This is a genomic window from Nocardia sp. NPDC020380, from assembly GCF_044386975.1.
Taxonomy (GTDB): Bacteria; Actinomycetota; Actinomycetes; order Mycobacteriales; family Mycobacteriaceae; genus Nocardia.
The window spans coordinates 626,829-669,620 of sequence record NZ_JBIRVQ010000004.1 but is presented as its reverse complement, the minus strand read 5'-3'; the positions used below and the strand labels follow the sequence as shown (position 1 = coordinate 669,620).

Annotated in this window: 39 protein-coding genes (1 of these 39 cut by a window edge); 25 read left to right on the top strand and 14 right to left on the bottom strand. The window is 67.5% G+C overall.

Annotated features, from left to right (window positions below):
- From ACH438_RS13885 to ACH438_RS13870, 4 genes are all read right to left on the bottom strand, one after another.
- On the bottom strand, nt 1–803 hold an 803-nt coding region (locus tag ACH438_RS13885), incomplete at its 3' end, for a DUF222 domain-containing protein (protein WP_397004840.1).
- Between the two features lie 73 nt (nt 804–876).
- Nucleotides 877–1,653, bottom strand: coding sequence for an SDR family NAD(P)-dependent oxidoreductase (locus ACH438_RS13880; RefSeq protein WP_397004838.1), 777 nt, complete (start codon nt 1,651–1,653; stop codon nt 877–879).
- Between the two features lie 10 nt (nt 1,654–1,663).
- Nucleotides 1,664–2,440 (bottom strand): MBL fold metallo-hydrolase, encoded by a 777-nt coding sequence (locus tag ACH438_RS13875; protein ID WP_397004836.1) that lies wholly within the window; start codon nt 2,438–2,440, stop codon nt 1,664–1,666.
- A 163-nt stretch (nt 2,441–2,603) separates the two neighbouring features.
- Nucleotides 2,604–2,825 (bottom strand): hypothetical protein, encoded by a 222-nt coding sequence (locus ACH438_RS13870; protein ID WP_397004834.1) that lies wholly within the window; start codon nt 2,823–2,825, stop codon nt 2,604–2,606.
- A gap of 7 nt (nt 2,826–2,832) precedes the next feature.
- On the opposite strand from ACH438_RS13870, the gene ACH438_RS13865 reads away from it, so the two are divergent.
- Nucleotides 2,833–3,918, top strand: a complete 1,086-nt coding sequence (locus tag ACH438_RS13865) for a glutamate--cysteine ligase (RefSeq protein ID WP_397004832.1) — start codon at nt 2,833–2,835, stop codon at nt 3,916–3,918.
- A 6-nt stretch (nt 3,919–3,924) separates the two neighbouring features.
- Here ACH438_RS13865 and ACH438_RS13860 read toward each other — a convergent pair whose 3' ends face one another.
- The 4 genes from ACH438_RS13860 to ACH438_RS13845 form a co-directional block, all read right to left on the bottom strand.
- Complete coding sequence (locus ACH438_RS13860) at nt 3,925–4,812, bottom strand: hypothetical protein (RefSeq protein ID WP_397004830.1); 888 nt, start codon at nt 4,810–4,812, stop codon at nt 3,925–3,927.
- Nucleotides 4,813–4,935: 123 nt separating this feature from the next.
- Nucleotides 4,936–5,562 carry an MBL fold metallo-hydrolase gene (locus tag ACH438_RS13855; RefSeq protein WP_397004828.1) on the bottom strand — a complete coding sequence of 209 codons (627 nt, stop codon included), beginning with the start codon at nt 5,560–5,562 and terminating at the stop codon, nt 4,936–4,938.
- A complete protein-coding gene (locus tag ACH438_RS13850; protein WP_397004826.1) occupies nt 5,562–6,647 on the bottom strand; it encodes an S-(hydroxymethyl)mycothiol dehydrogenase in 1,086 nt (361 codons plus the stop codon). Before ACH438_RS13850 ends, ACH438_RS13855 begins: the two co-directional genes overlap by 1 nt.
- A gap of 81 nt (nt 6,648–6,728) precedes the next feature.
- Nucleotides 6,729–7,610, bottom strand: coding sequence for a LysR family transcriptional regulator ArgP (locus ACH438_RS13845; protein ID WP_397004824.1), 882 nt, complete (start codon nt 7,608–7,610; stop codon nt 6,729–6,731).
- A gap of 80 nt (nt 7,611–7,690) precedes the next feature.
- On the opposite strand from ACH438_RS13845, the gene ACH438_RS13840 reads away from it, so the two are divergent.
- Nucleotides 7,691–8,308: a LysE/ArgO family amino acid transporter gene (locus tag ACH438_RS13840; protein ID WP_397004822.1), complete on the top strand. Its 618-nt coding sequence runs from the start codon at nt 7,691–7,693 to the stop codon at nt 8,306–8,308.
- Nucleotides 8,309–8,453: 145 nt separating this feature from the next.
- Entirely contained in the window at nt 8,454–8,786 is a 333-nt protein-coding gene (locus ACH438_RS13835) for an antibiotic biosynthesis monooxygenase (protein WP_397004820.1), read from the top strand.
- A 24-nt stretch (nt 8,787–8,810) separates the two neighbouring features.
- Here the strand turns inward: ACH438_RS13835 and ACH438_RS13830 are convergent, their stop codons facing one another.
- Nucleotides 8,811–9,443 (bottom strand): TetR/AcrR family transcriptional regulator, encoded by a 633-nt coding sequence (locus ACH438_RS13830; RefSeq protein ID WP_397004818.1) that lies wholly within the window; start codon nt 9,441–9,443, stop codon nt 8,811–8,813.
- 61 nt (nt 9,444–9,504) lie between these two features.
- Between ACH438_RS13830 and ACH438_RS13825 the strand changes: the two genes are divergently transcribed.
- Nucleotides 9,505–10,662, top strand: coding sequence for a glycosyltransferase (locus ACH438_RS13825; RefSeq protein WP_397004816.1), 1,158 nt, complete (start codon nt 9,505–9,507; stop codon nt 10,660–10,662).
- Nucleotides 10,663–10,806: 144 nt separating this feature from the next.
- Here ACH438_RS13825 and ACH438_RS13820 read toward each other — a convergent pair whose 3' ends face one another.
- Both ACH438_RS13820 and ACH438_RS13815 read right to left on the bottom strand, forming a co-directional pair.
- The gene (locus ACH438_RS13820) at nt 10,807–11,817 is read right to left on the bottom strand and encodes a Gfo/Idh/MocA family oxidoreductase (RefSeq protein ID WP_397004814.1); all 1,011 of its coding nucleotides are present in this window, start codon (nt 11,815–11,817) and stop codon (nt 10,807–10,809) included.
- Between the two features lie 37 nt (nt 11,818–11,854).
- A complete protein-coding gene (locus ACH438_RS13815; RefSeq protein ID WP_397004812.1) occupies nt 11,855–12,859 on the bottom strand; it encodes a LacI family DNA-binding transcriptional regulator in 1,005 nt (334 codons plus the stop codon).
- A gap of 260 nt (nt 12,860–13,119) precedes the next feature.
- On the opposite strand from ACH438_RS13815, the gene ACH438_RS13810 reads away from it, so the two are divergent.
- From ACH438_RS13810 to ACH438_RS13725, 18 genes are all read left to right on the top strand, one after another.
- Nucleotides 13,120–14,022 (top strand): TIM barrel protein, encoded by a 903-nt coding sequence (locus ACH438_RS13810; protein WP_397004810.1) that lies wholly within the window; start codon nt 13,120–13,122, stop codon nt 14,020–14,022.
- 88 nt (nt 14,023–14,110) lie between these two features.
- Complete coding sequence (locus tag ACH438_RS13805; protein ID WP_397004808.1) at nt 14,111–15,073, top strand: sugar ABC transporter substrate-binding protein; 963 nt, start codon at nt 14,111–14,113, stop codon at nt 15,071–15,073.
- 22 nt (nt 15,074–15,095) lie between these two features.
- A complete protein-coding gene (locus ACH438_RS13800; RefSeq protein WP_397004806.1) occupies nt 15,096–16,172 on the top strand; it encodes an ABC transporter permease in 1,077 nt (358 codons plus the stop codon).
- Complete coding sequence (locus ACH438_RS13795; protein WP_397004804.1) at nt 16,169–16,987, top strand: ATP-binding cassette domain-containing protein; 819 nt, start codon at nt 16,169–16,171, stop codon at nt 16,985–16,987. The genes ACH438_RS13800 and ACH438_RS13795 overlap by 4 nt, the downstream gene beginning before the upstream one ends.
- On the top strand, nt 16,984–17,922 hold the full coding sequence (gene iolC, locus ACH438_RS13790) for a 5-dehydro-2-deoxygluconokinase (protein WP_397004802.1): 939 nt from the start codon (nt 16,984–16,986) through the stop codon (nt 17,920–17,922). The genes ACH438_RS13795 and iolC overlap by 4 nt, the downstream gene beginning before the upstream one ends.
- The gene (locus ACH438_RS13785) at nt 17,913–18,806 is read left to right on the top strand and encodes an aldolase (protein ID WP_397004800.1); all 894 of its coding nucleotides are present in this window, start codon (nt 17,913–17,915) and stop codon (nt 18,804–18,806) included. Before iolC ends, ACH438_RS13785 begins: the two co-directional genes overlap by 10 nt.
- A gap of 4 nt (nt 18,807–18,810) precedes the next feature.
- Nucleotides 18,811–19,701, top strand: a complete 891-nt coding sequence (iolB, locus tag ACH438_RS13780; protein ID WP_397004798.1) for a 5-deoxy-glucuronate isomerase — start codon at nt 18,811–18,813, stop codon at nt 19,699–19,701.
- A complete protein-coding gene (gene iolD, locus ACH438_RS13775; RefSeq protein ID WP_397004796.1) occupies nt 19,698–21,542 on the top strand; it encodes a 3D-(3,5/4)-trihydroxycyclohexane-1,2-dione acylhydrolase (decyclizing) in 1,845 nt (614 codons plus the stop codon). Before iolB ends, iolD begins: the two co-directional genes overlap by 4 nt.
- Before the next feature lie 7 nt (nt 21,543–21,549).
- Nucleotides 21,550–22,383 (top strand): class I SAM-dependent methyltransferase, encoded by an 834-nt coding sequence (locus tag ACH438_RS13770; protein ID WP_397004896.1) that lies wholly within the window; start codon nt 21,550–21,552, stop codon nt 22,381–22,383.
- On the top strand, nt 22,380–22,979 hold the full coding sequence (locus tag ACH438_RS13765; protein ID WP_397004794.1) for a TetR/AcrR family transcriptional regulator: 600 nt from the start codon (nt 22,380–22,382) through the stop codon (nt 22,977–22,979). Before ACH438_RS13770 ends, ACH438_RS13765 begins: the two co-directional genes overlap by 4 nt.
- A gap of 341 nt (nt 22,980–23,320) precedes the next feature.
- Nucleotides 23,321–24,823 carry a hypothetical protein gene (locus ACH438_RS13760; protein ID WP_397004792.1) on the top strand — a complete coding sequence of 501 codons (1,503 nt, stop codon included), beginning with the start codon at nt 23,321–23,323 and terminating at the stop codon, nt 24,821–24,823.
- 131 nt (nt 24,824–24,954) lie between these two features.
- Nucleotides 24,955–26,910 (top strand): MFS transporter, encoded by a 1,956-nt coding sequence (locus ACH438_RS13755; protein WP_397004790.1) that lies wholly within the window; start codon nt 24,955–24,957, stop codon nt 26,908–26,910.
- A gap of 36 nt (nt 26,911–26,946) precedes the next feature.
- Complete coding sequence (locus ACH438_RS13750; RefSeq protein WP_397004788.1) at nt 26,947–27,879, top strand: winged helix-turn-helix transcriptional regulator; 933 nt, start codon at nt 26,947–26,949, stop codon at nt 27,877–27,879.
- 79 nt (nt 27,880–27,958) lie between these two features.
- Complete coding sequence (locus tag ACH438_RS13745) at nt 27,959–29,419, top strand: carotenoid oxygenase family protein (RefSeq protein ID WP_397004786.1); 1,461 nt, start codon at nt 27,959–27,961, stop codon at nt 29,417–29,419.
- 14 nt (nt 29,420–29,433) lie between these two features.
- Nucleotides 29,434–30,459 carry an LLM class F420-dependent oxidoreductase gene (locus ACH438_RS13740; protein ID WP_397004784.1) on the top strand — a complete coding sequence of 342 codons (1,026 nt, stop codon included), beginning with the start codon at nt 29,434–29,436 and terminating at the stop codon, nt 30,457–30,459.
- Between the two features lie 31 nt (nt 30,460–30,490).
- On the top strand, nt 30,491–32,218 hold the full coding sequence (locus ACH438_RS13735; protein WP_397004782.1) for a class I adenylate-forming enzyme family protein: 1,728 nt from the start codon (nt 30,491–30,493) through the stop codon (nt 32,216–32,218).
- 27 nt (nt 32,219–32,245) lie between these two features.
- Nucleotides 32,246–33,469: an acetyl-CoA acetyltransferase gene (locus ACH438_RS13730; protein WP_397004780.1), complete on the top strand. Its 1,224-nt coding sequence runs from the start codon at nt 32,246–32,248 to the stop codon at nt 33,467–33,469.
- 116 nt (nt 33,470–33,585) lie between these two features.
- A complete protein-coding gene (locus ACH438_RS13725) occupies nt 33,586–34,362 on the top strand; it encodes an SDR family NAD(P)-dependent oxidoreductase (protein ID WP_397004778.1) in 777 nt (258 codons plus the stop codon).
- 5 nt (nt 34,363–34,367) lie between these two features.
- Here ACH438_RS13725 and ACH438_RS13720 read toward each other — a convergent pair whose 3' ends face one another.
- Nucleotides 34,368–34,958 carry a dihydrofolate reductase family protein gene (locus ACH438_RS13720; RefSeq protein ID WP_397004776.1) on the bottom strand — a complete coding sequence of 197 codons (591 nt, stop codon included), beginning with the start codon at nt 34,956–34,958 and terminating at the stop codon, nt 34,368–34,370.
- A 104-nt stretch (nt 34,959–35,062) separates the two neighbouring features.
- Here ACH438_RS13720 and ACH438_RS13715 point away from each other — a divergent pair, with 104 nt between their 5' ends.
- Nucleotides 35,063–36,106 (top strand): sigma-70 family RNA polymerase sigma factor, encoded by a 1,044-nt coding sequence (locus ACH438_RS13715; protein ID WP_397004774.1) that lies wholly within the window; start codon nt 35,063–35,065, stop codon nt 36,104–36,106.
- A 9-nt stretch (nt 36,107–36,115) separates the two neighbouring features.
- Here the strand turns inward: ACH438_RS13715 and ilvD are convergent, their stop codons facing one another.
- On the bottom strand, nt 36,116–37,969 hold the full coding sequence (gene ilvD / locus ACH438_RS13710; protein WP_397004772.1) for a dihydroxy-acid dehydratase: 1,854 nt from the start codon (nt 37,967–37,969) through the stop codon (nt 36,116–36,118).
- 108 nt (nt 37,970–38,077) lie between these two features.
- Here ilvD and ACH438_RS13705 point away from each other — a divergent pair, with 108 nt between their 5' ends.
- The gene (locus tag ACH438_RS13705) at nt 38,078–38,665 is read left to right on the top strand and encodes a TetR family transcriptional regulator (RefSeq protein WP_397004770.1); all 588 of its coding nucleotides are present in this window, start codon (nt 38,078–38,080) and stop codon (nt 38,663–38,665) included.
- Between the two features lie 20 nt (nt 38,666–38,685).
- Here the strand turns inward: ACH438_RS13705 and ACH438_RS13700 are convergent, their stop codons facing one another.
- Nucleotides 38,686–39,588: an alpha/beta fold hydrolase gene (locus tag ACH438_RS13700; protein ID WP_397004768.1), complete on the bottom strand. Its 903-nt coding sequence runs from the start codon at nt 39,586–39,588 to the stop codon at nt 38,686–38,688.
- Nucleotides 39,589–39,681: 93 nt separating this feature from the next.
- Here ACH438_RS13700 and ACH438_RS13695 point away from each other — a divergent pair, with 93 nt between their 5' ends.
- A protein-coding gene (locus ACH438_RS13695; RefSeq protein ID WP_397004766.1) for a BTAD domain-containing putative transcriptional regulator crosses the window boundary here: on the top strand, nt 39,682–42,792 show its 5' portion. Its footprint extends 492 nt past the window's final position; 3,111 of the gene's 3,603 nt are visible here — the first part of the coding sequence; it begins with the start codon at nt 39,682–39,684; its stop codon lies off the right edge, out of view.

The following is a 42,792-nucleotide window of genomic DNA, read 5'->3' as shown; positions in this document are numbered from 1 at the left end:
AGGTCGCGTTTCGCGCATGCCTGCATCACTTCCGCATCGATGGTGTCACCTGCGGAATCTCCTGTGGTCCAGGGGCTTTGCGGGTCCTCGGGGTTGCACATGCCCGGTCGCGCCAGTTTCGCCAGGATCGGGTCGAGCAGGGCTCGCAGTTCGGGGGTGATCTCTCCACGGATGGTGGACATGCCGTCGATGCGTTGTTTGCCGAGGGTGAATTCGCGCATGCGTTGGCGGTCTTTGTCCTCGACCAATGTTCCGTCGGGGTCGAGGTAGGACAGGATGCGGTCACCGATTCTGGGCAGGTCGTCGGGCCAGCCGGTGCGCGCGTACTCGGCCAGCTGCTGTTCGACCGCTTCTGCTTGTGCCGCATCGACATTCACCGGCAACCGCTTGAGGATTTTGGCGATGCGCCACGCGTGATCGACGGAGATCTCACCGGCGGCTTGCGCGGCAGCAGTATGCGGCAACAGTGGTTCGAGTTCTTCGCCGCTGATCAGGCGCGGGCCCAGCAGTTTGGCTGCGTTCACGCGCGCGGCGGCTTCGGCATGCGACAGGCGCAGGATCGTGGCCAGGAACTGGGCGGTGCTGCGCGCTTCTGCCTTCTCCGGGATGCGGCGCTCGTCGATCTCGATCAGCAGTCGATGCTCGGCCGCCACCCCACGGCGCTTGTCGGTCTCGTACTCACGCAACATCGCAACCAACTGCTCGTCGGTCAGGCAGGTCAGGTTCGCTTCGAGCATCGCGTCGACACCGGCACCGAACGCCGCGGTGGCGTCAGTGCTGTAGTGGTTCCCCCCGGTGTCCATGCCACCATCTTATCTCGAACGTGCGTTCGAATCTACCCTAATATCATTGTGATACAAGGCTTTTCAGAACTCTCTAGGTAGATGAGAAACCGCCGTCGACGAATACTGTCTGGCCGGTGATATAGGCGGCGGATGGGCCGGCGAGGAACAGGGCGACTCCGGCGTAGTCGGGGGTGGTGCCGTTGCGTCCGATCATGGTTCGCGCGGCCATTTGGTTGGCGCGGTCGGGGTCGGCGAAAACTGCGGAGGTCAGCGGCGTTTGCACGAAACCCGGGGCGATCGCGTTCACGCAGACACCGTGCGGTGACCACGCCTCGGCCTGGGATCGCGTCAGGCCGGTGATGCCGGCCTTGGATGCACCGTAGGCGCCGCTGTGTCCGAACGCTCGGATCGATTGTTGGGAAGCAAGATTGAGGATTCGTCCCCAGCCTCGTCGTGTCATCGACGGGCCGAAACGCTGCCCGAGCAAGAATGGGGCGGTGAGATTGACGGCGAGGGTGGCGTCCCACACCTCCTCGGTGAGCTCATCCAGTGGTGGGCGCAGGTTGATCCCGGCGGAGTTGACCAAGATATCGGGTTCCCCGAACGCTGCGGCCGCTTCGTCGGCAGCTCGCCGAACCTCGGTGCGGTCGCCGAGATCGGCTGCCACCCAAGCCGTCTCGCACCCACTCGCATTCAGTTCGGCGGCAGTCGCGCGCAACCGATCCGCACCGCGCGCGATCAACACCACCCGAGTCCCAGCGGAGCCCAATGCGGCAGCGATCTCCCGCCCGATCCCCGAACTCCCGCCGGTGACAACCGCCACCCGTCCAGATAACCCGAACATCTCGGTGAGGTAGTGAGGGTTCACCAGCTACAACTTATACGTTGGGGCACAGGATGAATCGCCCGAAGGCGCGCCGAGCCGGAGGAAGTCCGACTTCCTCGATCGCCGCCCGGATATCGCGCAGGTCCGCGGTGGTCATCTCCAACGGCCGCTCATCGGGTTGGTAGGTGGTGCGCACCGGATAATCCACACCCGGTTCGTTCGTCATCTCGATGTGGCAGCCGAGTACATGGCTGACCGCCCGCTCGTCGGCGAACTCGATCAGTCGATCGATGCTGCGAGTGAAGGCCGCCCAGTCCTGGATATAGAGCCGCCCCGGGTAAACCGTGTCCCCGGTGAGCAGAAACCCGGTCCACGGGTCGAAGAACGTGACCGCCGCGTCGTGATGTCCCGGAGTGGCCAGGCACTCCAGCACCCGCCCACCCGGATCGATCCGAGCCACGGCGTCCACGTCCTCATCGAATCCGAAGTACTTCCAAGCAGTGCTCAGATCAGCCCCGACCACCGTGGTATTCGCCCGATCGCTGAACTGCTCGTCCCCCGCGACATGGTCACCGTGCCCATGGCTGTGCAGCACCACCAACTCGTACCCATCCCGCGGATACCGCCCCAGCCGCCCCGCGCTCAACTCATCGACCACCCGCCGCAACGGAAAGAACTCCGCATCCCCGGTAGCCCCCGTATCGATCAACACCACCCGCTCGTTCCCGAACAACAAGAACAGAAACGGCCCTTCGTAATTGATCGCCATATTCTGGCGCAAGATCACCGTGTGCTCGTCGTACCAGTGCACCTGAATGTCTTCATCCACATTGTGCTTCGCGGACGGTGACCCATGAATCCACCGCACCCCAAGCGCGCCGGTCCGGGGCCTCGACTCACTGAAATCGATCGATAAACCCGCGTTCACAACGTCTCCTCGGGTGTATGGCCTTGGCCGGCAAGGTACGGCGCCCGCCGCGAATCTACCAACGTCACCAGCCGTTCCAGTGCAGAACTTTGCCTCGCCCGACGCGTTCGGCGGGCCGGAAGCCGGTCCCGAGAGTGAACGCGAGCGGCAGGAAGGCCGCGAGCATGACCTTCTCGTACGGGACGCCCAATGTGTGGGCCAGTTCTCGTTCCAGCGGCCCGGGAAGTAGATGGACGACTGAACAGACCGTTCCGGCAGGTGTGTGCTGGGTGGGGATGAGGTACACATGAACAGTGGAAGCCCCGACCATGGGCGTCGAAGAGGAGTTTCTCCTCGTGGATCCGCGCACCGGTGCGCCGGTCGGCAGGAATGTCGACGTTGCACGCACGGCGGCGGACCTCGGTATCGACCTGCAATTGGAGATCGTGCGCTGCCAGGTCGAGACCAGCACGCGTATTCACACCTCTACCGCCGAGTTGCTCCGGGAATTGCGGGAGCTGCGGCGTGGGGCCGCGGCCAGTGCGGAGAAGAACGACGCGCTGTTGCTGGCTGCGGCGGTACCGCCGGCGGGGCCCGATGAACTGACCATCACCAGTACGCCGCGGTACGACCGGATTGCCGAGAACTTCGGACGGCTGGCCAATGAGCAGGGGCTGTGCGGGTGCCATGTGCATGTCGCGGTCGCCGATCGGGCCGTGGCGGTGCGGGTGAGCAACTTCCTGCGGCCTTGGCTGCCTTCGCTGTTGGCGCTCACCGCCAATTCGGCCATCTATCGGGGCGACGAAACCGGTTATGCGAGTTGGCGGAACATCCTGTGGCGGCGCTGGCCCAGCGCGGGGCCGCCGCCGCATTTCGATTCGCTGCAGGAGTTCGATACCGCGGTGGAATCCATGCTCTCGCTGGGCGTCATCCTCGATCGCAAGATGATCTATTGGGATGTGCGGCCCTCGGTGACCTTCCCGACCGTGGAGGTGCGGGTCAGCGATGTGCCCGCCACGGTCGAGGAGACCGCGCTGCTCGCCACCCTGGTGCGGGCGGCCGTAATGACCGCCGGGACAATCGAGTCGGTGCCGGTCGTCGCGGAAGACACACTGCGCGCGGCCTATTGGAAGGCGGCCCACGAGGGTATCGACGGCGCGGCCATCGACCCGTTCGACGGCCGCACCGTCCCGGTCGAGGATCTGCTCATGCGGTTTGTCGTGCGGATCCGGCCGGCCCTGGAGGAACTGGGGGAGCTGGGCTTCGTCGGCGACGGCGTGACCAAACTGCTGGCGCGCGGAAACGGTGCGCGCCGGCAGCTCAATGCCTTCCGGGTGCGCGGGGAGCTCGGCGATGTGGTGGACCAGATCGCCGAGGCCACGCTCTACAGCTGCCGCTGAGCCGGATTACTTGGTCTGCATGCAGAGCGCGTAATCCACGATCTCCGGCCCGCCGCCGTACGAGTAGCTGTGGGTGTAGACCAGATCGGAGTCGGGAAAGCTGGTGTCGCACTGGGATTCGGCCGTCGGGCCCGAGGTCTTGCCCAGCACCGTCGCCTGCGACCGGTCATCGCCGCAGGACACGATCTCCATCTTGGGATGGGTGTCGGTCTTCACGTCGCCCTTGGTGTCCCACACGCAGTCGCCGGGCTTGACCTTGTCACTGTCGGGGAAGTTGACCGGAGTGGTCGGCGTGGCCGAGGTCGTCGGGTTGCCGGGCACGACCGGCGCCGCCGGGGCCGACGGGAACGAAGGCATCGACTGCACGCTCGGGAAGCTGGGTATCGACGGAATGGTCGGCGGCACATACGGCTTGTAGCCACTGTTGCTGCTGCTCGACGAATTCCCCGACGCCGCACCCGCGATGATCAACCCCGCGACGGCCAGCGGCACCAGCACGCCCGCGATCTGCCACCGCTGCAGCAGCGGCCTTCCCGGCGACATGGGCTGCCTGGGCGCCCCCGGCACCGGCGGCGGCAGCTTCGCGACCTGGTATCGCGCACCGACATTCATCAGAATCGTGAACGGGTTGATGACCATCGACATCAGACCCCACCAGCCCTGTACCAGGCTGTCCCCGGTCATCTTCCGGAACACGGCGAGCCCGCATTCCCGGCAGAACGGTCCGGGCAGTTTGCGGAACTGCATCATGAAGATCAGGCCGCGATGCGCGCGGAAGTCGACGTCCACCGCGGGGGTGGCGCCGCAGTAGCGGCAGTAGACGCCATTGGGCTGACTGAAGCCGTCGGGCTGGGTGAAAACCGCATCACGGAACGGCGATTCGGGCATGGACAAGCTGAACGATCCCCCCTGGCGGAGCTGTGAACCGCCGTATTCAAGCACACGGGGGTGACAACTGCCCAGACGACCCGGCGCCGAATATGGTTCCCGCGCCGGGTCGTTGGGGTGATAGCCGGATCAGTGCCCTCGGCTACGCCATTCGTCCAGCTGCGGGGCCTCCGCCCCGATGGTGGTCGATTCACCGTGACCGGTGTGCACCAGCGTGTCCGGCGGCAGCGACAGCAGGCGTTCGGCGATCGACGCGAGGATCGTCGGGAAGTCCGAGTAGGACCGCCCGGTCGCGCCGGGTCCGCCGTGGAAGAGCGTGTCGCCGGTGAAGACGACACCCAGATCGGGGGAGTAGAAGCACACCGCGCCGGGCGCGTGACCGGGCGTGTGCAGCACCTCCAGCGCCGTGCCGCCCACCTCGATGATCTGCTTGTCCTGCAGTTCACCGTCCGGCTCGACATCCGGATGGGTCAGCCGCCACACCACCAGATCGGCGGGGTGCAGGAATACGGGAGCGCCCGTGGCCTTGGACAATTCGGGTGCCACGCGCACGTGATCGTCGTGCGCGTGGGTCGCGAGAATGGCCTTCACCTTGCGGGCGCCGATCAGATCCAGGATGGTCTCGACATTGTGCGGCGCGTCGATGACGACGCATTCCAGGTCGTCGCCCACCACCCAGACATTGTTGTCCACGTCGAAAGTCTCGCCGTCCAGGCTGAAAGTGCCCGTGGTGACGGCGTGGTCGATATGTGCCATCAGAGCATCACCACCGAGCGCAGCACATCACCGTGGTGCATCTTGGTGAAGGCCGCCTCCACATCGTTCAGTGAGATCTTCTCGGAGACAAAGGCATCCAGGTCCAGACGGCCCTGCTTGTACAGCTCGATCAGGTACGGGAAGTCGCGGGACGGGAGGCAGTCGCCGTACCAGGAGGACTTCAACGAGCCACCGCGCGAGAAGAAGTCGATGAGCGGCATATCGAGTTTCATGTCTGGGGTCGGCACGCCGACCAGCACCACGGTGCCGGCCAGATCGCGCGCGTAGAACGCCTGCTTCCAGGTCTCGGGACGCCCGACCGCGTCGATCACCACGTCCGCGCCGAAGCCGCCGGTGAGTTCCTGAACCTGCTCCACCGCATCCTCTTTGCCCGCGTTCACGGTGTGGGTGGCGCCGAAACCCTTGGCCCACTCCAGCTTCCGCTCGTCGAGGTCGATCGCGATGATGGTGGTCGCGCCCGCCAGCCGCGCGCCCGCGATCGCCGCATTGCCGACGCCGCCGCAGCCGATGACTGCGACGCTGTCACCGCGGCTCACGCCACCGGTATTGATGGCCGCGCCCAGGCCCGCCATCACACCGCAGCCGAGCAAGCCGGCCGCCGCGGGGGAGACACTCGGATCCACCTTCGTGCACTGGCCCGCGTGCACGAGCGTCTTCTCCGCGAACGCGCCGATACCGAGCGCCGGGGTGAGCGGCGTGCCGTCGGTGAGCGTCATGGGCTGCGACGCATTGAACGTCGAGAAGCAGTACCACGGCTTGCCCTTGCGACAAGCGCGACAGGAACCGCACACCGCACGCCAGTTGAGGATGACGAAATCACCGGGCTCGACATCGGTGACGCCCTCGCCCACCGATTCCACGATGCCCGCGGCCTCGTGCCCGAGCAGGAACGGGAATTCGTCATTGATGCCGCCCTCCCGATAGTGCAGATCGGTGTGGCATACGCCGCACGCCTGCACGGTGACCACGGCCTCACCCGGCCCGGGATCCGGGATGACGATCTCGGTCACTTCCACTGGAGCGTTCTTGGACCGGGCGATCACGCCACGCACAATCTGAGACACGTAAGTCCTTCCTGGAGATGACCACAAATCACTTCGACTATGACATGCGCATACGAGAATCGTCAGTGCGGGATTCGATGATCATCGCAGCGCGGCGGTCGCGGCCGCGGCAATGGTCTCGGCCACCATGGTCAGCGCGGGCGAGTCGAGCTTCCACTGTTGCCAATACAGCGGGATATCGAAGAACGCCTTGTCATCCAAGGGAATCAGCGCATCGTCCGGGCGCAACTGCAGATCCGGCATCATGCCCCAGCCGAGGCCGAGCCGGATGGCGTCCGCGAATCCGGCCGAGGACGGAATGTAGTGCCGCGGCGGATTCAGGGGCTTGCGGGTGTACTGGCGAATGAGCCGGAACTGCATATCGTCCTTGCGATCGAACAGGATCACCGGCGCGACCGCGAAGCTTTTGGCCGACGCGCCGAGCGCGAACCAGGTGCGCATGAATTCCGGATTCGCGGTGGGGCGGTAGCGCATTGCGCCCAGCCGCCGCACCGAGCAGCCCTGCACGGCGGTGGCGGTGGAGGTGATGGCCGCCATCACGGTACCGTCGCGCAGCAGCCGGGTGGTGTGTTCCTCGTCCTCGCGATGGATTTCGAAGCACACGCCGTGCGCCGCCGCCCGGCCGAGCGCGGGCATGACCCAGGTCTGCAGCGAATCGGCATTGACCGCAATGGGGATGCTCACCGGGCGATCGGTCGGCTGATGCGCATCGCCCAATTCCCGTGCGGTGTCGCCGCTGAGCAATTGGATCTGCCGGGCGAGCCGCAGCACGGTGAGCCCGGAGTCGGTGGGCTGCACCGGTTTGGTGCGCTGCACCAGGATCCGGCCGGCCGCGTCTTCGAGGGCTTTGATGCGCTGAGAGATTGCCGAGGGCGTCACATTGAGCCGGCGGGCGGCCGCCTCGAAGGTGCCCTCGCTGATCACGGCGTCCAGTGCGCGCAGCTGGTCGAGCTGTAGGTCCATGGGTCCATGTTAAGGAAGCGTAATGGTGCATCAGAATGATTAGCTGGACTGGTCCTGGACGGCCGCCCTACTTTTGAGGGGTGAATGCAACGTCGGCGGCCCTGGCGGCCATCTCAGGACTCGGTTTCGGACTCTCCCTCATCGTCGCGATCGGCGCGCAGAACGCGTTCGTTTTGCGTCAAGGGATACGCCGCGAACACGTCCTGCCCGTCGTTGCGGTCTGCGCGATATCCGATGTGTTGCTGATCACCATCGGCGTGGCCGGGTTCGGCGCGGTCGCGCACAGTGCGCCACTGGTGACGACCATCGCCAAGTACGCGGGCGCGGCCTTCCTGCTCGGGTACGCCTGCTTCGCCGCCAAGCGCGCCCTCTCCGCCTCGGCCCTCAATGCCGGCGGCGGTACGCCCATCGCGCTGGGCGCGGCCGTGGCCACCTGCCTCGCGGTCACCTGGCTGAACCCGCACGCCTATCTCGACACCATGGTCCTGCTCGGCTCGTTCGCCAGCACCTACGCGACACCGGACCGCTGGTTCCTGGCGGCCGGCGCGGCGATCGGCAGCATCGTGTGGTTCGTATCCCTCGGTTTCGGGGCGCGACTGCTCGCCCCGCTGTTCGCGAAACCCGTCGCCTGGCGCGTGCTGGATTCGGTCATCGCGGTCGTCATGACGGCGCTCGGTGTGGGTCTGCTGCTGAACTGACTTCACCGGCAGGCGGTTTCGGCGCTACGCTGTGGTGGTCGAAAAGGACCTCGGCCGGCATGGGTAAGCCCGGCCACCTCCTAGGGAGGCTCCGTATCGCCGCAAGGCGAACCCTCGACACTCATTTCGAGTGCGAGGAGTAGCCATGCCCATTATCCGTGTCGACGGAACCGTCACGCAGATCAACGTTTTCACCGTGAATCCCGGACAGCAGCAAGCGCTGCTGGACTATCTGGCCGCGGCCGCCCGGGTGGCGGCCGATGTGCCGGGCTGGATGTCGGCCAGCCTGCATCGCAGCCTGGACGGCACCAAGGTCGTGAACTATGCCCAGAGCGAGGATATGGATGCTTCGCGGCGGGTCATCGACAGACTCATGGCCGAGGGAATGATCCAGGGCAACAAGGCATTCGGGCAGTCGAAACCGGGCCTGTACGAAGTCACCTTCACCCTGGACCGGGATTCACGCCCGGCACAGTAGTTCGCACTGGTTCGCCATATAGCGTCACTGCTTCGAAAGTAGGGCCGCGGCAAGGCTTTCGGCGATGAACTGCTCGGTTTCCGCGCCGGGCCAGCCGCGGTCGATCAACAGTGAGCGGTAGACGTCATAGGTGGTGAGGGCGTACATGATGTCGGCGGCGCGCTCGGCGGTCAGACCCGGTTTGAGCGCGCCCTTCGCCGCGAGTTCGGGCGTGATGTGGCGCGGGCCATCGTAGCGGCCCTGTTCGGCCGCGGTCAGGAAGGCGCCGACCTCGGGATCCACCGCGGCGGTGACTCGCATGATGTCCAGCAATCCCATATAGCGCTCGGACACCGTGCGCATATGCGCGGCATACATCGCGAGCTGCCGCACCGGATCGGGTTCAGCGAACAGCTCACGGACCCAGGCCCGTTCGGGCGGCGGCGTCGCGGAATCCTCGTCGGGGCCGGCCACCAGGACCGCGGCCGTCTCGGCGAGCACGCCCACTTTCGTGCCGAAGGCCTGATAAATGGTCTGCACATGCACGCCCGCGGTATCCGCGATCGCCTGCAGCGTGGTGCCGGCATAACCCCGTTCGGTGAACAGGGTTGCGGCCGCCTCGGCGACGCGGCGGCGGGTCACCTGGCGGCGACCGGCTCGATGGGCTCCGGTTGACATGCTCACCATCGTATCTATAGTTCACTATATAGTTCGCTATACCGACGGGAGAGTCGGCAATATGCGCATCCTTATTACCACTACACCGATGGAGGGCGTGTTCGCGCCGGTGGCCCCGGTGGCCGCCGCGCTGGCAGCCCAGGGGAACGAAGTACTGGTCGCGACCGCGCCACAGCTGCTCGGGCGAGTGCGCGAGAGCGGCTTACCGGGCGTGGCGGCCGGACCGGACGCACCCGTGGCTGCCGCCGAAGCGGTGACGCTGCCGGAATTCGCGGCGGGCAAGCAGCCGTGGCGAATAGGCGCGGTGATGTTCAGCCGGGTCATGGCGCCACGCAAACTGCCCGAACTCCGGGCCATCGCCGATGAATTCAGTCCGGACCTGGTGTTGCATGCGCCGGTCGACCTCGCGGCGCCGATTCTGGCGGCAGAGCGGGGAATTCCGTCGATCACCTACGGCACGGGTCTGCTCCTGGAACCCGAACTGATCGCGGCGATGTCGGAATGGGTTGCCCCGCTCTGGCATTCGGCGGGCCTGGAACCCGACGAACATGCCGGTCTGTACCGATACGGCTACCTCGATCCGGTGCCGTCCAGCTTGCAACCCGACCTCGGCCCCGCAGCTGATATCGCACAGCGGATCCGCCCTGCGGTCTCCGGACGAGCCGACGACGAACTGCCGGAACGGATCCGCCGCCTGGGTGATCGGCCGGTGGTGTATGTATCCCTCGGCACGGTCCCGATCTTCAACCAGCCCAGCGCCTTCGAACCATTGCTGGCAGGTGTGGCCGACCTGGATGCCGACATCGTGGTGACGGTGGGCACCGATACCGATCCGTCGGCACTCGGCGCCGTGCCGCCCAATATCCATGTCGAGCAATGGCTCTCACTGTCGGCACTGCTGCCACGCTGTGACGTGGTGCTCTGTCACGGCGGAGCGGGTACCAGCCTGGCCGCGCTCTCACACGGCCTGCCCCTGGTGCTCACCCCGCGCGGCGCCGACCAATTCCCGACCGCGGCCGCATGCCGCCGAGCCGGTGCCGCCCAGGTACTCGTCCCGGACGAGGTGACGCCGGACAACATCCGCGCCGCGGTGGAAGCAGCGCTGCACGACAACTCTTATCGCGGCGCGGCGGCCCGGCTACAGGCCGAGATAGCCGCCCGGCCCTCGGCGGCGGCCGCGGCTGAGGCCATGCTGCACAGGTTCGTGCTGGAAGCCTGATCGCGGCACATCCGCGAACCGTGTTCGACGTCGGCGGCCGCAACCCGGATTCGGCTGCGGCCGCCGACGTTCATAGCACGCGAGGGTTCACCCGTCGCGTCGATTCGGTTGCTGCGGTGCCGAATTCGGTCGCGAGGTCACCCGTCAGCGGCGGACCTCGGTGAGGGCTACCGGCCGGCCCTCGCGGCGGGACAGTTCGCAGGCCTCGGCGACATAGAAGGCTTCGAGGGCCTCGCCGGGCGGGCAGGGGTTGGGGGCCCCGGTGGCGGCTACGCCGACGAAGGTGGTCAGCTCTTCGGTGTAGGCGCCGCGGAACCGGTCCATGAAACCGGGCCACGCCGGCAGCGAGGACTGCGGGTAGCCGGGCTCGACCGAATGCAGCGGCGCGCGATCGTCCAGTCCCACAACAGCATTGCCCTGGGCGCCGAGGACTTCGAGGCGGACGTCGTAGCCTGCGCCGTTGTAGCGGCCCAGGGATACCGTCGCGAGCGCGCCGTCGTCGAGGCGGAGGATGACCGCGGCGGTGTCGACATCGTTTGCGGCGGCGAAGAATTGCTCGCCGCGGTTGGCGCCGGTGGCGTAGACCTCGGCGATCTCGCGCCCGGTGACCCAGCGGATGATGTCGAAATCGTGCACGCCGCAATCGCGGAAAATACCGCCCGAGCGAGGAATGTATTCGGCGGGCGGCGGCGCCGGATCGAGGGTGGTGGCGCGCAGCGTGTGCACCCAGCCGAGATCACCGGAAGCCACCGCGGCGCGGGCCGCGCGGTACCCGGCGTCGAAGCGGCGCTGGAAGCCGATCTGCACCGGCACCGTTGTGGTGGCGACCCGTTCGACCACGGCGAGGGTGCCGGCGATATCGGCGGCGACCGGCTTCTCGCAGAACACCGGAATCCCGCGTTCCACCGCTGCCAGAATGAGTTCCGGATGCGAGTCCGTGGCGGTGGTGATCACCAAGCCGCCGAGATCGGCCGCCAGCAGCGCATCGATATCGGCCGCGAATTCCAGGTCGAGTTTGTCGGCGGTGGTGCGGGCGCGGTCGGCGTCGGCGTCGGCCACCACGACCGCTTCCACGCCGGGCAGCCCGGCGAGGGTTTCGGCGTGCGAGACGCCGATGCGGCCGGTTCCGGCCAGGCCCATTCGAATCGGGGACATGGTTGCCCTGCCTTTCTGAAGTCGCTTGTGGCTCTGGTCAATCGCGGGGTGCGGCCGTCGTCGAGCGGACGACCAGTGAGGGTTCCAGCCGTTGGCGCAGCGGCTCGGTGCGGCCCTCGCGCAGGCGTTGTTCGAGCGCGGTCACCGACAGTTCCCCGATGCGGGTGCGGGGCTGGTCGATGGTGGTCAGCGACACGTGCCGCAGGGCCGCCAGGGAGGAGTTGTCGTAGCCGACGACCGAGACGTCCTCGGGGACGCGCAGTCCGGCTTCCTCCAGCGCTGCCATGGCGCCCACGGCGTTGAAGTCGTTGCCGCAGACCAGAGCGGTGGGAAAGCTGTTGGGGGAGAAGATGTTCAGCAGTTTGCGCACGGCCGCGGCGCCTGCCGCGTCGGTGTGCTCGCTGGCGATCACCATGGGTTCGAGGCCGTGGCGTTCCATGGCGGCGGTATAGCCCCGCCGCCGCGGCCCGGCGGCGAAGGCGGCCCCGCCGTCGAGGTGCACGATGCGCCGATGACCCAGGGCCACCAGGTGATCCACGGCCAGCGCGGCACCCGATTCGCCATCGTCGTTGACGGTGTCCACGCCCGCGATGCTGGAACTGCGGGAGACCAGCACGATGGGGCACCGTTGCGCGGCTTCCCGGATGGCCGCCGCGGGCAGCACCGGGGAGAGCAGGATGATGCCGCCCGGACGGAAGGACAGCAGGCTCTCCAGGGCCGTGCGTTCCCGGGCCGCACTGCGCCGCCCGGTGTTGAGGATGAGCTCCAGCCCGGCTGCCTGCGCGGCCTCGTCCATGCCCTCCACCACATCCGCGAAGAAGGCATTGCGGAGATCGGAGACCATGACGCCGACGAGGTTGGAGGTGCGGCTGGCCAGTGAGCGCGCCAGGGCGTGCGGCTGGTAGCCGAGGTCCGCGGCGGCCTCGAGCACCGCGCGGCGGCGGTGCTCACTGACCTTGGGGGAGTTGCGCATCACCAGCGAGACCAGGGCCCGGGAGACGCCGGCGCGGGCGGCGACGTCCTCCATGGTCGGTCGGGTCATGGTGCCTCCGCGTCGGTTCCGGGTTGGTGTGTCCGAAGCTACAGCGTCGGCTGCGGTCGGGCAATAGAGCGCTCTAATCGGATTTACAAGACACCGGATCGGATGACCGTTTGCCCTGTAAGGCGGTGTTTTCCAAGGGTATTGACCACTTTTCGGTTCGCGCCGAGGTCTTGACAGTGGAGTGAGCCAGGTTACATTGTTGGAGCGCTCCAATAGTGAGCGCCTCACTCGATGGCAACCGACAGGTCTGGGAAGTGCCGATGACCGAAACGCTCCATCCACTGCGTATAGCCGCCGCGCCGATCTCCTGGGGAGTCTGCGAAGTGCCCGGCTGGGGGCATGTCCTCGAACCGGGGATCGTCCTGGCCGAAATGGCGACTCTGGGTATCACCGCGACAGAATTCGGTCCGCCCGGCTATCTACCCTCGGATCCACACGAGCTACGCCGCGTGCTCGCGGGCCATGGCATGGCGCCGGTCGGCGGATTCCTCGCTCTCGCACTGCATCACGAATCGGGGAAGGCGCTGGCCGAGGCCCGGACCCAGGCCGCGTTGTTCGCCGCCGCCGGCGCCGAGGTGCTGGTACTCGCCGCCGCCACCGGATCCGACGGCTACGACACCCGCGAACCCCTCACCGACTACGAGTGGCAGACGCTGCTCGACACCGCCGCCACTGTGTCGGATATCGCCGTCGAACACGGCTTGCGCGTGGCCCTGCACCCGCATGTCGGCACGCACGTCGAGACCGAGGCCGAGGTGGAACGCTTCCTCGCCGATTCCGATCTCGATATCTGTATCGACACCGGTCACCTGCTGATCGGCGGCGCCGACCCGGTCGCGCTCGCCCGCCGGTACGCGCATCGCATCGGGCACATCCACCTCAAGGATGTGCGCCTGGCGATCGCCGACGAAGTACGCAGCGGCCGAATGGAATACAGCGAGGCCGTGCGGCAGGGCATCTATGCGCCGCTGGGCGCCGGCGATGTCGATATCGCGGCGCTGGTGCGCAGCGTGCGGGACGCCGGGTACCGCGGCTGGTACGTCATGGAACAGGACACCGCCCTGCGGCCCGGCGATACCGCCGAGGGGCCGAGCCGTGATGCGGAACAAAGTCTGCGACACCTGGCCGAAATCGCCTCGTCCGCCGCCTCGGCGCGGATTTAGTAGAGGGGTGCAGACGACGATGTCCCAACCCTCTCGAAGCTCTCGAACCTTTCGGGCAACGCAGCCGTCCAGAACCTTCTGGCGGGGCTTGCGCCGACTATCGCCCTGGCTCGCCGCCGCGGCTGTACTCGCGGCATGTAGCGGCCCCGGCGCGGATGTCACCAGCGCGCCGCAATCGCCCGCCAGCGTCGGCCAGCTCCGTTCCGTCGCCGTGGTCACCCATGGCAGTGCGGGCGATGCCTTCTGGAATGTGGTCAAGAACGGCGCCGAGGCCGCGGGCAAGGATCTCGGGGTCCGGGTCGAGTACAACTCCTCGGGCGATCCCGGCCAGCAGGCCACCCTCATCGACAATGCGGTGGCGCAGGGCGTGGACGGACTGGTGGTCTCCATGGCCAATCCCGACGCCCTGAAGCCGTCCATCGAAAAGGCCGTCGCCGCGGGCATTCCCGTGGTCACCATCAACTCCGGCGAGGAACAGAGCGCCGCCTTCGGCGCCATCGGCCATGTCGGCCAGAGCGAGCGGCAGGCCGGCGCGTCCGCCGGTAAGCGGCTGGCGGACGCCGGGAAACACAAGATGCTGTGCGTGATTCACGAGGCCGGCAATGTGGGCGCCAACGAACGCTGCGTCGGCGCCACCCAAGGTTTCGGCACCACCGTCAATCTGCAGGTCGACATCAACAATCCGACCGACGCGCAGTCCCGCATCAAGGGCGCGCTGGAGTCGGATCCTTCGCTCGATGCGGTGCTGACGCTGAATTCGCAGGTCGCGGCCCTCGCGGTGAGCGCCGTCAAGGAATCGCACTCCAAGGCCGTGGTGGCCACCTTCGATCTGAACAGTGATGTGGTGGACGCGATCCGCGCGGGCACTCTGCTGTTCGCGGTGGACCAGCAGCAGTACGAGCAGGGCTACCTGCCGGTGGTCATGCTGAAGATGTACAAGTCGAACCTCAATACCGTCGGTGGTGGACTGCCGGTGCAGACGGGTCCGGCCTTCGTGGACAAGAAGAACGTCGATGCCATCGCCGCGCTCGTCGGCCAGGGCACACGGTGAGCGCGGGTCGGGAGTGAATGACATGACTACTACGACAAAGTCGTCGGGCGGGTCGGGCGGTAACTCTACGGAGGCGACCACCATCGCACCGGAGGAGCGGGCGAACCTGCTCAACAGGATGATCGTCCGGCCGGAGATCGGCGCACTACTCGGTGCGCTGGTGGTGTTCCTGTTCTTCTCGATCATCACCGACAAGTTCCTGAGCCCACTGGGCGTTTCGACCTGGCTGGACGATGCCTCCACCCTCGGCATCACCGCGGTGGCCGTGGCCATGCTCATGATCGGCGGCGAGTTCGACCTGTCCGCCGGTGTCATGACGGCGTCCACGGCGCTCATCACCGGGCTGCTGGCGGTGCACGCGGGCTGGAACATCTGGCTGGCGCTGGTGGTTTCGCTGGCCTTCGCGCTGGCGGTCGGCGCCTTGAACGGCTGGCTGGTGATGCGCACGGGACTGCCGAGCTTCATCGTCACCCTGGGCACGTTCCTCGCGTTGCAGGGTGTGAATCTCGGTGTGACACGCTGGGTTACCGGCACGGTGCAGGTCTCCGGCATCCGCGGGGCGGGCGGCTATCAGTCCGCGGGCTGGGTTTTCGCCTCCACCACCAATATCGGTGGCGCGCGTTTGCAAGCCTCGGTGGTGTGGTTCATCGTGGTGACCGCGATCGCCGCACTCGTGCTGGTGCGCACCAGGTTCGGCAACTGGGTCTTCGCGGTCGGCGGCTCGCTGCCCAGTGCCCGCGCGGTCGGTGTGCCGGCGGTGCGCACCAAGATCATCTTGTTCATGACCACGGCCTTCGCGGCCTGGATCGTCGGCGCATGCAACCTCATGCGGTTCGCCAGCGTGCAGGCCAATCAGGGCGTGGGACTGGAATTCCAGTACATCATCGCGGCCGTGGTCGGCGGCTGCCTGCTCACCGGCGGCTTCGGCTCGGTGGTGGGTGCGGCGATCGGTGCGCTCATCTTCGGTATGGCGCGGCAGGGCATCGTGTTCGCGCGCTGGGACAGTGACTGGTTCATGTTGTTCCTGGGCGTACTGCTGCTGGCGGCCGTGCTGGTCAACAATGCATTCAAGAAGCGGGCGGAAAGGGTACGCCGATGACCGAGCCAGCAGAGACCGAGTCATCCGGGAACACAGCTGTGCCATTGATCGAGACGATCGGCATCGGCAAGAAGTACGGCGGAGTCGTTGCACTGCAGGATGTTTCGACGGTCGTCAATGCCGGTGAGGTCACCTGCGTACTGGGTGACAACGGCGCGGGCAAGTCGACGCTCATCAAGATCCTCGCCGGCGTGCATCAGCACGACACCGGCGAACTGAAGATCGAGGGCGACGCGGTCAAACTGTCCTCGCCCCGGGAGGCCCTGGATCGCGGCATCGCGACCGTGTACCAGGATCTCGCGGTGGTGCCGCTCATGAGCGTGTGGCGCAACTTCGTGCTCGGCTCCGAACCGGTCAAGAAGTTCGGCCCGCTCGAATTCCTGGACCGCGCCGAGAGCAAGCAGATCACCAGGAAAGCCCTGGTGGACATGGGAATCGATATTCGCGACCTGGAACAGCCGGTCGGCACCCTGTCCGGCGGGCAGCGGCAGTGCGTCGCCATCGCCCGCGCCGTGCACTACGGGGCCAAGGTGCTGATTCTCGACGAGCCGACCGCGGCACTGGGCGTGAAACAGGCCGGTGTGGTGCTGCGCTATGTGGTGCAGGCGCGGGATCGCGGGCTGGGCGTCGTGCTCATCACCCACAATCCGCATCACGCCTACCCCGTGGGCGACCGATTCCTGCTGCTCAAGCGCGGCGCCATGCTCGGCAACTACGAGAAGTCCGATATCGACCTGCCGGAGCTGACCCGGCAGATGGCCGGCGGCGCGGAACTCGAAGCGCTGCAACACGAATTGGAGCGGGTGGTGTCGTGACCGACCTCGAGGTGCTCACCATCGGACGGGTCGGCGTCGACCTGTACCCGGAGCAGAGCGGAGTGTCCCTCGCCGAAGTGAAGACCTTCGCCAAATTCCTCGGCGGCACGGCCACCAATGTGGCGGTGGCGGCGGCCCGGCTGGGTCGCCGCACCGGCGTGCTGACCAAGGTGGGCGCGGACGGCTTCGGTGAGTACGTGCGAAACGCTTTGGAGGACTTCGGGGTCACGTCCCGTTATGTGGGGACCTCCGCGGATCTGCAGACGCCCGTGGTGTTCTGCGAGCTGAAGCCGCCCGCGGATCCGCCGTTGCTGTTCTATCGGTCGCCGATCGCCCCGGATCTCACCTTGACCGAGGACGAGATCCCCTGGGATGTCATCGATTCCGTGCCTCTGTTGTGGGTGACGGGGACGGGCGTCAGTGCCGAGCCCGGCCGCACCACCCAGCGCGCCATCCTGGAGCGGCGAGCCAGGCACGGCCAGACCGTGCTTGACCTGGACTACCGGCCCATGTTCTGGCCCGATGTCGAGACCGCCCGCGCCGAGATCGGCTGGATGGTCGATCACGTGAATGTGGTGGTGGGCAACCGCACCGAGGTACAGGTCGCGGTCGGCACCGCCGACCCCGACGAGGCCGCCGACCGGCTGCTGGCGCGCGGCGTGCGCCTGGCGGTCATCAAACGTGGCGCCGAGGGCGTGCTGATCGCCACCGAATCCGAACGCTGGACAGTGCCGCCCTGCCAGATAGACGTGGTGTGCGGCCTGGGCGCGGGTGACGGTTTCGGTGGCGCGCTCGCGCACGGGCTGCTGTCCGGCTGGGACCCGCACCGGATCGCCGCTTACGCCAATGCGGCCGGCGCGCTGGTGGCCGCACGCCTGGCCTGCGCCGACGCCATGCCCACTCATGCCGAGATCGAGGAGATGCTGTGCACCTGACCGACGAGCGCTGGTACGACCTGCTGCGTACCCGCGCCACGGACCCGGAGGCCGTCCGGCGCGCCTACGCCGACCGCCGCCGGCGGCCGAATCTATTGTCGGAGCGGGGAACCCTGTTCCTGGTCGCCGCCGACCATCCGGCCCGCGGGGCGCTGGGTGTGGGCGCGGACCGCACGGCCATGGCCGACCGCCGCACCCTGCTGGAACGGCTGCTCATCGCGCTGGCCGATCCGGCCGTGGACGGGGTGCTCGGGTCACCGGACATCGTCGAGGAACTCCTGCTGCTGGACGCCGTGCACGAGAAGATCGTGATCGGTTCCATGAATCGCGGCGGGCTGGCCGGCGCGGACTGGGAGATCGACGACCGGTTCACCGGCTACGATGCCGAATCCCTGGTGAAGTTCCGCCTCGACGGCGGCAAAATGCTGCTCCGCCTGGTGGATTCGGATCCCGGCACGATCCCCACCCTGGAAGCCTGCGCCCGCGCGGTTTCCGAACTGGCCGAGCACGGCCTCATGGCGATGGTCGAACCACTGCCCTACGGCCGGGAGGCCTCGGGCGATCTGGTCATGCACAAGGACGCCGCCTCGCTGCAACGCGCGGTCACGGTGGCCTCCGGTCTGGGTGTCACCTCGGCCTACACCTGGCTGAAAATCCCCGCGCCGGACGATATCTCGGTGCTCGACGCGACCACACTGCCGGTGGTGGTCCTCGGCGGCGCACCCTCCGGCGACCCGGAGGCCGACCTGGCTTCTTGGGGCGCAGCCCTGCGCCATGACGCAGCCCGCGGCCTCGTGGTCGGCCGCAGCCTGCTCTATCCGCCCGATGGCGACGTCGCAGGCGCGGTCGACGCCGCCGCCAAAGTACTGGCAGCGGCGAGGTGACGACGTGAGCAAGCTGCATTATCCGGCCGGGACATTGTGCAGCGGTGCGGATCCCATTCTGCTCGCGCCCGCGGACGCGGGCTGGACCTACACCGGCCTGCGGGTCCTGAGTCTTCGTGAGGGGGAGTCGCGGACACTGCGGACCGGTGATTTCGAGGCGTTCGTGCTGCCGCTGGCCGGTGCGTGCACGGTCCGGGTCGACGGACTCGTCTTCGAATTGGCCGGCCGGGACTCGGTTTTCACCCGGGTCACCGACTTCGCCTATGTGCCGCGGGATGCGGAGGTGGAACTCTCCACAGTGGGCGGGCTGGAGGTCGCCCTGCCCATGGCGCGGTGCGGGCGGCGGCTGGACCCGAAATACGGCCCGGCCGAGGAGGTTCCGGTCGAGGTGCGCGGCGGCGGGCAGGCGACACGGCAGGTCACCAACTTCGGGACGCCCGGAGTATGGGACCACGCCGACAAGCTCAATGCCTGCGAGCTCATCACACCGGACGGCAACTGGTCCTCGTATCCGCCGCACAAGCATGATCAGGCGAGCGCGTGCGAGGTGGTCAACGAGGAGATCTACTACTTCCGCATCGCGGGGCAGGACGGAATCACGCCCGGGCGTGAAGGTTTCGGTATCCACCGAACCTACACCGCGGACGGCGCGCTCGACGAGAATGTTGCTGTGCGCGATGGCGATGTCTTCCTCGTTCCGCACGGGTATCACGGGCCGTGCATCGCGGCTCCCGGCTATCCCATGTACTACCTGAACGTGCTGGCCGGGCCCGCGCCCGAGCGCTCGATGGCCTTCTGCGACGATCCCGCCCACGCGTGGGTACGGGAGAGCTGGGCCGATCAACCGCTGGATTCGCGCTGCCCGGTCACTTCTCACGAAGGACGAGTGCTATGAAGCTGACGACCGCGCAAGCTCTGGTGGCCTGGCTGGTGGCCCAGCGCTCCGAGGCCCCGGGCGGCCTCGAACTGCCCTTGTTCCCAGCGGTTTTCGCCATCTTCGGGCACGGGAACGTGCTCGGGCTGGGCACGGCGCTGGAGGAGCGGCGGGATGTGCTGCCGGTGTGGCGCGGGCACACCGAGGAGGGCATGGCGCTGGCCGCGGTGGGGCTGGCCAAGGCCGCCAACCGGCGGCAGGTCGGGGTGGCGACCTCCTCGATCGGGCCGGGCGCGCTGAATATGGTGACGGCCGCAGGTGTGGCGCATGCCAATCGGCTGCCGCTGCTGTTGCTGCCCGGCGACACCTTCGTGAGCCGGGCGCCGGATCCGGTGCTGCAGCAGGTCGAGCACTTCGGCGATCCGACCATCACCGTGAACGATGCCTTCCGGCCGGTGAGCCGGTATTTCGACCGCATCACCCGGCCCGAGCAGCTGATCGCCACGCTGCCGCAGGTGGCGCGCGTGCTGACCGATGCCGCCGACGCCGGCCCGGTGACCCTCGCCCTGCCGCAGGATGTGCAGGCCGAGGTCTATGACTTCCCGGACGCCTTGTTCGCGCCCGTCGTGCACCGTATTCCGCGCCCGCGCGCCGATCACCGCAGCCTGGTCGAAGCCGCGCAGGAGTTGCGTCGCGCGCAGCGGCCGCTGCTGATCCTCGGTGGGGGAGTGCGGTATTCGGGGGCCGGACCGCGCGCGCTGGAGTTCGCGCAGCGCTACGGGATTCCCGTCACCGAGACGACGGCCGGGCGCACCCTGGTGCCGCACGATCACGATCTGTACGCGGGCCCGCTCGGGATCACCGGCGCGGCCTCGGCCAATTCCCTTGCCGCGGAAGCGGATGTGGTGCTGGCGATCGGTACCCGGCTGCAGGACTTCACCACCGCCTCGTGGACCGTGTTCGCGCCCGACGTGCGGCTGGTGCACATCAATGCCGCGCGCTTCGATGCGGTCAAGCACGGCGCGCTGGCGCTGACCGGCGATGCCGATGTGACGCTGCACGATCTGGCGCCGGAGCTGGATGGCTGGCGCGTCGACGCGGATTGGACGGCGCGGGCGGCCGCGGTGCGTGGGGAGTGGGACGCGCACATCGACAAGCTGCGCGCTCCCGGGGGCGGTATCCCGACGTACGCCCAGATCGTCGGCGCCGTCAATGATCTCAGCGGTCCGACCGATTACGTGATGACCGCCTCGGGCGGCATGCCCGGTGAACTCGTCGGCGGCTGGCGGGCGGCGGGTGGACCTCCGACCATGGATGTCGAATACGGCTTCTCCTGCATGGGTTACGAACTCGCGGGCGCGTGGGGTGCGGCCATGGCGCATCGTGGCGGGCTGGTCACCACCATGCTCGGTGACGGGTCCTATCTGATGCTCAACTCCGAGCTGTTCTCGGCGGCCTTCGCGGGGCACCCTCTTGTTGCCGTCGTGTGCGACAACGATGGTTACGCGGTCATCGCGCGGCTGCAGGAGGGCCAGGGCGGCGCGCCCTTCAACAACTTCTATGCCAGCTCCCGCACCAATCACGCCAAACCGCCGCGGGTCGACTTCGCGGCGCATGCGCGTTCGCTCGGCTGTGTGGTGTTCACGGCCAATGAACTGCCGGACTTCCGGGACGCCTACGCCCGCGCGCGGACGGCGGCGACCGTCGAGCAGCGTCCCGCGGTGGTCGTGGTCCGCACCCAGCCGTCGGCCTGGACCGAGGCCGGGGCCTGGTGGGAAGTGGGTGTGCCGGAGCATCTTTCGGGCCGCGAGGAGTACGACCGGGTGAAACCGCAACAGGTCCGCTACACCAGCGGCGGCTGAGCCCGCGCTGGAGAACGCGCGACCCTCCGCATCGCGACTGTTCACCGACCCGCTCGCGGTCGGTCTGCTGGACCGGCCGCTGCGCGCGGTGGCAGCCGCCGCACGAATTCCGGTGGCGGGCGGCCTGGTCGCCCGCGCCTACGATTCCGTGTGGCCCGGCCCCCGGCCGTCGGCGGTCGCGCGCACCCGCCTGATCGACGACACCGTGACCGACCTGATCGCCGCGGGCGTGACTCGTGTCGTGCTGCTGGGCGCCGGATTCGACAGCCGGGCCTGGCGATTGGACGAACTGCGGGCCGGGGAGGTCATCGAGATCGACCTACCCGGCACTCAGGCGGCCAAGCGTGCGGCGGTCGCGCGCATCGGCGCCGATCCGGATCGCGTGCGTTTCCTGCCCGTCGATCTGGAGTCGGCCGATCTCGAACAAGCCGTGCGGGCAACAGGATTCGAATCTGATCAACCGACCCTGTTCCTCTGGGAGGGCGTGACCAACTACCTGTCAGCGGAGGCCGTGGACCGGACACTGGCCGCGATTCACACACTCGCGGGCGCCGGCGGACAGTTGCTCTTCACCTACGTACACGCGGGCGCGCTCGACGGTTCCGTCGACTTCCCGGAGGCGCGCCGCTGGATGCGCAGCGTGCAGCGAGTGGGCGAGCCGTGGACCTTCGGCCTCGTGCCCGCGCAACTGCCGCACTATCTCGCGGCACGCGGATACGCACTCGCATGGGAAGAATCGACCGCCGCGGCCGGCCGCCGCTACTTCGGAGCAATGGGACGCAACGACCGCGCCTCGGAGCTCTACCGCGTCGCCCTCGCGGAGGTCTCGTGCCCCGCATGACCGAGGCCACGGCCGAACAGCGCCGCCGCCGAATTCTCGACGCGGCCGTCGACTGCTTCGCCGAACGCGGCCTGCACGCCACCACCATGCAAGACATCTGCCGCCGCGCCGACACCAGCCCAGGCGCCGTCTACTCCTGGTACCCCAGCAAAGAATCGATCATCGACGCCATCGCCGCCGAACGCCACGAACATGAAATCCACCTCCTGGCAACGGCATTGGCCGACCCCGACCCCCGCACCGCCCTGCATTCCTTCCTGGACGCCTACTTCGAATGGCTCAGCGACCCCTCCGAACGGCTCCGCCGCCGCGTGAGCGTGCAGGTCTGGGCCGAATCCCTGGTGAACGACCGCCTCCAACCCACCGTGCAAGAGGGCATCGGCCAGCGGTCCCTCGCCTGGGACGGAATCCGCGCCGCCCAAGCCGCAGGCGCGGTCACCACCGCCGCCGACGCCGACGGCATGGCGCGCCTGGTACTCGCAGTGCTGCAAGGCTTCATCCTCCAACAGGCCTGGGAACCCGATATCGACATCGAGGGTTACCGCCGCGCCGCGAATCTGGTGGTAGATGCCCTCGCCCCGCCGCCTGGACCTTGACCGGTGATGCGTGCATACCGTTGCGAGAGTGATCGGCGGAGGGCAGTCTGGCGATGTAGCTCTCCGGCCATCGTCGCCTTCGACCATCGAATCGGGCATACGCATCGAAAGTCAGCGCCGGGCTGTTGATCTCGGGCGCGGTGCTCCGATGCGTGCGCTGTTCGTGTGCTGGTGGGCGAACCGGGCATAGCGCCGGATGGGTGACCTGGACGCGGAATTTGTGGCAGACTCGGCGCAAACGCGCGAGCCTTCCGATGGGCGGTCGGCTGGCCTGATCGGATCCAGTATGTGATGGAAATGATCAGGGACGCGCGCCGGGATGCGGGAGTTTGAAGGTCGCAATGGATCTCAGCGCCATCGAGCGCCAGGTGGCTGCGGATCGCGGAGCCGCGCGAGACCGTTCGGTCGAGGCCGAGCTGCGACTGGCGAGCTCCCTGTGTGAACTGGCCCGTGGCCTCATCGCCACCAAAAGCGATGGCGGGCAGCGTGACTTGTCCGCTTCCGCGCTGGAGCCCGCGCAGGAGGCCGTGCTCATCCGGTTGCGCTGGCTCACCGCCGGGCATGTGAACTCCGCGTTCTCCGCGGAGGTGCAGGAGGCGCTGCGGCTGTTCGAGCAGGCCGCCCGCACCATCGGGCATCGGGAGCTGGCGACCGCCACCATTCGCAATGCCTGCGATGCGTATCGTCATGTGGCGAGCGCATATCCGCAGGCGGCGGGCGTGTGCGCGGACGCATTGTCCAAGTGCGGGGTGTGGCTGTGCCGGCTGGATCCGAAGGCCGCGCAGGCAGCGGGTGAGGATGCGGTGCGCATCCGGGCCGCGCTGTTCGCCGCCGACCGGGAACAGGCCAATCGGTATCTCTCCAGCCTGAATACGCTGCTGCGCACGCTCATGGTCGGCCAGCAGCGCAAACAGGCGCTGTCGGTGTACCGGGAGCGGTACGCCTCGGTTACGTCTCCGGCCATGACCCAGCAGTTGCGCGCGCTCCGGGTCGACGAGATCGGGTTCACCGGCAAGACCGTTGCGGCCCTGGTCAAGCTGGAATGCCACACCCTGGAACGGGCCGGCTATCTGACCCAGCAGCAGATCCTCTATCAGTCGGGCGGTGACCTGGCGACCATCGAGGAGATCAACTGGCAGCTGGCGCTGGTCGGCCTGAAACCCCTCGCCGCCGGCGCGCTGGCGGACCCGCCGTCCAAGCCGATGGAGATCAGCACATCCTTCGGCGCGCTCGCCGTGCGCTGCTCATCGCGCAACGGTGTCACGCTGGTGCGGGCCGCGGTCCTCGCCGCCTACGGCGCCGACGACGCCCAGCCGGTGCCCGCCTCGGCCTACCTCGGCGTGGACGAAAAGCACTGGAGCACACCCGAACCCGAGTCGAACCTGCGGGAGACCCTCGGCGAGGACGTAGTGCTGATCGAGAAGATCGCCGAGCACTGGGTCTCGGTCAAGAGCCTGAACTGGGAAGTCGCACCGGTCGGCCAGCACCCGCTGGCGCTGAAGCTCTCGCAGGAATGGCCGGTGGTCAGCGTCACCACCACCGAGCAGATCTCCTACGAACTCTGTTGGTACGAGGGCGGATCGGCCACCCAGTACGCGGCGCTGGGCCTGCCCGCGGGCCAGATCCCGCTGGAGAAGCCCCTCGCGCCCCTGGACTTCAAGGCGCTGGCCGATTACGGCGCCGACTACGCCTCCGAGACGCAGGTGCGGTCGGCCTTCGGCAACACCACCATGTTCACCAAACTCACCGAGCTACCCGGCAGCGGTATCCGCCAGGCGGCCGAGGCGATGCCGCTGACCCAGTACGGTTCGAACGTCCTGTACTTCCGGGACGGAAGCAAATAGTTTTCACTATTCCCGGTAACAGTGATCCGTATCACTCATGACCGCTACTCTGATCTCACCCGGCTGCTCGTGCCGCATTACAAAGGGTTATCCGGGCGCACGAAATGCCGTGTCAGAAAGGCATCTCGCTCATGAGTACGACCCCGACCGCCATCCCGCCCGCCGCGCCGGATTTTCCACCTCCCACCCTGCTCACCGGGTTATGGCAGCGGAAACTCCCGCACTATCCGGAGACCCCGGCACGATCCTGGTACCTGTTCCTGGTCGTGACCGTTTCCGTGGGCCTGTACTACCAGCTGTTCGTCTCGGGCGCGGTGGGCAACCAGATCATCGCCTACTTCCAGCTGTCCTTCCGGTACTTCGTCGGCATCTTCATCATCGGTGCGGCGTTCGGTGCCGTGGCCTCGGTGATCACCGGACTGCTGGACCGCTGGGGGCGCGCCAATATCGTCGCCTACGGCACGGTGATCACCTCGCTGCTGACGTGGCTCGCGCAGCCGCAGTGCACCAGCAAGGAAGCCTTCCTGGTCGTCTACTGCGCGATCAGCATCGTCGAGGGCGCCGTGCTGGTGGCCACGCCCGCGCTGGTGCGTGATTTCTCGCCGCAGCTGGACCGGGCCTCGGCCATGGGGTTCTGGACGCTCGGGCCGGTGCTCGGCGCGCTGGTGACCACCGAGATCTCCACCCACACGCTGGACGCGCATCCGGACTGGCAGTTCCACTATCGGCTCGCGGGCATCATCTGCACGGTGATCTCGCTGATCGGGTTGATCGGGCTGCGGGAACTGAGTCCACGGCTGCGGGATCAGATCATGGTGTCGCTGCGGGACCGGGCGCTGATCGAGGCGCGGGCGCGGGGGTTGGATGTCGGTGCGCTGGAACGCAATCAGTGGAAACAGATGATGCACCTCGACATCGTCGGGTCGGCGCTGGCCATCTCGCTGTTCCTGGCGTCCTTCTACACGATCGTCTCGTTTCTGCCGGTCTACATGGCCACCAACTTCGGTTTCACTGCGGCACAGGCGAATGCGCTGGGTAACTGGTACTGGATCGCGAGCGCGATATCGCTGGTGCTCACCGGCATCGTGTCCGATGCGCTGAAGGTGCGGAAGCCGTTCATGATCTTCGGGGCGGTCATCTCGATCATCGGCGGGTTCGTATTCCTCGGGTACACCGACAAACCCGGCACCGACTATTACACCTTCGCGATCGTCATGAGCTTTACCGCGGTCGGTACCGGCATCGCCTATTCCACCTGGATGGCCAGTTTCACCGAGACCGTGGAGAAGCGGAATCCGGCGGCCACGGCGGTCGGGCTCGCGGTGTGGGGTGGGGTGCTGCGTACGGTCGTGACCTTCGTGCTGCTGGGGTTGCTGTTCGTGGTCACCGCGGCCGGCACGCTGGTCAACTACGGGCCCAGGCTGCAGACCATCCAGGCCAAGTACCACGATCAGATCACCACGATCCAGACCGTCGGCGCGGATACCATGGCCGCGCTCGGGAAGAACCCGAACGATGAAGCCGCGCAGGTCGCGGCGCTGGTGAAGCTGACCGGGGATTCGGCCGCCAATGTGAAGACCACGGTCGAGCTGAACGCCAAGTACCCGACCGAGCTGGCGACGCTACAGGCCATCGATCCGCAGGTGCTGGTGAAGTTGCTGACGAACCCGAACGATCAGGCGTCGGCGGCCACGGCCGTCGGTCAGGTCGCGCAGAAGTTCAGCATTCCGCCGGATCAGGCGGCGGCTCGAATCCAGGCCGCGTCGAAGGTGCCGGTGGATCAGCTGGCGGTGGCCTCGCAGGTCGGTCCGGCGCTGACCACCGCGAGTGCTCAGCTCAAGGCCGTGAGTGCCATGCCGCCCGACGACCTGGCGTATCTGTCGGCGCACGGCGCGGCGGTGCAGCAGGCGCAGGCGGATTCGGCCAAGCAGTGGAAGCGCTGGTGGTGGATCTGCTTGATCGCGCAGGTCTGCTTCATTCCGTTCGTGTTCGGCATGGCCGGGCACTGGAGCCCGAAGAAGGCGGCCGAGGAAGCGGCCGAACACGACGAGGCCGTGCAGCGCGAGCTGGAAGCCATGTCGCGATAGCGGTGGAAGTCCAGCTATTGAAGTACAGTTACTGAAGTGACCCAGGCGAACTCCGTGGCCGCGACCTTCGATCTGCTGGGCGATCGATTGACGCTGAGCATCCTGCGGCAGGCGTTCGTCGACCGGGCCCGCCGTTTCAGTCAGTGGAGCGATCGCACCGCAGCGCCGCCCGCCGTGCTCACCGCACGGCTGGCGGCGCTCGTCGATGCCGGGGTGCTGGTGCGTGCCCCGCGGGCGGGCAGCGCCGATCGGTACGAGTACCGGCTCACCGAATTGGGGCTGGGCACCTGGGAGATCCTCGTCTGCGTGTGGGCGTGGCAGCGGGAATGGACGCCGGAGTGGACGCTGCTGCCGGAACTCGTGCACACCGAATGCGGGCATCGCGGGCCGCCGGTGCTGTTGTGCCGGAGTTGCGGGCGGACGGTCACCACCCACGACACCGATGTGGAACTGGATCCGGATGCGTTGTGGCACCTGACCTCCGGCCGCCGGCGGTCGATGCGGGTGGCGGATCCGGCGCGCGGAGATGCGCGCTTCGACGAGATCATGGAGGCCATCGGCGACCGGTGGAGTGCGGCGGTGACCGGTCTGGCGCTGGCCGGGGTGCGGCGGTTCTCGGATTTCCGTGCGGCACTGAACCTCTCGCCGACCACGCTGACCGAGCGGCTCACGCGGCTGGTCGAGGCCGGGATACTGCAGCGGGCCGAAGCGGGTGGGCGGGAATACCGATTGACGCATCGGGGCCGGGCGTTGTTCGGCGTCTTCGCGTTTCTGCTGGCGTGGTCGGAGCACGCGCATCCGGAGGCCCCTGAACCCGGATTGCGTATCCGGCACAAGGAATGTGGCGCTGTACTGCTGCCGGGATTGCGGTGCCGGGGTTGTGAGGTCGTGCTCGGGCGCCGGGATGTGCGCTTCGAGCAGGGGCCGGCAAGCCCGGGGCAGTCCGCGGCGACGCCGTCGGAGCCTTGACAAGGTCTGCATGAGACGCGTATCACTTCATTAACTGTAGTGAACGAGCCGGGTGATATCCGCCCGCTGGAGGCTTCTCATGCCGCTCAACGAAGAACTCATCGCACCGGCCGCCGCCGCGCTGACCAATCCGTATCTGGAAGGTCCCTACGCGCCCACCGCGAACGAGGTCACCGCCACCGATCTGACCGTGCTGCACGGAGAACTGCCGGTCGACCTCGACGGCGTGTACGTGCGCAACGGCCCGAACCCGCAGTTCGCCCCGCTGGGCCGCTACCACTGGTTCGACGGCGACGGCATGCTGCACGCGGTGCACTTCGAGGACGGCCGGGCCACCTACCGCAATCGCTTCATCCGCACCGCCGAGTTCGATGCCGAGCACGCGGCCGGAACCGCCTTGTGGCGCGGCGTGATCGAGCCCTGGGACGCGAACCCGGCCGGTGACCGCCGCGAGCGCAACTCCGCCAATACCGATGTGCTCTACCACCACGGGAACCTGCTGGCCCTCTGGTATCGAGCCGGAAAACCGTATGCGCTGGACCCGGTCACGCTGGAGACCCGGGGCGTCGACAACTTCAATGGCACACTGCGCGGCGAGGTTTCGGCGCACGCCAAGGTGGACGAGCGCACCGAGGAGCTGATCTTCTTCGACTACGGGATCAATGCGCCGTATCTGCGCTACGGAGTCGCCGACCCGAGCGGCACCGTCACCCACTTCACCGGCGTGGAACTCCCGGGCCCGCGACTCCCGCACGATATGGCGATCACCGAGAACTACTCCGTGCTCATGGATCTGCCGCTCTACAACGACCCGCGCGCGGCGGCGGCCGGACGGTTCAAGATCTTCTTCGACCGGAATCTGCCGAGCCGGTTCGCGGTGCTGCCCCGTTACGGCGAAGGGGCGCAAGCGAAGTGGTTCGAGGCCGACTCCGGCTACATCTACCACACTGTCAACTCGTGGGAGGAAGGCGAGGAGATCGTCATGGTGGTGTGCCGGGTCTCCGAACCCAGCCCCGTCTCCGATCGCGCGCACCCGCTGGCGCAGCTGCTCGCCTACCTGCGGCCGGAGGCCAAGCTGCATCGGTATCGCTTCAACCTGCGCACCGGTGTGACCACCGAAGAGCCCATGGACGATGTGAACACCGAATTCCCGGCCGTGGACCAGGGACTCACCGGGCACGGCGGGCGCTACTCGTATCAGATGCGGCTGTCGGTGGACCGGACCATGATCTTCGACGCGGTGATCAAGTACGACATCCGCACGGGGGCAAAGGAAACCGCGCCCTTCGGGGACGGCATCTACGGTAGCGAGCTGACCGTGGTGCCCCGCCCCGGCGGCACCGCCGAGGACGATGCCTGGCTCACCATGTTCGCTCACAACAATCACACCGGCCTGTCGGAGGTGTGGATCTTCGATGCCGCGAACCTCGCCGGCGGTCCGGTGTGCCGGCTCGGCCTGCCCACGCGCGTGCCGCTCGGCTTCCACGCGACCTGGGTGAGCGGCCACCGCATGCGCTCGGCCGCACAGCCGATCTTCTGAAAGGGGTTGCCTCCGTGCTCGTTCCGCGCTTGAGCGTGAGCCTGCCCTACTGGCAGAACCGGGATCCGCTCGACGCCCTCCAGGTCGGCGAAGCCGCGGATGACTTCGGCTACGACCGTCTCTGGATCGGCGAGATGGCTACCTTCGATGCCTTCGCCCTGGCCACCGCCATCGGCCGGACTCCCGGCATGCCACTGTGCCTCGGCCCCCTCGCGGTTCCGGTACGCAGTCCGGCGACCATCGCCATGGGCGTGGCCAGCGTCGCGGCGCTGACCGGCCGCGCTGTCGATATCGCGCTGGGTACGTCGAGCACGGTGGTGGTACGCAACTGGCATGGTCGTGAAAGGCGCCGTACGGCACGGCATCTGGAAGAGTCCGCGCGGATCGTGCGGGCCCTGCTGAACGGCGAGAAGGCCGAGTACGACGGCGCGGCCGAGCACATCCACGGCTTCCGGCTGCGGCTACCCGCGCCTGCGCCGGAAGTGGCGCTCGCCGCTTTCGGGGATCGTGCGCTGGAAGTGGCGGCCCGGACCGGGGATCGGGTGGTGCTCAATCTGGTGACACCGGCCCAGGTGGCCCGATGTGTCGCAGCCGTAGCCGAATTCGCGAAGGCCGCCGATCGCCCCGCTCCGCCGACCTCGGTCTGGGTAACCGCGGCTGTATCGCCAGACGCCGAGATGCTCGCCACCCTGCGGCAAGGCGTGGTCGGCTACCTGCGGGCGCCGGGCTACGCCGCCATGTTCACCGAGGCCGGCTTCGGCGAGACCGTGGCTCTGGCGCAGGGCGGCGCACATCCGCGGGAAGTGCTGTCGGCGCTACCGGACGAATTGCCTGCCGCAGTGGGCATGTTCGGCACTCACGAGGCCCTTGCCGCGCGCTTGAACGCTTACTACGCGGCAGGTGCGGACGAGGTCGTCGTCGTGCCCGTCACCTCGATCGAAGATCCGGCCGGTCGCCGCACGCTCGGGACCCTGGCCGATATCGCCACGGTCCCCGGTGGCCGTGCGAACGGGTTCGCCGGTCGCAGCCCGCTGTCCTGAATCCCGAACCATCGCACTGCCAGGGGACCACATGGCCGAATCGCCAGCCTCCGCAAGTCTTTCCGCCGGCCGGTCGCCGGTGCGCACCTGCCACCCCGAGGACACGGTACGGACCTACCTGGAACGGGGCTGGTGGGAATCCGAGACGATTCCCGCCGTGTTCCGACGCCGGGTGGACGCGGCTCCGGAGGCGCTCGCACTCACGGATCCGGACAATCTGACCGATCTCACGGGGGCCCTGCCTCGTACTTTGACCTGGCGTGAGCTCGACGAGCATGTCCTCGATCTCGCGGCGGTGCTGCTGGACAACGGTATTCGGCAGGGTGCGACGGTGGCCGTGCAGCTGCCGAATTCGATCGCGCTCACGGCCAGCTATCTGGCGTTGTGGCGACTCGGCGCGGTGGCGACACCGATGCCGGTGTCGTTCCGGCGGCACGAACTGTCCGGAATCGTGGCGGCCACCGAGGCCGCGGCCATCGTTACCGCGGGCCGGTTCGGCGATCGGGAACTCGCCGCGGAAGCAATGTCCGTGGCGGCGGGGGAGCGCCTCGTATTCGCCTTCGGGCCGGATATTCCGGATGCGGCGATCGGCCTGGGTGAGGCTGCCGGCGAGGCGTCGCGAAGTCGGGTGCGTGATTACGAGTCCGGCCTCGCGGTGACTGTCAACGACCGGGTCACCATCTGCTGGACCAGCGGCACCGAGGCCGCGCCGAAGGGTGTCCCGCGCTGTCACGGTGACTGGCTCGCGGTGGCGGGCGGCGTCCAGGACGGGCTGGGAGTGACGCCGAATTCGGTGATACTCAATCCCTTTCCCATGGTGAACATGGCGGGCTTCGCGGGATCGTTCCTGCCCTGGTTGTTGGAGGGCGGGCATCTGGTCCAGCATCAACCGCTGGATCTGCCGGTGTTCTTCGGTCAGATCGCCAAACATCGGGTGACGCATACCGCCATGCCGCCGGCGCTGCTGACCATGTTGCTGCACAACGAGGAACTGCGTTCCCGGGCGGACCTGTCCTCATTGCGGACCGTCGGTTCGGGTGGTGCGCCATTGCCGCCTCCGGTGGTGCGGCGCTGGCAGGACGAGCTGGGCATCGCCGTGGTCAACTTCTTCGGGTCCAACGAGGGGGTGAGCCTGCTCGGCGCGCCCGCCGATATCCCGGATCCGGAACTTCGCGCCCAGCATCTGCCGAATTATGCTGCGGTGGGCGCGGATTGGTCGACGCGGCTGGCATCGCGGACCGCTGTGAAGCTGGTAGACCTCGTCACCGGCGAGACAGTCACCGAGCTCGGCGGGCGCGGGGAACTGCGACTGCGCGGCCCCGCCGTATTCGGCGGGTATCTGCCGGGCACCGCCACTTCCGAACCCTTCGATGACGAAGGATACCTATGCAGCGGAGATGTTTTCGAGCTGTGCGGGGACGGCGGCCGGTACCTGCGGTTCGTGGACCGGGTCAAAGAAATCATCATTCGTGGCGGCATGAATATCGCCCCGGCCGAGGTCGAGGGACTGCTGGCCGATCATCCGGCTATCGCGGATGTGGCGATTGTCGGCTATCCCGATGCCATGCTGGGCGAAAAGTGCTGCGCCTTCGTAGTTCCCACACCGGGCACGACTATCACCCTCGACGATCTCATCGCGCATCTGCGGGCGCGGGAGGTCGCCTCTTTCAAACTGCCGGAGCGGCTGGAGGTCACCGAGGCCCTGCCACGCAATCCGGTCGGCAAACTGCTGCGCCGCGAGCTGCGCGACCGGCTCTGAACCATTCGACGATTCTCAGGAGTTCTCGTGTCCGTGCACATACTCGGCGGCAGCCAAACCGATTTCGCCGTCAACTGGCATCGCGCCGGTCTGGGCTTCGACACGCTCGTGCGGGGCGCGGTCGAGGAGGCATTGACCGAGGCCCGGATCGATGGGGCCGATATCGGGGTCATTCATGTGGGCAATGCGTTCGGGCAGTTGTTCACCGGGCAGGGGCATCTCGGCGGCATGCCGGCGACCGTGCTGCCGGAGTTCTGGGGTGTCCCTGCCAGTCGGCACGAGGCCGCCTGCGCCTCGGGCAGCATGGCCGCGCTGGCCGCTATGGCGGACCTCGAATCCGGGCGCTACGACTGCGCGCTGGTGCTGGGCGTCGAGTTGGAGAAGACGGTCCCCGGCGCCCAGGCGGCCCGATACATGGGTGCGGCGGCATGGGCGGGGCACGAGGCGCAGGACACCGATTTCGTGTGGCCGACCATGTTCGCGGCGATCGCCGAGGAATACGACCGCCGCTATGGACTGGATCCGGCGCATCTGCGGGCGATCAGTGAATTGAACATCACCAATGCGCGCTCGAATCCTGCTGCTCAGACCAGGGATTGGGCCTTCAACTCGGAGAGTTTCACCGCCGATGACGCGGCCAATCCGCTCGTCGCGGGGGTGCTGCGGCGGCAGGACTGCAGCCAGATGACGGACGGCGCGGCGGTGGTGGTGCTGGTGTCGGATCGATTCCTGGAGCAGCGCAGCGATATCCCCTCGTCGCGGCGCGCGGTGATCACCGGGTGGGGGCATCGCACTGTCGGACTTCCTCTGGAACAGAAGTTCAGCGGCTCGGCCGGGGAGCCCTACGTCTTCCCGCATGTCCGGCAGGCGGTCCTCGATGCGCTCTCCCGCGCGGGCCTGGCCGATATTCACGCCGTCGACGGCGTCGAGGTTCACGACTGCTTCTCCATGTCCGAGTACGTGGCCATAGACCATCTCGGGCTCACCGCCCCCGGCGAAAGCTGGAAGGCCGTGGAATCCGGTGATATCGGCCGTGACGGATCTCTTCCGGTGAACCCGGGCGGCGGTTTGATCGGCATCGGACACCCCGTCGGCGCCACCGGTGTCCGCATGCTCCTCGACGCCTACAAACAGGTCACCGACCAGGCGGGCGACTATCAAGTCGAGGGCGCGAATCGCTTCGCGACGGTGAATATCGGCGGCAGTACGACGACCGTTGCGAGCTTCGTCGTGGAGGCCGTCGGCTCATAACCGCTGTGTAGATGGCCGATCGAAAGCTGTTCTGCGGAACGGCATTTCATCATGCATCGCTGCTCCAGCGGCGTACCCTGGTCCGAAGGATTCCACCGGTCGGAAGGGGTGCTGTCATGGCTGAACCGAGGTTGGCTGGGAAGCGGGCGCTGGTGACCGGCGGCAGCCGGGGAATCGGCGCGGCGACCGTGCGGCGGCTCGCCGAAGAGGGCGTTGCGGTCGCGGTGAACTACGTCTCCGACGCGGCTTCCGCCGAGGGCCTGGTGAAAGAACTGCGCGACAACAACTACCGCGCGGCCGCGTTCCAGGCCGATGTCAGCGACCCAGCCCAGACCAGAAGCCTGGTGGACCGCGTGGTCGCCGAATTCGGTGGCCTGGACATCGCGATCGGCAATGCCGGTGTCGAGCACTTCGGCCCCCTCGACGAAATCACCCTCGCCGATTTCGACCGCGTCTTCCACACCAATGTCGCCGGGCAGCTCTTCACCGCGCAAGCCGCCGCGCCGATCCTCCCGGAGGGCGGCCGCATCGTCCTGACCTCCTCCATCAGTGCCCGCATCGGCGTCTACCACCACGCTCTGTATGCGGCCAGCAAGGCGGCGATCTCGGCCCTGGTCCGAAACCTGGCCCCCGAACTGGCCGAACGCGGCATCACCATCAATGCGATCGCCCCCGGCGGCACCGCCACCGACATGGCCGCCGAGAACGCCGTCCACTACACCCATCCGGCACTGAAGGCGGCGATCTCGGCCGACCAGTCGATCCGATCGATGAACGCTCTCGGTCGTCTGGCCGATCCCGCCGAAATCGCCGCCATCACCGCATTTCTCGTGTCTTCGGACGCCTCCTACTTGACCGGCTCCACCATCGATGCCTCCGGCGGCTGGCTCTGAACTGATCAGTCCCGCACGAATTCGTAAGTGCAGGAGAGCAGGTCGTCGCCGATCTTTCGTGCGCTGACCAGGTGCAGCGGCTTCTTGTCGCTGGTCTCGTCGAAGAGCCGCAGGCCGGTTCCCAGTGCGACCGGGAAGATCACCAGCCGCAGTGCATCGGCGAGGCTCTGTTCCATCAGTGTGCGTACGAGCTGATAGCTGCCGTAGACCAGGATTTCCCCGTCCACTTTCCGCTTCAGCTCCGAAATCTCCTTCACCGCATCGCCGTTGAGGACCGTGGTGTTGTTCCACTGCGGATTTTCGAGAGTCGACGACACGACGTATTTGGGGAGGTTGTTCATTCTCTCTGCCCACTTGCCGCTCACGCGGGCTTCGAACGATGGCAGCCGGGACATGAACCACTCACTGCTCCGCCTGCCCAGCAGTAGCGCCTCGGCGCCCAGCGCTTCCTCGGTCTCGTCGGCGGTCCACGCTTCGAGGTCGTTGCTGCTCGCGAACTGGTGGAACCAGCCGCCCAGCTCGAACCCTTCCTGCCCGTCCGGGTCCTGGACCACTCCGTCGAGCGTGGCATTCGTGCTGATGACGATCTTTCCCATTTCCGTGCTCCTTTGACAGTGTTGTCGGCTAGCACTGATCTAGACGCCGGGGTATCGGGAAAGGGGGCGCGCCCCCTTCACGCCTCGGCGGACGTCCATACGGCATGGAACTGCACACAAGGAATGGGGCCGCGCGAGTGGAGTCGGCGAGAACCGATCTGATGTCAAGGGCGCGGTCCGGCGACGGCGAAGCCTTCCGCGCCCTGACCGAACCACACCGCCGCGAACTACAGGTGCACTGCTACCGCATGCTCGGCTCGTTCCAGGATGCGGAGGACGCCCTCCAGGACACGATGCTCGCCGCCTGGCGAGGTCTCGACCGATTCGACGGCCGCGCCTCCCTGCGCACCTGGCTCTACCGCATCGCCACCAACCGCTGCCTCGATGCCCTGCGCTCCGCCCGCCGGCGTCAGGCAAAGCAATGGGACGCCCCCGGAATCGAACCCCCGGAACCCACCCGCCTAGGCGAAACCCCGTGGCTCGAGCCCTATCCCGACGCCCTGCTCGACGGCGCGATCAACGTCCCGCTGGGCCCCGAAGCACGCTACGAGCAAACCGAATCCATCTCCCTGGCCTTCGTGACCGCCCTGCAGATCCTTCCCCCACGCCAACTTGCCGTCCTCATCCTGCGCGACGTCCTCGGACTCCACGCCAGCGAGGTATCCGAAATGCTCGACACGACAGTCGAATCCGTCAAGAGCGCCCTGAAACGGGCCCGTGCAACACTGCAACAAAGACTGCCAACGGCCGCCCGGAATGAGCCGCCCGCCGACTCACCCACCGAGGACGCGCTGGTCGCAAAGTTCGTCACCGCCTATGAATCCGCCGACATCACCGCGTTGATAGCCCTCCTGACCGACGACGTCTTCATATCGATGCCCCCCGTCCCCCTGGAATACCAAGGTCGAGACGCCGCAGCCCGCTTCTGCACCACCATCTTCGCCGCAATCCAAACCTTCCACCTGCTCCCCACAAGAGCCAACGCCCAGCCCGCCTTCGCCGTCTACCAGCAAACCCCCACCGGCCCCCAAGCCTCCGCCCTCCTCGTCCTCACCCTCGCCGCAGACCGAATCGCCGCCATAACCTTCTTCGAAAACACAGTCCTCCCTGCCTTCGACCTACCGCAATCCCTCCCGAATGCTCAGTAGAACGGCGAGTCAGGCCGGGAGGCGGGAGGGGTCACGGACTGCGCCTCGGTCGGCGGAAGTGGCGAGGAAGGCGTAGGTGCGAAGGGCCAAGGAGACTTGGCGGTTGCGGTTTCGGGGGCGGTAGCCGGTGGTTGATTCCAGGGTTTGGCGTCGGGCGGCGAGGGTTTCGTCGTCGACGTGCAGGGTGAGGGTGCGGGAGGGGATGTCGATTGTTATCTGGTCGCCGTTGTGGACCAGGGAGAGGGGGCCGCCGGCGGCGGCTTCGGGGGAGATGTGGCCGATGGAGCAGCCTGAGGAGCCGCCGGAGAAGCGGCCGTCGGTGATCAAGGCGCACTTGTCGGCCAGGCCTCGGCCCTTCAGATAGGAAGTGGGGTAGAGCATTTCCTGCATGCCGGGGCCGCCTTGGGGGCCTTCGTAGCGGATGACGAGGACGTCGCCGGGGGTGATGCGGCCGGAGAGGATGGCTTCGACTGCTTCCTCTTGGGAGTCGACGACCAGGGCGGGGCCGGTGAAGGTGTGCATGTGGGCGGCGACGCCGGCGGATTTGACCACGGCGCCATCGGGGGAGAGGTTGCCGCGGAGGACGGCCAGGCCGCCGTCCCGGGAGTGGGCGTGGGCGGCGTCGTGGATGCAGCCTGCGGTGGCATCCAGGTCGAGTTCGTGCCAGCGTTCGGATTGGGAGAAGGCTGTGGCGGAGCGTTTTCCGCCCGGGGCGGCGTGGAAGAGTTCGAGGGTGTCGGCGGAGGGGTTGCCGCCGCGGACATCCCATGCGGTCAGCCAGGCGTCCAGGGAATCCGCGTGCACCGCATGGACATCGCGGTGCAGGAGTCCGGCGCGGTCCAGTTCGCCGAGGATGGCGGGGATGCCGCCGGCGCGGTGCACGTCCTCGATGAGGTAGGGGCCGTTCGGGGCGACCTTGCACAGGCAGGGGACGCGCAGGGACATCTTCTCGATATCGGTCAGGTCGTAGTCGAGGCCGGCTTCCTGGGCGGCGGCCAGCAGGTGCAGGACGGTGTTGGTGGAGCCGCCCATGGCGAGGTCCAGGGCCATCGCATTGTCGAAGGCGTTGCGGGTGGCGATGTTTCGCGGGAGGACGGAGGCATCGTCGCCGTCGTAGTAGCGGCGGGTCAGGTCCATGACCATGCGGCCGGCGTCCTCGTAGAGCGCCTTGCGGGCGGTGTGGGTGGCGAGGGTGGTGCCATTGCCGGGCAGTGCCAGGCCGAGGGCTTCGGTGAGGCAGTTCATGGAGTTGGCGGTGAACATGCCGGAGCAGGAACCGCAGGTGGGGCAGGCATTTTCCTCGATGCGGAGCATGTCCTCGTCGGAGACGTCGGGGGAGACCGCCGCCGACATGGTGTCGATGAGGTCGAGCCGGCTGCGGACGGTGCCGTCGACCAGCACCGCGGTGCCGCCCTCCATGGGGCCGCCGGAGACGAAGACCGTCGGGATGTTCAGGCGCATGGCGGCCATGAGCATGCCGGGAGTGATCTTGTCGCAGTTGGAGATACAGATCAGGGCGTCGGCGCAGTGCGCATTCACCATGTACTCGATCGAGTCCGCGATCAGGTCGCGCGAGGGCAGTGAGTACAGCATTCCGCTGTGCCCCATGGCGATTCCGTCATCCACCGCAATGGTGTTGAACTCGCGCGGGATGCCGCCCGCGGCCTGCACCGCCTCGGAGACGATGCGCCCGACCGGCGCCAGGTGGGTATGCCCCGGCACGAACTCGGTGAAGCTGTTCGCGACGGCGATCACCGGCTTGCGTCCGATATCGGCGGACGGGACGCCGCTGGCGCGCATGAGCGCGCGGGCGCCCGCCATGTTCCGGCCGTGGGTGACTGTTCGTGAACGCAATTCCGGCACGCTGCCTCCTCGATAACTGCAACCTTTCGGTTGCAACCGTGCGGTTGGAGTTTGCCACAGAGTCCTCCCTGACTGCAACCGTGCGGTTGGAGATGGTTGGATGGACGCATGGCGTGGGATACCGAGGGCACCAAACGCAAGCTGCTGGAGGCGGCCGTCCACGAGTTCGCCGAACGCGGACCCGACGGGGCGCGAGTTGCGGCCATCGCGGCCCGCGCCGGCGTCAACAAGGAACGCATCTACCAGTACTTCGGCGATAAGAACGGGCTGTTCGAGGCTGTCCTCACCGACCAGCTGGAACAGTTGGCCGCCGCCAGCCCGCTCAGCGCGGAGAAGGCCGGTGACCTGGCCGAATACGCGGGCCATGTCTACGACTACCACCGCACCCACCCGCAGTTCCTCCGCCTGCTGCACTGGGAGGGACTGCAGCCGCCCGGCGGCGAGCTGCCCGCGGAATCCGCCCGCGCCTCACACTACGCGGACAAGGTCGCCGCCCTCGCTGCTGCTCAGCGCGCCGGAACCCTGCCTGACGATGTGGCCGCCGGATACCTGCTGTACGCCGTCGCTGCGCTGGCCGCCTGGTGGTTCTCGGTGCCGCAGGTAGTGCGGATGGTCATCGGCGGAGACGCTTCCGATCCGGAGGCATTGCGCGAGGGACTGATCACCCTCGTGCGCCGCCTCGAGCTGCGGGCGTAGCGCCTGCGCTGCGCATCAGCTCAGCTCAGCTCGGCGAATTGGCTGGGGCGGGTGAGCAATTCGCGAAGAGCTCGCACGATATCAGCGGGCGCCTCCTCGGCCATGAAATGGCCACAGGTGACGGTCTCGTGGCGCAGATCGGGAGCCCATGCCCGCCACAGGGATTCGGGCTCGAAACCGAGGGCAGAACCCCAGTCCTGCTGCACGACAGCGACCGGCATGCGCATGGTGTTCCCGGCCTCCCGATCGACGAGGTCGTGGGCGATGTCGATGGTCGCGCTCGCCCGGAAGTCGGCCACGATGGACGGCACCGCGGTCCTGCACGCGGCCAGATAAGCGGCCCGGACGTCGGCGGGGATGGACTCCGGATTCTTCGCCCAGATCTCGAGGAAATGGCCGAAGAAGGCATCGGGACTCGCGCCGATCAGCTGTTCCGGCAGCCCGACCGGCTGCGCCATCAGATACAAGTGGAAGCCGACCGCACCCATGACGCCGTGCAGGACCTCCCAGGTATCCACGGTCGACATGCCGTCCAGGGAGGCCATGTGGGTGATGTGCTCCGGATGGTCGAGCGCGGCGCGGAAGGCGACCAGCGCACCGCGATCATGCCCGGCCAGCGCGAAGCGCTCGTGGCCGAAAGCCTGTGCGAGAGCGACGATATCGTTGCCCATGGTGCGCTTCGAGTAGGTCTCGCCGTCGATGTCCACGGGCTTGTCGCTGTCACCGTACCCGCGCAGATCCGGGCAGATGACGGTGTGGTCGGCGGCCAGATCCGCGGCCACGTGCCGCCACATGAGATGGGTCTGCGGGAAACCGTGCAGCAGCACGATCGGGCTGCCGGATCCGGCGACCGCCGCGGTGAGCGATACGCCGTCGGCGACGGTGACGCGCTGGTAGTCGAAACCGGGGATACGCGGGGACATGCTGTTCCTCTCCTGGAATTGCTCGGACGGGACGATCCTGTCCCCGGCCACTGAGCAATCGGTCAGCAGCGACTGAGCGGCAACCGATCGGCAATGGCCGAGCCGATAGAGTCGTTCGACGTGGTGACCTTCGGAGTCCTCGGCCCACTGCGGGCCGAGGACGAACGCGGCCCGCTGGCCCTCAAGGGCCCGCGGCATCGCGCCGTACTCGCCCGCCTGCTGATCGCCCGCGGCCGCGTGGTCCCCACCACCCAGCTCATCGACGACCTCTGGGACGAACCACCCGCCGACCCGACCGGCACCCTGCAAACCTTCGTCTCCGCCCTCCGCCGCATCATCGAACCCGGCCGCGCCCCACGCCAGCCCGCGCAGATCCTGATCACCGCCGCTCCGGGCTATGCATTGCGCATAGACCCCGCGAAGGTCGATGCCGGTCGCTTCGAAGCATTGGTACGCCAAGCCGATTCCCTGCGCACCGCCGCGATATCGGGCCGCCCGGCCGACCCTTCCAGCGCGGTGGCATGGCCCGCCGGACCCGAACAGGCGAGCCGGACTAGGACCGCGCACCCCACGCCCCCGGAGCTGCTCCGAGCGGCAGTCGCCGAGATCGATACCGCCCTGGAACTCTGGCAAGGCCCCGCCTACGCCGAATTCGCCGACCGTCCCTGGGCCCGCGCCGAGATCACCCGCCTCGGCGAATTGCGGCTCACCGCAATGGAACAACGCGCCGGCACCCTGCTGGACCTGGGCCGCGACGCCGAGGTGATCACCACCCTGGACGCTGTCGTCCACGACCACCCCCTGCGCGAAACCGCCTGGCACACCCTGGTGCTCGCCCTCTACCGCAGCGGCCGCCAAGCGGACGCGCTCGCCGCCCTCCGAACCCTGCGCCGCACCCTACGCGACGAACTCGGCGTCGACCCCGGCATCGAAATGCGCGACCTGGAATCCGCAATCCTCACCCAAGCCCCACACCTGACATCGCCTGCCGTGAGGTCGGCGACCCTGATACCCGGTGCCGCAGCCCCTCCGGCACCCGCGGAGCCCCGCGGCGCACCCGCCCCACACGCGGAGGCGCCGACCAGGGAAGTCGGCAGCACTGAACCGAATTCACCCACGGCCGCTGAGCCGCGCGACGGTCGACTCCCGGACACACCACCGCGATCATCCGATCCAGGAGACACGGGTGCGTCGGAACCGGCTCCGGCTGCCGTCGAACCACTGGAATTCGATCGGCGCGAAACGGGATCTGCGATGGCGGAGGACGCGACGACCGGGGCTTCCCTGGTGATGAGCGAGCGACGTGGTCCGGACGGCTCGGCGGCGCGCGGATTCGGCACTGGCGCGGAGATATTCGTCGGCCGTGTGGGCGAGATCTCTCGTCTGGATCAGCTGGCCGCCGAGGTTGCGGCATCGGGCCGGGTGCGCGTGGTGCTGGTGTCGGGCGCCGAAGGTGCGGGTAAAAGCGCTTTGGCCCGGGTGTTTTCGGATCGGCTTGCCGCGCGGGGGTGGGTGAGTGCGTGGGGTGCCAGTCCCGAGGAGGCTGGGACGCCGGGTAATTGGCCGTGGCAGCGGATGGTCGCGGATCTGGTTGCCGCCGGGCGACCCGAGCCGGCCAGGTCCGGCGCCGAGGAGGCTGATCCGGTAGCGGCGCGGTTCGCCGCGCGGCAGCGGAACCTGGACTATCTCGGGGCGGCCTCGGCGGGCGGGCCGGTGGTCCTGGTGTTCGACGACCTGCACCGGGCGCGGGCGGAAGCACTCGAATTGCTGGTGGCAGTGGCGAGTTCGGCGACGGTCGGCCGGGTACTTGCTGTCGGCACGTACCGGACCACCGAGGTGGGTCCGGAACTCACGGCGGCGCTGGGGCGGGTGGCGAGGGTGGAGCCGGAGCGGATTCAGCTGGGTGGGCTGAGTGCGGGCGAGACCGGGGAATTGGTGGGCGAAGTCGTCGGGACTGCCATCGATGCTGGGGTCGTGCGGCGAATTCATGAGCGGGGCAGTGGGAATCCGTTCTTCACGCGTGAGCTCGCCCGACTGCTCCGGGATGAGGGGAACAATGCGCTTGCGGTGGTTCCGGCTGGGGTACGAGACGTGGTGCGGCATCGGCTGACTCGGCTCGCGGAACCACATCGGACGGTGCTGCAGCAGGCGGCGGTTGTCGGCGCGGAGGTCGATCCGGATCTGGTGGTACTGCTGACGGGCGACGAGGAACTCGTGCTGGCGGCTTTGGATGCGGCTCTGCATGCCGGATTCCTCAGCGAGCATGCCCACGCGGGGGGAGCGACGGTGCGGACAGGTGGGTTGGTGTTCGCACACGATGTGGTGCGAGAGGTCGTGTATGGGGAGGTTTCGTCTGTTCGGCGGGCGGCTTGGCATGCGCGGGTGGGGGAGTTGATGGAGGAGCGGGGTGGGGATGCGGCCGTGCTGGCGCATCATTTCGGGCGGGCCGGTACCGCGGCCACGGCTGAGCCGGCGGCGCGGTATGCGCGGGCTGCGGCTCTGCAGGCGGAGGTGGTGTTCGCGCCGCATGAGGCGGTCCGGTGGTGGGAGCAGGCCGTGGCAGGGTTCGCCCGTATCGGGGATGTGCGCGCGGGGCTCGAGGCGAGTATGGGGTTGGGGCGGGCGCTGGCCGTGACCGGGGAGTTGGAGCGGGCGAGGAGGCTTCGCGGGGAAGCGATTCAGGTGGCGGAGGGTTTGGGGGATTCGGCGTTGACGGGGCAGGTGATCGTCGCGTTCGATGTGCCTGCGGTGTGGACCGAGAACGATGACCCGGTGCTGGCCGGGGAGATTGTGGATGCCGCGTATCGGGTGCTGGGGGAGTTGCCGCCCGCGGAGGTGGAGTTGCGGTGCCGTTTGCTCGCCACCATCGCGCTGGAATTGCGGGGTGACTATGGCGGTCGTGGCCCGGGAGCTGCGATGGAGGCGGAATCGCTTGCGCGGCAATCTGGTCGGCCTGAGCTGCTGGCACTCGCGCTGAACGCTCGCTATATGCAGACGTTCTACCGGGCGGGCCTCGCCGGTGAGCGGGACCGTATCGGCGCCGAGCTGATCGCCTTGTCCCGCGAGGCCGAGCTGGTGACCTTCGAGGTACTCGGCCATCTCATCCGCATTCAGGGACTCAGCGCCACAGCCGATTTCGGCGAAGCCGACAAGCACGCCGCGGCAGCCGATGCGCTGGCCGACCGCTACGAACTCCCACTCGTC

What these genes read in the sequence shown, in the direction of transcription:
- ACH438_RS13810 (WP_397004810.1), top strand. Translation starts at nt 13,120, where the DNA reads ATGACCGAAACGCTCCATCCACTGCGTATAGCCGCCGCGCCGATCTCC.
- ACH438_RS13820 (WP_397004814.1), bottom strand. Translation starts at nt 11,817, where the DNA reads ATGTCCCCGATTCGAATGGGCCTGGCCGGAACCGGCCGCATCGGCGTC.
- ACH438_RS13705 (WP_397004770.1), top strand. Translation starts at nt 38,078, where the DNA reads ATGGCGTGGGATACCGAGGGCACCAAACGCAAGCTGCTGGAGGCGGCC.
- ACH438_RS13715 (WP_397004774.1), top strand. Translation starts at nt 35,063, where the DNA reads ATGGAACTGCACACAAGGAATGGGGCCGCGCGAGTGGAGTCGGCGAGA.
- ACH438_RS13830 (WP_397004818.1), bottom strand. Translation starts at nt 9,443, where the DNA reads ATGTCAACCGGAGCCCATCGAGCCGGTCGCCGCCAGGTGACCCGCCGC.
- ACH438_RS13835 (WP_397004820.1), top strand. Translation starts at nt 8,454, where the DNA reads ATGCCCATTATCCGTGTCGACGGAACCGTCACGCAGATCAACGTTTTC.
- ACH438_RS13760 (WP_397004792.1), top strand. Translation starts at nt 23,321, where the DNA reads ATGGATCTCAGCGCCATCGAGCGCCAGGTGGCTGCGGATCGCGGAGCC.
- ACH438_RS13735 (WP_397004782.1), top strand. Translation starts at nt 30,491, where the DNA reads ATGGCCGAATCGCCAGCCTCCGCAAGTCTTTCCGCCGGCCGGTCGCCG.
- ACH438_RS13800 (WP_397004806.1), top strand. Translation starts at nt 15,096, where the DNA reads ATGACTACTACGACAAAGTCGTCGGGCGGGTCGGGCGGTAACTCTACG.
- ACH438_RS13725 (WP_397004778.1), top strand. Translation starts at nt 33,586, where the DNA reads ATGGCTGAACCGAGGTTGGCTGGGAAGCGGGCGCTGGTGACCGGCGGC.
- ACH438_RS13825 (WP_397004816.1), top strand. Translation starts at nt 9,505, where the DNA reads ATGCGCATCCTTATTACCACTACACCGATGGAGGGCGTGTTCGCGCCG.
- ACH438_RS13815 (WP_397004812.1), bottom strand. Translation starts at nt 12,859, where the DNA reads ATGACCCGACCGACCATGGAGGACGTCGCCGCCCGCGCCGGCGTCTCC.
- ACH438_RS13855 (WP_397004828.1), bottom strand. Translation starts at nt 5,562, where the DNA reads ATGGCACATATCGACCACGCCGTCACCACGGGCACTTTCAGCCTGGAC.
- iolD (WP_397004796.1), top strand. Translation starts at nt 19,698, where the DNA reads ATGAAGCTGACGACCGCGCAAGCTCTGGTGGCCTGGCTGGTGGCCCAG.
- ACH438_RS13755 (WP_397004790.1), top strand. Translation starts at nt 24,955, where the DNA reads ATGAGTACGACCCCGACCGCCATCCCGCCCGCCGCGCCGGATTTTCCA.
- ACH438_RS13720 (WP_397004776.1), bottom strand. Translation starts at nt 34,958, where the DNA reads ATGGGAAAGATCGTCATCAGCACGAATGCCACGCTCGACGGAGTGGTC.
- ACH438_RS13845 (WP_397004824.1), bottom strand. Translation starts at nt 7,610, where the DNA reads ATGGACCTACAGCTCGACCAGCTGCGCGCACTGGACGCCGTGATCAGC.
- ACH438_RS13795 (WP_397004804.1), top strand. Translation starts at nt 16,169, where the DNA reads ATGACCGAGCCAGCAGAGACCGAGTCATCCGGGAACACAGCTGTGCCA.
- ACH438_RS13700 (WP_397004768.1), bottom strand. Translation starts at nt 39,588, where the DNA reads ATGTCCCCGCGTATCCCCGGTTTCGACTACCAGCGCGTCACCGTCGCC.
- ACH438_RS13745 (WP_397004786.1), top strand. Translation starts at nt 27,959, where the DNA reads ATGCCGCTCAACGAAGAACTCATCGCACCGGCCGCCGCCGCGCTGACC.
- ACH438_RS13765 (WP_397004794.1), top strand. Translation starts at nt 22,380, where the DNA reads ATGACCGAGGCCACGGCCGAACAGCGCCGCCGCCGAATTCTCGACGCG.